Below are 57,671 nucleotides of genomic sequence, written 5' to 3'. Positions count from 1 at the left end.
CCAAAGGCTCTCGCAAAGAATCGAGCACCTTACGGTCAAACTCCGGCATCTCATCTAAAAACAACAACCCATTATGGGCTAGAGATATCTCGCCCGGTCTTGGTACTGAGCCACCTCCGACTAAAGCAGCCATTGAGCTGGAATGGTGCGGAGCGCGGAACGGTCGCGTCTTCCAATTGTGTTCATTGATTTCACTTTGAGTCAGCGACGCCACAGAAGCGGTTTCCATGGCTTCTTCATCGCTCATCTCTGGCAATAAATCACATAGCCGTGATGCCAACATGGTTTTACCTGTACCTGGAGGACCAAGAAAAAGTAGGTTGTGATTGCCAGCCGCAGCAATTTCTAAAGCGCGTTTACCTTGTTGTTGACCAATGATGTCTTGTAAATCACGACCGTGCGTTTTGGTCTCTTTTTTCTTCGGGGTTTGATATAAATTCAATTGATGCTGACCACAAAGCTCAGCACACACTTCCAGTAACGATTGGGCTGATTTATGCTGCTCTTTCCCCACTAATGCCGCTTGATCACCATTCGCATGAGGCACCACTAAACGACGCTGTTTTTTGTTCGCAGCCAACGCAGCAGGTAGCACGCCTTTTACAGGTCTCAGCCCTCCAGAAAGGGCTAATTCACCAACAAATTCGTAGTTTTTGAGCTTATCTGTCGCGATTTGTTCTGAAGCAGCCAAAATCCCTAATGCAATCGGCAGATCAAAGCGCCCACCTTCTTTGGGCAAGTCAGCAGGAGCCAAATTGACCGTAATTCGTTTTGCTGGGAACTGAAAGTTGGAATTAACGATCGCACTTCGGACACGATCTTTCGATTCTTTTACTGTGGTTTCCGGTAGACCCACCAGCGTAAACCCCGGCATCCCATTGCTGATGTGGACTTCCACGCTTACCGACGGCGCTTGCACACCCACACTTGCTCGACTATGAATGATTGCCAGCCCCATAATTTCCTCAAATTTTTGTTCGTTATATAACCAGATGTTTTCTATATGGATATGTTATATAGCCTGTCCAGAATGGTACTTAATGTGAAAAAAGAATGACTTTTTGCTTGTCATGCAGCAGATTTGTGTGTTACCACTAGTGACGCAAACATTTTCGTAGAACATTACACACTACTTTTTAACGAAAAAAAGAACGACAGACAGATGAACTTATTCGCTCACAACAACTCACTGCTAGCCCTGATTATCGTGGTCATTATTGGCACCGCGCGGGGTATTGTGGGCGAAAGATAACCACAAATTACGAAAAACCCCCGCACTGAAAAGTCCGGGGGTTTTTTTACAACTACAAGTTGTCATCTGTCTAACCCTCAGACAGCTTAACGGGAAGAATGGGAGTGCACATGAAGTGCAAAACACATGGCGATAGCTACGAGCCACAACGTAGCAAAGGAGGTTTACGATGACCGGTGCAGAACTAGTCGTAGCCGCTTTAAGGCAGCAAGGCATCGAAACGGTGTTTGGGTATCCGGGTGGAGCCATCATGCCGATCTACGATGCCTTGTATGACGGAGGTGTGGAACACATCTTATGTCGTCATGAACAAGGAGCTGCCATGGCCGCCATAGGGATGGCCCGCGCAACACAAGACGTTGCGGTTTGTATGGCAACTTCCGGACCAGGAGCCACTAACCTTGTTACTGGTCTTGCCGATGCCTTTCTCGATTCCGTTCCTCTAGTAGCCATCACAGGTCAGGTTGCTAGCTCTCATATCGGTACCGATGCATTCCAAGAAATGGATGTGATTGGTATGTCCCTAGCTTGTACCAAACACAGCTACCTAGTGACCGACATTGAAGACCTTGCTCCAACACTTGCCGAAGCGTTCGAAGTTGCAAAAACAGGTCGACCAGGTCCAGTGATTGTCGATATCGCCAAAGACGTTCAGCTTGCCCAAGCACCCATAGAACTTCTGCCTCCTTTTGTTCCACCAGCCCCTCCATTAGCAAGTGACGCCGATATCCAGCGCGCACAAGAAGTACTTGCCGCTTCAACTCGCCCAGTTTTATACGTCGGCGGCGGTGTACAGATTGCCAAAGCGACAGATGCAGTACGCGAGTTTCTACGGTTAAACCCAATGCCAGCGGTCAGCACGCTGAAAGGCTTGGGCACCATTGAACGTCATGACCCACACTATTTAGGTATGCTGGGTATGCACGGCACTAAAGCTGCGAACCTAGTAGTTCAAGAATCTGACCTTTTGATTGTGGTTGGGGCTCGTTTTGATGATCGTGTGACGGGCAAACTCGATACCTTTGCGCCGCATGCCAAAGTGATTCATATCGATATCGATGCAGCCGAAATTCACAAGCTTCGCCATGCTAATGCACCACTTCGCGGTGAAATCAGCAAGATTCTTCCTCAACTAGAACTGACTCAAGATATCTCCCCTTGGGTGCATCACAGCGAAAGTCTGCGTAGCGGATTCAAATGGCGTTACGACCACCCAGGCGAGTTGATCTACGCACCGCTACTACTCAAACAACTGTCTGACATGATGCCGGATAGCTCAATTGTGTCGACCGACGTCGGTCAGCACCAGATGTGGGCAGCACAACATATCCAACCACGCGATCCACAAAACTTCATCACTTCGGCCGGTCTTGGCACCATGGGTTTTGGTCTGCCAGCCGCAATGGGTGCCGCGGTCGCACGTCCTGATGATCAGTCTATCCTTATTACAGGTGACGGTTCATTTATGATGAACGTGCAGGAGTTGGGCACGCTAAAGCGTCGTCAGATTCCAGTGAAGATAGTCCTTCTTAACAACCAACGTCTTGGCATGGTTCGCCAATGGCAGTCGCTATTCTTCGACGGTCGTCATAGCGAAACCATTCTTGATGACAACCCAGATTTCGTGATGCTTGCAAAAGCCTTCGATATCCCGGGCAAGACCATCACCAAGAAAGAAGAAGTCGAACCGGCTCTCAAAGAGATGCTAGAAAGTAAGACTTCTTACATGCTTCACGTTTTAATCGATGAGGAAGAAAACGTGTGGCCACTTGTACCGCCAGGTGCATCAAATAGTGACATGTTGGAAAACACTTAAGAGGCAATCACATGGACAGATATTTACTCGACATCAAAGCCGACGACAAACCGGTACTGTTAGAGCGCGTTCTTCGTGTGATTCGTCACCGAGGCTTTGTGATCAAACAAGTCGCAGCTACCCAAAACCATGAAAGCAAAGTAGCCAGCGTAGAGATCATCGTCGACAGCGATCGACCTATCTCGTTCTTGGTCAATCAAATTGAGAAGTTGTGGGATATTCGTACCGTAGAAGTACTTAAGATCCGCAACGATGAACTCCCAAATCACAACTTACAACAACACGTAAGTGCATAAGGAAGGCAATAAATGGCAACGAAAACTGCAGATTACATTTGGTTTAATGGTGAGATGCTCCCGTGGGCTGAAGCGAACGTTCACGTTCTTACTCACGCAATGCATTACGGCACCTCTGTTTTTGAAGGCGTACGCTGTTACAACACGCCAAAAGGACCAATTGTCTTCCGTCACCGTGAACATGCGCAACGTCTAAAAGATTCAGCCAAGATTTACCGCTTCCCGATTCCATACTCTGTGGAAGAAATTATGGAAGCAACACGTGAAACCCTTCGCCAGAACAAGCTCGACAGTGCTTACATTCGTCCATTGGGCTTTGTGGGCAATGTTGGCTTGGGTGTTTGCCCGCCTGTTGGCACTGAAATGGATCTGATCATTGCGGCTTTCCCTTGGGGGTCTTACCTAGGTGAAGAAGCGTTAGAGAAAGGTGTTGATGCGATGATTTCAAGCTGGAACCGTGCAGCACCAAATACTATCCCTACCGCAGCGAAAGCAGGTGGTAACTACCTATCTTCACTGCTCGTTGGCGGTGAAGCTCGTCGTCACGGTTATGATGAAGGCATCGCTCTCAGCGTAGATGGTTACTTATCGGAAGGCGCAGGTGAAAACATCTTTGTTATCAAAGATGGCGTCATCACAACACCACCAGCAACCAGCGCTATTCTGCCAGGCATCACTCGCGATTCAATCATGACCATTGCGCGTGATAAAGGCTATGAAGTTCGTGAAGCAAACATTGCTCGTGAAGCCCTTTACCTTGCTGACGAAGTCTTCATGACAGGCACAGCCGCTGAAGTCGTGCCTGTTGCAACCATCGACAAAATTGAAGTAGGCAGCGGTAAGCGCGGTCCTATCACCAAAGAACTACAAGCGGCCTATTTCGGCCTATTTAACGGCACCACGGAAGATAAGTGGGGCTGGTTAGACTATGTGTACCCAGAACAGAAGTAAGAAGGATTAGGAAATGCCAAAATATAGATCAGCAACCACCACACATGGTCGTAACATGGCGGGAGCACGTGCATTGTGGCGTGCCACTGGCGTCAAAGAAGAAGACTTCGGTAAACCAATCATCGCAGTAGTAAACTCATTTACTCAGTTTGTTCCGGGTCACGTACACCTGAAAGATATGGGTCAGCTTGTAGCACGCGAAATCGAAAAAGCTGGCGGTATCGCAAAAGAATTCAACACCATCGCCGTTGATGATGGTATCGCAATGGGTCACGGTGGCATGCTGTACTCATTGCCTTCACGCGAACTTATCGCAGACTCCGTTGAGTACATGGTAAACGCACACTGTGCCGATGCTATGGTGTGTATCTCTAACTGTGACAAAATCACTCCGGGAATGTTGATGGCATCAATGCGTCTCAACATTCCTGTTATCTTTGTTTCTGGTGGTCCAATGGAAGCGGGTAAAACCAAGCTTTCCGATCAGATCATCAAGCTAGACCTTGTTGATGCAATGATCCAGGGCGCAGATCCAAAAGTTTCTGATGAACAAAGCGAACAGATCGAGCGCAGTGCATGCCCAACGTGTGGATCGTGTTCAGGCATGTTTACCGCAAACTCGATGAACTGTTTAACTGAAGCACTCGGTCTTTCTCAGCCAGGCAACGGTTCTATGTTGGCGACTCACGCAGACCGTGAACAGCTATTCCTTAACGCGGGTCGACGCATTGTTGAACTGACTCGTCGTTACTACGAGCAAGATGACGAATCCGCATTGCCACGCAACATCGCAACCTTTGATGCCTTTGAAAATGCTATGGCACTGGACATCGCAATGGGTGGCTCAACCAATACGATTTTGCACTTATTGGCAGCAGCGCAAGAAGGCGAAGTTGATTTTGATATGGAAGATATCGATCGCCTGTCTCGCCAAGTACCGCACCTGTGTAAAGTCGCACCGTCCACTCAGAAATATCACATGGAAGACGTGCACCGCGCTGGTGGTGTAATGGCTATCCTTGGTGAGCTTGACCGTGCAGGTCTACTGCACAATGATGCGCGCACCGTACTTGGTCTTTCCATGAAAGAGCAGCTCGCAAAATACGACATCATCCAAACTGAAGACGAAGAAGTACTCAAGTTCTACCGCGCAGGTCCTGCAGGTATTCGTACTACACAAGCATTCTCACAAGATTGTCGCTGGGATCGACTTGATGATGACCGCGCTGAAGGTTGTATTCGTGCCAAAGACAATGCTTTCAGCCAAGAAGGTGGTCTAGCTGTTCTATCTGGCAATATCGCACTTGATGGCTGTATCGTTAAGACCGCTGGCGTTGATGAAAGCATTCTTAAGTTCACTGGTCCTGCCGTGGTTTTCGAGAGCCAAGAAGACGCCGTTGAAGGCATCTTAGGCGGAAAAGTTAAAGCGGGCGACGTGGTAATTATCCGCTACGAAGGCCCTAAAGGTGGTCCGGGCATGCAAGAAATGCTGTACCCAACCACTTACTTGAAATCGATGGGACTCGGTAAAGAGTGTGCACTTCTGACTGACGGTCGATTCTCTGGTGGTACATCAGGTCTGTCTATTGGTCACGCCTCTCCTGAAGCGGCAAATGGCGGTGCGATTGGTCTGGTAAAAGAAGGCGATATGATCGCAATTGATATTCCAAACCGTTCAATTTCACTCCAAGTATCTGAACAAGAGCTTGCTGAGCGACGTGCAAAACAAGACGAACTAGGCTGGAAACCTGTTGACCGCCAACGTGAAGTTTCATTTGCACTCAAAGCTTACGCAAGTATGGCGACCAGTGCTGACAAAGGTGCAGTACGAGACAAATCTAAGCTCGAGGGCTAGCTTTATGAGTCAACCCTTTCCCTTAAAACAGGAAAACCAATCTGGTGCAGATTATCTGCGCCAGATCTTGCGAGCTCCTGTGTATGAAGTTGCAACAGTCACCCCATTACAAGAAATGCCTCGCCTTGCTGCACGCATTGGTAACAATGTGCAAATCAAACGCGAAGATCGCCAGCCCGTACACTCGTTCAAACTGCGCGGCGCTTACAACATGGTGGCAAGCCTGTCTGAAGCACAAAAAGCCGCTGGTGTCATTGCTGCATCCGCAGGTAATCACGCCCAAGGCATGGCGCTTTCGGGTACAAAGCTAGGCATAAAAACCACCATTGTGATGCCAAAAACCACACCAGATATCAAAGTCGATGCGGTACGCGGGTTTGGTGGCAACGTGGTACTGCATGGCAGTAATTTTGATGAAGCAAAAGCGGAAGCTGAGCGCCTATCCGAGTTAAACGGTTATACCTTTGTCCCACCATTCGATCATCCACTGGTGATTGCTGGTCAAGGTACTATCGGCATGGAAATGCTGCAGCAAAATGGCCACCTGGATTACATCTTCGTACCTGTTGGTGGTGGCGGTTTAGCCGCAGGCGTAGCGGTGCTTGTGAAGCAGTTGATGCCAGAAATCAAAGTAATTGCGGTCGAGCCAGAAGACTCTTCATGCTTAAAAGCAGCTTTGGATGCTGGTGAGCCAGTCGTGTTAGATCAAGTCAGCATGTTTGCCGATGGCGTCGCAGTAAAGCGCATTGGTGAAGAGACGTTTCGTCTGTGCCAAAAGTACATTGATGGGCATATCGCAGTCTCCAGTGATGAAATCTGCGCAGCTGTGAAAGACATCTTTGAAGATACTCGTGCTATCGCAGAACCTTCGGGCGCGCTTGCTCTAGCGGGCTTAAAGAAGTTTGCTGAGCAAAACAAACTCGAAGGCAAAAATCTAGGCACCGTACTGTCAGGCGCCAACACCAACTTCCATGGTTTGCGTTATGTTTCTGAACGCTGCGAGCTTGGTGAGAAACGTGAAGGCCTGCTTGCGGTCACCATTCCTGAGCGTCAAGGTGCCTTCTTTGAGTTCTGTAACCTCATTGGCGGTCGTGCCGTAACGGAGTTTAACTATCGTTACAACGATGACGCACTGGCGAATATCTTTGTCGGTGTGCGTTTGCAAGGCGGTCAGGAAGAACTAGAAAACATCATCCATGACTTGCGTGATGGTGGTTACCCTGTGGTAGACCTCTCTGATGATGAAATGGCGAAACTGCACGTACGCTACATGATTGGTGGTAAGCCATCTAAGCCACTCAAAGAACGCCTCTACAGCTTTGAGTTTCCAGAATATCCGGGAGCGCTACTGAAGTTCTTGAGTACACTCGGTACCCATTGGAATATCAGCTTGTTCAACTACCGTAACCACGGCGCTGACTACGGACGCGTTTTATGTGGTTTCGAGTTAGATGAAAGCGATTTAGCTCAGTTTTCTGCGCATTTGCGCGAACTTGGCTATCAATGCAAAGACGAAACAGATAACCCGTCTTACAAGTTTTTCTTGTCTTAGAGCCGCCAAAGCCACTTTCCTTGAAAGTGGCTTTTTGTTAGTACTGCAGCCAATCCTGATGCAGTTTATTTGGTGTGCCTAAGTAATCCACCATCCATTGAATCAACTTGTGATTGTCATCTTTACGCCACACCAAACAACATTGGCTCAACGGTTTATCATCCTCCAGGACTTTTTCCACTAGCACACCATCGTGGATCAGTGGCATGGCAATATGGCGCGGCATGTAACCGACTCCTACTCCATTCTTCAGACATTCGATCGCGCTATACCAATTAGGTAACAGCAGACGACGCTGTTTCGGATAATGACCAGTATGACGTTTTGGCAGCACGTTCGAGGTATCATCGAGACAGATCGCCGGAAATTGACTCACAAACTCTTCTGTCAGGACTTGCTGGCGAACACAAGGGTGCGCAGGTGACATAACAAATGCCCAATCCAATACCCCCATGTCTTTTACTTCAAAATCACCCCCAACTGGAATCGCTGACGTTGCACCGACGACAATATCAGCACGCCCTTGGGCAATCGCTTCCCATGAGCCGTTAAACACTTCCATGTTGATTTGCAGCTCAGCAAATTCAAACTCACGATAAAAATCTTCAACCAAAGGCTTAAGCTTATCGAGCTTAACCACGTTATCCAGTGTGAGCTTCAATGTTGACTGCCAACCATGTGCCGCGCGGCGAGTTTGCGCTTTCACTTCAGCCATTTGTCGTAGCATTAAACGCGCTTCTTCAATGAACAGCTCTCCAGCTGGTGTCAGTTCCACTTTTCTCGGTAATCGACGGAACAACACTACATCGAGATCTTGCTCTACTTGACGAACACCGTAGCTGATCGCAGAAGGGACTTTATGCAGCACTTCAGCAGCCGCAGTAAAACTGCCCAATCGAGCAACGGTATCGAGCATTTCCAGTGAAGACTTGGAGAACATGATTTCGACCTTTCAAAATTTTTGATTGATAACCAATAATTTTAGCGTTTTATTTTCTTAAAATCGAAAAATAGAATGGCGAGGTAAATAAATCAGGGTTGGCGCCAACTGATATTGACTAAAAAATGATTAAATAATTTGATTGGTTGAATCATGAAAATATCAAAACTACAACTCGTTTACCTTGCAGCCTTGTCTATGCTTGGCTTTATTGCGACCGATATGTACCTACCTGCGTTCAAAGCGATGGAAATCGACTTTGCAACAGGTCCAGAACAAATCGCACTTTCACTAACCGTATTTCTTGTTGGTATGGCTTTTGGTCAATTGATGTGGGGCTTGGCTTCAGACAAATTTGGGCACCGTAATACGCTGGCAGCTGGTTTAGTGCTGTTTACTGTTGCTTCCTTCGGTCTCGCATTCAGTGAGCAAGTGTGGCAACTATTAGCACTGCGCTTTGTTCAAGCAATTGGTGTCTGTGCCCCAGCTGTTATTTGGCAAGCGATGGTGATCAAACGTCACTCTAGCAGTAGCCAACAGATTTTTGCGACCATCATGCCACTGGTGGCTCTGTCTCCAGCATTAGCACCTCAGTTAGGTGTACTGCTCGCAGATAGTTTCGGTTGGCACAGCATTTTTGTAGCGTTGACACTGATGGGCGTACTGCTTGTCGTTGCGACAATGGCGCAAAAAAATGACAAGGCAGAAACAAAACAAACCAGCATGTCGTCTGACATCAAAGCACTTCTAGGATCTAAAACTTACCTAGGCAACGTGTTTATGTTTGCAACGGCATCTGCAGCTTTCTTCGCTTACCTAACGGGTATGCCAGAAATCATGTCTCAACTCGGCTACGAAGCAAAAGACATCGGTTTGAGCTTTATCCCACAAACCATTGCTTTCATGGTGGGTGGTTACCTAGGTAAAGTTGGTGTTCGCAAATTTGGTGATGAAAAAATTCTGCGTCAGTTGATCGGTTTATTCAGTGTTGCCGCGTTGCTTATCTTTGTAGCTTCGCAGTGGGAATTGACCTCCATCTGGCCAATCCTAGCGCCTTTCTGTTTGATTGCGGTAGCGAATGGTGCACTGTACCCAATCGTAGTAAACCGTGCATTGGCAAGTGCGAAGCAAAGCCCTGCAACCGCAGCTGGTTTGCAAAACAGCCTGCAAATTACCGTGAGCAGCCTATCAAGCGCACTAGTAGCAGCGATGGCAAGCCAAGCTCAGATGGTAACGGGTGTTGCAATCATCATCTGTATGGGTGGTCTATGGATGGGTTACATCTTGTCTAACCGTGAATTATCTAAACACTTCACAACTCCAGACAATGCTCGCGTAGTGAGTGAAGACGAGCTTTAGATTCAATTCAAAGTCATCTTAATTAAAACAAAGAGCCGCTGCTGAGCGGCTCTTTTATTCTGTGATAGTAACAATAAGCAACGAACTTACATGCTCTTCAGTCCCCACTTTTCAGCGGTTTGCTCAAAGAAGCCTTGAGTTTTCTTCAACTCAACCCAATGATTGATGTAATTAATCCATACTTGATCATCTTGAGGTAGCAGCATCGCAATAGGGGTAGGCTTACGAGGCTCCTTCACCGGCACTATCGCCAGTTGCTTAAACTTGGTCACCAACGTTGCCGCTTCTACATTGGATGTTACCGATACATCAGCGCGGCGAGCTAATAATTCTTGGAAATCACGCGCAGGCGCTTCAATCACAATATGTTGTGCAGATGGAAAGAAATCTTTGACCATCTTTTCTTGCACTGTCCCCAGCGTAGCCGCCACTTTTACATCAGGTTTGTCAAAGTCAGCCCAATCAGAGAACTTCGCTAAGTCTTTCTTTTGTACAACAGGAACAAACGCAAGGTAGAAATACGGTTGGCTATAACCCGCAACTTTCGCTCGTGACATATTCAATGATGCACTACCCGTAATATCGTATTTGTTGGCAGTAATGCCATTGACTAGCGTTTTCCAATCGGTCGCGACGTATTCCACCTTAACACCAAGATCTTTAGCAAGCTCAGAGGTGACGTCGATATCAAAACCACGATAGCTATTGGTCGCTGGATCTTTCATCGTCATCGGATTCCAATCCCCTGTCGTCCCGACACGCAACACACCTTTATCTAAGATCTCTTGTAGACGACTTTCTGCATGAGCGACTTGAGTTATCGCAAGCAAACACATTCCTAGCGCAAGCAAAGTTTTTTTCATTTTCTATTCCCTTAAAAGAATGACGGTAGGAGATATTCCCTTTAATTATTAACCATTAGTACGGCTTCATTGATAACATAGCAGCAACAAAGGAAGTTTTTTAGTCAGTTCAGGGAGTAAATGTGAACTATCGACATCTATGCTTAGTTTCGCTGCTGTTTCTCACCGGTTGTTCCGATTATCAGTGGGGCTGGTATGTGCTTGACCCATCAACCGAGCAAGGGCTGACAAACATCAAGTTTTTGGTCGCCGGTTTTAATGACACGATCCAAGTGTCACTACTCAGCATGCTGTTTGCAATGACCATCGGATTGCTCATTGCTCTTCCCGCCCTTTCTGACTCTCCAGTGCTCAAGTGGATCAACCGCGTTTATGTGGAAGTGATCCGTTCTATTCCCGTTTTGGTATTGTTGCTGTGGGTGTATTACGGAATGCCAACGTTACTCGATGTATCCTTAAACCACTTTTGGGCAGGTGTCATTGCGCTAACTATCGCAGAAAGTGCCTTTATGGCGGAAGTATTTAGAGGGGGAATCCAAGCCATCAGTCGCGGACAACACGAGGCAGCGGAGTCATTAGGGTTAAACTACTGGCAAAAAATGCGCTTAGTGATCCTTCCACAAGCATTTCGCCAAATCTTACCGCCGCTGGGGAATCAATTCGTTTATATCCTTAAGATGAGTTCGTTAGTCAGCGTAATCGGTCTAAGCGACTTAACAAGGCGTGCTAATGAATTGGTCGTGAATGAGTACTTACCATTAGAGATCTATACATTTCTCGTCTTAGAGTATTTGGTGCTGATTCTTTTGGTCTCTCAAGCGGTTCGCTGGCTAGAAAAACGCATAGCGATTCCGAGTCACTAAACTCTCCCTTTCACAACACTAGATACAACAAAGCCGCTCAGATGAGCGGCTTTGGTTTATTTCGGTTAAAGAAAGCAGCTGAGGCTTACTTTTGTTTTACCGGGCGTTGCCAACCGGTAATTTTGCGCTCTTTCGCACGAGTAATCACAAGCTCACCTTCTGCAACGTCTTTGGTTAATGTCGTACCAGCACCAATCGTTGCACCATCAGCAATCGTCACTGGCGCAACAAGCTGGCTATCTGAGCCAACGAAGACGTCGTTACCAATGATGGTCTTAAACTTGTTCGCACCATCGTAGTTACAAGTGATGGTACCTGCACCGATGTTAGTACGTTGACCGATCTCAGCATCACCTAGGTAAGTCAGATGGTTCGCTTTAGAGCCTTCGCCGATACGTGCGTTTTTCACTTCTACGAAGTTACCTACGTGAGAATCGTTACGCATTTCTGCGCCAGGGCGTAGGCGTGTGAATGGACCAACTGTACATTCTTCACCAACTGTTGCACCTTCAATCACACTGTAAGGACGAACCACCGTGTTATCATCGATTTCACAGTCTTTCAGTACGCAACCAGCACCGATTACGACGTTATCACCCAGTGATACTTTACCTTCGATGATCACGTTTGCATCGATTTCACAATCCATACCGCATTGCAGTTCACCGCGTAGGTCGAAACGTGCTGGATCACGCAGCATTACGCCTTGCTCTAATAGCTTCTGTGCTTGCATTGATTGGAATGCACGCTCAAGACGAGCCAGTTGAGCACGGTCGTTAACGCCTTCTACTTCAATCGCGTTTACTGGGTGCACAGCCTCAACCGCGCGACCTTCATCGTGTGCTGCCGCGATAACGTCTGTTAAGTAGTATTCGCCTTGTGCGTTTTCATTATTTAGACCAGCAAGCCAGCGTTTCAGGTCACCACCTGTCGCCACCAGCACACCGGTATTACATTCTTTGATGAGCTTCTGCTCTTCTGTTGCGTCTTTTTGCTCGACGATCGCCACTACTGGACCATTTTTGCGAATGATACGACCGTAACCCATTGGGTTGTCTAGCATCACTGTTAGTAGTGCAATACCGCCTGTTGGTTGTGCATCTAATAGGTTTTCAATCGTTTCAGCTGAAATCAGTGGAACATCACCGTAAAGCACCAGTACTTTTTCATCGTCTTCAAACTTCGGAGACGCTTGATCAACCGCGTGACCTGTACCTAGTTGCTCCGCTTGCAGTACCCAATTAACCGGCTCTTCTGCTAGCGTTTGCTGCATTTGATCACCACCGTGACCATATACTAGGTGGATGTTTTGTGCACCAAGACCTGTACATGTATCGATAACATGTTTTGCCATTGGCTTCCCTGCCAAAGTGTGTAGCACTTTAGGCATGTTTGAATACATACGGGTACCTTTACCCGCAGCAAGGATCACAGCACTGAATTTCATTAATAACCTATTGACGTTCTATTTTAATTGGGCGTTATTTTAAACACCTTGGAAGGATTAGTTAATGGTGAGATGTAAATTTCCAACTAAAATTAATCAAAAAGGCGACCAATTGGCCGCCTTTTTCATGCAACGTTGCTAATTGAGCTTAGCGACGCTTTTTGGTCAGCTCGATAACTCGTAGCTGAGCAATGGCTTTAGCCAGTTCACTGGCCGCTTGTGCGAAGTCCATGTCACCATGCTGATTCTGGATTTGCTCCTCAGCGCGGCGCTTGGCTTCTTCTGCCTTCGCTGCGTCTAGATCTTCACCACGAATCGCAGTATCAGCCAGTACTGTAGCAGTACCAGGCTGAACTTCGACCATACCACCAGAGACATAAATGAACTCTTCGTGGCCGTGCTGTTTCACAATACGCACCATACCAGGCTTAATAGCGGACAGCAGCGGAGTATGACCGTGGAAAATACCCAGTTCACCTTCGCTACCGGTCACCTGAAACGTTTCTACACGACCAGAGAAAATACGTTTCTCAGCGCTTACTACGTCTAGGTGAAAGGTTATTGGTGCCATATCGCCTCCTAGTTAGCCTTATAGCTTCTTCGCATTCTCGATAGCATCGTCAATCGTACCGCAGTACATGAACGCTTGCTCTGGAATGTCATCGTATTCACCAGCTAGTAGACCTTTGAAGCCACGTAGTGTCTCTTTAAGAGGTACGTAAACGCCTGGGTCACCTGTAAATACTTCCGCTACGTGGTAAGGCTGAGTTAGGAAACGCTCAATCTTACGTGCACGAGATACAACTTGCTTATCTTCTTCAGATAGCTCGTCCATACCTAGAATCGCGATGATATCTTTCAGCTCTTTGTAGCGCTGAAGTGTCTGCTGAACGCCACGAGCTGTGTCGTAGTGCTCTTGACCAACTACTAGTGGGTCTAGCTGACGAGAAGTCGAATCTAGTGGGTCGATCGCTGGGTATAGACCCATAGCTGCGATGTTACGGTTAAGTACAACCGTTGCATCCAAGTGCGCGAACGTTGTTGCTGGAGACGGGTCAGTCAAGTCATCCGCAGGTACGTATACCGCCTGTACAGACGTGATAGAACCTTGCTTAGTTGACGTGATACGCTCCTGAAGTACACCCATCTCTTCTGCAAGAGTTGGCTGGTAACCTACCGCAGAAGGCATACGACCTAGAAGTGCTGATACCTCAGTACCTGCAAGCGTGTAACGGTAGATGTTATCAACGAACAGAAGTACGTCACGACCTTCGTCACGGAAACGTTCTGCCATTGTTAGACCAGTCAGTGCAACACGTAGACGGTTGCCTGGTGGCTCGTTCATCTGACCGTAAACCATCGCTACTTTAGATTCTTCAGGATTCTCAACGTTTACAACGCCCGCTTCCTGCATCTCGAAGTAGAAATCGTTACCTTCACGAGTACGTTCACCAACACCAGCAAATACTGATAGACCTGAGTGTTGAAGTGCGATGTTGTTGATAAGCTCCATCATGTTAACGGTCTTACCTACACCTGCACCACCGAATAGACCGATTTTACCACCCTTAGCGAATGGACAAACCAAGTCGATTACTTTAACACCAGTTTCTAGAAGTGCTGTTTCGTTTGATTGCTCTTCGTAGCTTGGTGCTTCACGGTGAATAGAGTAAACCTCTTCTGCACCGATCTCACCACGCTCATCAATCGCGTCACCTAGGACGTTCATGATACGACCTAGAGTTTTAGTACCTACTGGTACTGAAATTGGAGCGCCAGTGTTAACCACTTCAACGCCACGACGTAAACCATCAGAGCTACCCATTACGATACAACGAACTACGCCACCGCCTAGCTGTTGTTGAACCTCAAGAACTAGACGCTCTTTAGATTCTGTAACGTTTAGAGCGTCATATACACTTGGTACTTCGCTCTGTGGGAACTCTACGTCGACTACCGCACCGATGATCTGTACGATCTTACCTGTAGCCATCGTTAATCCTCTAAACTATTTCGTTTTACCTAAGCTTAAACCGCAGATGCACCACCAACGATTTCCGATAGTTCTTGTGTGATCGCAGCCTGACGGGCTTTGTTGTACACAAGTTCTAAATCTTCAATCAAGTTGGTTGCGTTATCCGTTGCAGCCTTCATCGCAATCATTCGAGCCGCTTGCTCACAAGCAAGGTTCTCAACCACACCTTGGTATACCTGAGACTCTACGTAACGCACTAGAAGTGTGTCTAATAGAGGTTTTGGCTCAGGCTCATAGATGTAGTCCCATGAGTGCTCACGCTGCATCTCTTCGCTGTCCGATTTAGGCAAAGGTAGCAATTGATCGATCGTTGGTTGCTGAATCATAGTGTTCACAAACTTGTTGAACACCACATATAGACGATCCAGTTCACCTTCATCGTATTTCTTAAGCATTACGCCAACAGAACCGATTAGGTCTTCTAGACTTGGGCTATCACCCAAACCAGAAACCTGTGCCGCAACTTTTGCGCCACCATGTTTAAAGAAAGCTGTTGCTTTTGAACCAATTACAGCCAGTTCAACTTCAGCACCTTTCTCTTTCCATGATTGCATGTCTGTAACGGCTTTCTTGAACACGTTAATGTTCAAACCACCACACAGACCACGGTCTGTCGAAACGATGATGTAACCAACACGTTTAGCTTCACGCTCTTCTAGGTACGGATGACGGTACTCTAGGTTTGCGTTAGCCACATGACCGATCACTTTACGCATTGTTTCAGCGTATGGACGAGAAGCTTCCATTGCGTCTTGAGAACGACGCATTTTTGAAGCTGCTACCATTTCCATCGCTTTCGTAATTTTCTGAGTGCTTTTAACACTACCGATTTTATTACGTATCTCTTTTGCGCCGGCCATCGTTACTCTCCGTTAGTTGGTGGCAGAAACTGCCACCGACCTAATTACCAAGTTTGGGTTGCTACGAAGTCGTCAGTCAGTTTCTTCAACTGAGCTTCAACTTCATCGTTGTATGCACCCGTCTTGTCGATCTCAGCTGCGAATTCAGCGTATTGACCGCGAGCGTACGATAGTAGAGCCGCTTCGAAATCTAGCAGTTTGCTTAGTTCAACATCTGCTAAATAGCCGCGCTCTGCCGCGAAGATTACTAGTGCTTGGTCAAATACAGACATTGGAGCGTACTGCTTTTGCTTCATTAGTTCTGTAACTTTTTGACCGTGGTCTAGCTGTTTCTTCGTCGCTTCATCAAGGTCAGACGAGAACTGCGCGAATGCCGCTAGTTCACGGTACTGAGCTAGTGCAGTACGGATACCGCCTGATAGCTTCTTGATGATTTTCGTCTGAGCTGAACCACCTACACGAGATACTGAGATACCTGGGTCAACCGCTGGACGTACACCTGCGTTGAATAGCTCAGTTTGTAGGAAGATCTGACCATCGGTAATCGAGATTACGTTAGTCGGTACGAATGCTGAAACGTCACCTGCTTGAGTTTCAATGATAGGAAGAGCAGTTAGAGAACCAGTCTTACCTTTCACTTCACCGTTAGTGAAACGCTCTACGTACTCTTCGTTTACACGAGCTGCACGCTCTAGTAGACGCGAGTGTAGGTAGAATACATCACCTGGGAATGCCTCACGGCCTGGTGGACGTTTTAGTAGTAGAGAGATCTGACGGTAAGCTACCGCTTGCTTAGATAGATCATCGTAAACAATCAGTGCGTCTTCACCGCGATCGCGGAAGTATTCACCCATCGCACAACCTGCGTATGGCGCTAGATATTGTAGCGCTGCAGATTCAGAAGCAGATGCAACAACAACGATAGTGTTAGCTAGCGCGCCGTGCTCTTCTAGTTTGCGAACTACGTTAGCGATAGTCGATGCTTTCTGACCGATTGCTACGTAGATTGAGAAAATACCAGAGTCTTTCTGGTTGATAATCGCGTCGATCGCCATTGCTGTTTTACCAGTCTGACGGTCACCGATTACAAGCTCACGCTGACCACGACCGATTGGGATCATTGAGTCAACTGATTTGTAACCAGTTTGCACAGGTTGGTCTACCGATTTACGGTCGATTACACCTGGTGCGATTACTTCTACAGGCGAAGTCAATTTAGCTTCGATTGGACCTTTACCATCGATAGGCTCACCTAGTGTGTTCACTACGCGACCTAGAAGTTCTGGACCAACTGGCACTTCAAGAATGCGACCAGTACCTGTAACTTTCATGCCTTCCTTAAGGTCAGCATATGGGCCCATTACTACCGCACCAACCGAGTCACGCTCAAGGTTAAGTGCTAGTGCATAACGGCCACCCGGTAATTCAATCATTTCACCTTGCATCACGTCCGCTAGGCCGTGGATGCGGATGATACCATCGCTTACCGATACGATAGTACCCTCGTTGCGAGCTTCACTAACAACTTCGAAAGATTCGATACGTTGTTTGATCAGATCGCTAATTTCCGTGGAATTAAGTTGCATGCTCCAATCCCCATTAAGACTGCAATGCATCGCTCAGGCGGTTCAAACGACCACGCGCTGAGTCATCGATGACTAGGTCTCCGGCTCGAATAATAACCCCACCAAGTAGGGTCTCATCTACACTGCAATTCAGCTTCACTTTGCGTTCAAGACGCACTTCAAGTTTGCTGCCAATGTTTGCAAGTTGTTCATCAGAAAGTTCGCTTGCTGAAATTACTTCAACATCGATTTCTTTCTCATGCTCTTTCTTCAATAGGAAGAATTGCTCACAAACATCAGGAAGGGCCGTCAGACGACCATTCTCAGCCATTACCTTAATCAGGTTTTGACCGTGCGCATCAACTTGTTCGCCACAAACTGCAACAAAGATTTCTGCCATTTTGTCAGCAGAAACAGAACCCGTTAGAAGTTCATTCATTTGTTCGTTTTTGGCAACTTCAGCAGCAAAAGATAGCATTTGACCCCATTGGTCTAGCTGATCTTTGTCTACAGCAAAGTCGAAGGCTGCTTTAGCATAGGGGCGTGCGATTGTAGTCAAATCAGACATATGCGCCCCCAGACTTAAAGTTTTGCAGTAATGTTGTCGAGAATATCTTTCTGAGCGTCTTTATCGATAGTACGCTCAAGGATTTTCTCAGCACCAGCTACAGCCAGAGTAGCAACTTGTTTGCGCAGCTCATCGCGTGCACGATTACGTTCAGCTTCAAGTTCTGCTTCCGCTTGCGCTAGGATTTTCTGGCGTTCTGCCTGAGCTTCCTCGCGAGCTTCATCAATAATTTGAGACTTACGCTTGTTCGCTTGGTCGATGATCTCAGTTGCTGTGCGCTTCGCTTCTTTCATCTGATCAGAAGCGTTGGCTTGTGCTAGATCCAAGTCTTTTGCAGCACGTTCCGCTGCTTGAAGACCATCAGCAATTTTCTTCTGACGCTCTTCGATCGCTTGCATCAATGGTGGCCATACATACTTCATGCAGAACCACACAAATAGTGCGAACGAGATTGCTTGACCTAGCAGAGTTGCGTTTATGTTCACAACAGCTACCCCTCTATTTGGACTTAGTGTTAATCAGTGACAAGCCTGAGCTCGTCCCGAGTTAAAGGTGATTAACCTAGTTGACCAACGAATGGGTTTGCGAATGTGAATAGTAGCGCGATTACGATACCGATCATTGGAACCGCATCAAGTAGACCTGCGATGATGAACATCTTAACTTGTAGCATAGGAGCCATTTCTGGTTGACGTGCTGCACCTTCTAGGAATTTACCACCTAGTAGTGCGAAACCAATCGCTGTACCAAGAGAAGCAAGACCGACGATAATACCTACGGCGATTGCAGAAAAGCTCAGTAAAGTTTCCATTACTATCTCCAATTTATAGTTGTTGGCTTAGTGCCCAAATAAAAAGCTTAAAAAATTAATGATCAGAATCTTCGTGTGCCATTGACAGGTAAACAATTGTCAACATCATGAATACGAAGGCTTGAATCGTAATAACCAAGATATGGAAGATTGCCCACGGTAGTGAACCCATCCATTGCAAGTACCATGGTAGCATTGCCGCACAAAGAATGAATACAACCTCACCCGCGAACATGTTACCGAATAGACGCATACCAAGTGATAGAGGCTTCGCTAGTAGCGATACCACTTCAATCAGTAGGTTAAACGGAATCATCAGTGGGTGATTGAATGGATGTAGTGCAAGTTCTTTTGCGAATCCACCTAGACCTTTCACTTTGATGCTGTAGTAGATCATCAATGCGAAAACGCCTAGAGCCATAGCCATGGTGATATTCACATCAGCAGACGGTACAACCTTAAGATAAGGGATACCTAGCCAATGCTCTGCTGGGTACGGTAAGAAGTCGATAGGAACTAAGTCCATCACGTTCATCAAAAATACCCAACAAAAGATAGTCAGTGCTAAAGGCGCGATCAGTGGGTTGCGTCCATGGAACGTGTCTTTGACGTTTTCCGCGACAAATTCAACGATCATTTCTACAGCACACTGAAGCTTACCCGGTACACCCGCTGTTGTTCTCTTCGCTACTTTGTAAAAAATTCCGAGGAAGATTAAACCAGTAAACCAAGAAAAAAACAGGCTATCGATATGTACGTTCCAGAAACTTGTCTCCTCCGCTACTAGACCTAACTTGTAAAGAGATAGGTTAGTAAGGTGGTGGGCAATGTAACCGGACGATGTTAGCGCTTCACCTGGCGCAGCCATAACTCATCCTATTTTTTGTTGTTAATGAATAGCACTGGTGCACAGATATTAATACCTAGTACCAGCAAATAGGTTAGTTTGAGGGGAACAAGTTCCACCTGCATATACATGTAGGCTACGTAGAACAACACAACCGTGATGAGGATTTTCAGAACTTCGCCTGTATAGAAAGAAGCCGCGATACGCTTGGCAGCGCGAGCCCCACTAAACATAAAAGCACATAACGCAAAGACAGCATTGGCAACAACAAAAATGCCCCCACCAACCAGCGCTGAAATTCCCCATTCAGGATTCACGGCTATCGCCATTCCTGCAGCCACAAAAATAACCGCGCCAGACTGGATCATTAACAATTGCTTTGCGAGCTCTCGTCCTGGTCTAGCTAACGCAGCTACCATGTATTCGTACCTCTAGTAATATCCACTTTGCACTAAACTCTCTGTGCAGGGAAATTGGCGAAAATTATACGGTGAGAACAATTGAATGCAATTATATTGCATCAAAAACTTACAGTTTTGTTTACAATCCGACAACTTTCACACAAAATTCGATTATTTTGATTAATTGACCTAAATCAATTATCTCATCTAGGCCTCTAGCTTGGCAATCAGTTGATCCAATTTGTGAGGCTCATCAAGACTTATCGTCACTTTCGCTTTGCCGTTTGCAGAACGAACCAAAGAAACTTTAGCATCAAGCAGTTGACTCAATTTATGCGACATTTGCTCTGCTTCGATATCTTCTTGTTGAGCTTTTTGCTCATTCTGTGGGGCTAAGCACTTTTTTACTAACTGTTCGGTTTGGCGAACAGTCATTTGCTTCTTAGCTACTTGTTGCGCCACTTCGACCTGCTGTTCGCCTTCTAACGCTAACAGAGCTCGAGCATGACCCATTTCCAATTTTTTATCTGCAACCAGACCTTTTACATCAATTTCCAACTGATTTAGACGTAATAGGTTACTCACGGTCGTTCTTGATTTTCCGATCACATCGGCCACTTGCTGATGTGTCAGCGTGAATTCATCTTGTAGACGTTCAAGCGCTTGCGCTTCTTCAATCACGTTCAAATCTTCGCGCTGAATGTTTTCAATCAACGCCATCGCTATCGCAGCACGGTCTTCGACCTTTTTCACCAAACAAGGTACACGTTTTAGACCGGCTTGCTTTGCCGCACGCCAACGACGCTCACCAGCGATGATTTCAAACTGACCGCTTGCCACTTGGCGAACCACGATTGGCTGAATAATGCCTTGCGATTGAATCGAAGCGGCTAGTTCTTCTAGCGCTTCTGGAGCCATATCTTTACGCGGTTGGTAAACACCCGGCTGCAATTGACCAATAGCCAAATCAGTCAACTCGCCATCAGCCGACAACGCTTGGCTTTGCGATGCAATGTGCTGTTTTTCACGAGCTAACGAACTGGTCGACAACAACGCATCCAGTCCTTTTCCTAGACCACGCTTAGACATAGGAGGAATTCCTTAGGTTAGAGTTAAACTGGGATTTCTTCGCGGCGGAGCATTTCGCCCGCTAAAGCAAGATACGCTTTGGCGCCAGCTGAGTACTTGTCATAGTACATAGCCGGTTTACCGTGGCTCGGCGCTTCGGCCAAACGCACATTACGTGGGATCACAGTACGGTAAACTTTACTACCAAAGTGTTTTTTAAGTTGATCGGATACTTCATTAGATAGGCGGTTACGTGGGTCGTACATGGTACGCAGTAAACCTTCAATTTTGAGGTTCTCATTGACCACGGCCGCTAACTTGCTGATTGTATCCATAAGAGCAGTTAAACCTTCTAACGCAAAGTATTCACATTGCATCGGCACCAGCACAGAGTCGGCTGCGGCCATTGCGTTGATTGTAAGAAGGTTTAGAGAAGGAGGACAATCAATAAAGATGAAATCATAGTTATCGCGAACTGGCGCAAGGGCGTTTTTGAGACGAACCTCACGCGCGAACACTTCCATCAATTTGATTTCTGCAGCAGTCACGTCACCGTTCGCTGCAATCAGATCGTATTTCCCAGTGGTTTGTGTGCAAACCACTTGATCAAAAGGGGTATCTTCAACCAAAAGATCATACGCCGTCGCGTCAACCATGTACTTGTCGACACCACTAGCCATAGTAGCATTGCCTTGAGGGTCGAGATCGATCACCAAAACTTTGCGCTTTGTTGCCGCCATCGAAGCTGCTAAGTTAATGCACGTTGTTGTTTTGCCGACCCCACCTTTCTGGTTGGCGATTGCTACAATTTTACCCACGATTACCTCGCTAATTTTCCTTGCGCGATAAGATTACTAGATGACGATCACCTTCCAACTCAGGAACAGCTAAAGATATGATCTCCGTCACACTACACCATTCAGGAAGCTGATCTATTTCATCTTTAGGGTGTTGTCCTTTCAATGCAAGAAACACCCCTGAATCTTGTTTAGGCAAATGATGACACCATTCCACCATGTCCGTCATTGAAGCAAAAGCTCGACTCAAAACGCCATCAAATTTTTCTTCTGGCTGGAATTCTTCAACGCGACTTTGAATTGGTGTCACATTTTTCAACCCAAGTGCGTGCACAACTTGCTTGAGAAAACGAATGCGCTTACCAAGGCTATCGAGCAAGAAGAACGTCTTCTCAGGGTTCATGATTGCGAGTGGAATGCCAGGTAAACCAGGTCCTGTTCCAACATCGATAAAGCGCTCACCCGGTAAGTGAGTGCTAACGATGATGCTATCAAGGATATGTTTCACTAACATCTCAAGCGGATCACGGACCGACGTCAAGTTGTAAGCTTTGTTCCACTTGTCGAGCAATTCGACGTAACCGACTAACTGCTCGCGTTGCTTTTCAGACACTTCTAAGTCGGTTTGTGCGATCAGCTCGTCTAATCTGGTACGTAAAGCGCTCATTATTCTTCCTCACCTTTCTTCAGCAAACCGTGCTTCTTCAGGTGAACAAGCAAAATAGAAATCGCCGCAGGGGTAATGCCCGAGATGCGAGATGCAATACCAATGCTTTCTGGTTTCGCTTCTGTCAGCTTTGCAACGACTTCATTGGAAAGACCTTTCACGTCTTTGTAATCCAAATCAGCTGGCAACTTAGTGTGCTCATGGCGCAGTGATTTTTCGATCTCTTCTTGTTGACGCTTGATGTAACCATCGTACTTAACCTGAATTTCAACTTGCTCAGCAGCTTGTTGATCTTCCAGTGCCGGAGCAAAAGCTTCGAGCTCGGTCAATTGTGAGTATGAGATCTCTGGGCGACGAAGAAGATCCTCACCACTTGCTTCACGCGCCATTGGCGTTTTCAGCAGCTTGTTTAATTCATCGATACCAATTGAATTTGGATTCATCCAGGTCGACTTTAGGCGTTGGCGCTCAGTTTCCATGTTGTCGATTTTTTCGTTGAAACGTGCCCAACGAACATCATCAATCAAACCAAGTTCACGTGCTTTTTCCGTCAAACGCAAATCGGCGTTATCTTCACGTAGCAACAAACGGTATTCCGCTCGAGACGTGAACATTCGGTACGGTTCTTTGGTACCCATGGTCGACAGATCGTCAATTAGAACACCCATGTAAGCTTGGTCACGACGAGGGCTCCAGCCTTCTTTGCCTTGACTGTGCAAACTTGCATTAAGACCAGCCATTAAACCCTGTGCAGCGGCTTCTTCATAACCTGTTGTACCGTTGATTTGCCCCGCGAAGAACAAACCATTGATGAATTTGGTTTCGTACGTTTGCTTCAAATCACGAGGGTCGAAGAAATCGTATTCAATCGCATAACCAGGACGAACAATGTGTGCGTTTTCAAACCCTTTCATTGAGCGAACGATTTGAACTTGAACGTCAAACGGCAAACTGGTGGAAATACCATTAGGGTATAACTCGTGCGTCGTTAAACCTTCTGGCTCAATAAAGATTTGGTGACTGTTTTTATCCGCAAAGCGCATCACTTTGTCTTCGATAGACGGACAGTAGCGTGGACCGATACCTTCGATCACACCAGCGTACATTGGGCTACGATCAAGGTTATTACGGATCACTTCATGAGTTTGCTCATTGGTGTGAGTGATAAAACATGGGATCTGACGTGGATGGTGCTCACGTTTCCCCATAAACGAAAATACAGGTGTCGGGTTGTCACCATGCTGCGCTTCTAGCACTGAGAAATCAACGCTTCGAGCATCAATACGCGGTGGCGTACCTGTTTTTAATCGATCAACTCGGAATGGTAGTTCACGCAATCGATCCGCCAATGCTATCGATGGTGGATCACCAGCACGACCACCGGATGAACTTTCCATACCAATGTGGATCTTACCACCAAGGAAAGTACCAACCGTTAATACCACAGCTTTCGCGTGGAATTTCAGCCCCATTTGTGTCACAACGCCAACCACACGATCTTGCTCCACAATCAGATCGTCGACCGATTGCTGGAACAGAGTTAGATTTGGCGCATTTTCTAATGCGTTGCGTACGTATGCTTTGTATAGAGCACGGTCTGCTTGAGCTCGTGTAGCTCGAACCGCTGGACCTTTGGAAGCATTTAGCGTTCGGAATTGAATACCTGCATGGTCAATGGCTTCAGCCATCAGACCGCCCATAGCATCCACTTCTTTTACTAAGTGACCTTTACCGATACCACCAATCGCCGGATTACAAGACATCTGGCCTAATGTATCGATGTTATGGGTAAGGAGAAGGGTTTTTTGTCCTGTGCGTGCAGATGCGAGCGCGGCTTCCGTTCCTGCGTGTCCGCCACCAACAACAATGACGTCAAAGTTTTCGTGATAAAGCATGAACTGACCTCAGGTATTCAAAGGATTTAATGGACAGATAAAAAAGAGCGGTATTTTACCTTTTTTATCTATGAGAGAGAATCGTTTTCTCGCTTTTCACATTTTAGACCTTAAGACTATATATATAAGATCTATATATATGATCTTTTATTGGATCTATTATTAGGATCGCAAGTTTCTGTGGATAACTGGAAAATGATCAACAAGATCATGGATCTTCTTTGGATCAAATCTTGTGATCATGATTTGATCTGATCGAGGATTTCCTGAGATCAAAATCGATGGTTATGCACAGGGCTAAAAAAAGATCTAAGTTGTTATTTGGATAACTAAAGGAAAGTCACTGGATCTTACCTTACTTATCCACAGATGTTTTGGGTGTTTTTTGAGCGGTTGAACGGTGTTGGCTGATAGGAGTTATTCACAAAGAGGAAAAACAGAGCCGTAATTCGGCTCTGTGAAAGGGGGATTAAGCAGAAAAACGTGCGAGGTTCTCGTTTAACCAAGCTTCTGCTGCGTCTTCAGGTACATCATGGTTAAGCACGTCTATTTTCAAGCAATCTGCTAAAGGTGTTGCACCAATATCTTCTAGTAGGTCATATGCATGCTGACCTGCTGCACAGAATGTATCGTAGCTTGAATCACCAATTGCGATGACGGCGAACTTCACATCCGCCATTTTTGGTGGCGTATTTTGCAGTGCGTTGATGAAAGGTTGGATATTGTCTGGATATTCACCTGCACCGTGAGTTGAAGTGATAACTAACCAAGTGCCTCGATTCTCGATCGACGACAACTCTGGTTGATTGTGGATCGTTGTTTCCAATCCGTTCTCATTGAGTAGATCACTTAGGTGATCACCAACGTATTCCGCACCACCGAGAGTACTGCCTGTAATAATGTGGATCATGTGTCTTCCTTTATAAGTCATACCAACGACAAGTTGCAGTTGTTCGTCAGTACAAAAAGAAACGCGGTGTTAAGCTTATGCCTGACACCGCGCGTTTTACTATTTACCGATACAGAATGAGGAGAAGATTCGTCCAAGGAGGTCATCGGAACTGAACTCTCCGGTAATCTCGTTCAAGTGTTGCTGAGTGATACGCAGTTCTTCTGCCAAAATCTCGCCAGCCATGAAGCCTTCAAGCTGTTCTTGACCTATTTGTAGGTGCTGAGCTGCACGTTCTAATGCATCGAGATGGCGACGACGAGCCATAAAGCCGCCTTCCGTATTGCCTGAGAAGCCCATACATTCTTTTAAATGGGTGCGTAAAGCATCCACACCTGTGCCTGTTTTTGCCGAAAGACGAATTAACGTTGGATCATTCACATGGCAGATCCCCATTTCTTCACCGGTTTGATCCGCTTTGTTACGGATCACCGTCATTCCAATATTGTTTGGTAGGCGATCAACGAAATCCGGCCATATGTCTTTTGGATCCGTGGCGTCAGTCGTGGTGCCATCTACCATGAAGAGCACACGGTCCGCTTGGGCTATTTCGTCCCATGCTCGCTCGATACCGATTTTCTCAACCTCATCTGAAGCATCACGCAGACCGGCAGTATCAATAATGTGTAGAGGCATGCCATCAATGTGAATGTGTTCACGCAGTACATCACGTGTTGTACCGGCAATATCAGTCACAATTGCAGACTCTTTGCCTGACAGAGCATTCAGAAGGCTAGATTTACCCGCATTAGGACGACCTGCAATCACGACTTTCATACCTTCACGCATGATGGCGCCTTGGTTTGCTTCTTTACGCACAGCATCTAGGTTATCGATGATGGCTTGAAGATCGGCTGATACTTTTCCATCGGCAAGAAAGTCTATTTCTTCTTCAGGGAAATCGATCGCTGCTTCAACGTAAATTCGTAGGTGAATCAACGACTCCACCAGCGTTTGAATACGTTGTGAGAACTGACCCTGCAGCGATTGCAATGCTGATTTTGCCGCTTCTTCTGAGCTTGCATCGATCAAGTCTGCGATCGCTTCAGCTTGCGTTAAGTCCATCTTATCATTCAAGAATGCACGTTCTGAGAATTCGCCAGGACGGGCTGCACGAACACCATCAATGCCCAGAATACGTTTAATTAGCATGTCCATTACAACAGGACCGCCGTGACCTTGAAGTTCTAGAACGTCTTCGCCAGTGAACGAATGTGGGTTAGGGAAGTACAGTGCAATGCCTTGGTCTAGCACGGTGCCATCTTCCGCTTGGAATGGCAGATACTCTGCGTAGCGAGGCTTTAGCGTTTTACCTGTGACTTCTAGTGCCACTTTATTGGCCTTAGGGCCTGAAACACGAATAATGCCGACACCACCACGACCGGGTGCGGTAGCCTGAGCGACAATCGTATCTGTAGTCATAATCTTGCCTTTTGAGCTGGGCTATAGGGTTTTACAGACCTAGGGAGCCAGAACCAATTAGTTAGCTGAATTGTAATCAGCCAAAAACAAAAAGGCGACCTTTTGGCCGCCTTTCTTATGCTTTTCTATAAAGGTTTACTTAGTGTGTAAGCCTTTTTTCTCCAGCGCTTTGTAAATCAAAGTCTGCTGGATCAGCGTAACGATGTTCGACACCAACCAGTATAGAACTAGACCTGATGGGAAGAACAAGAAGAAGAAGGTAAACATAACCGGCATAAAGGTCATGATCTTCTGCTGCATTGGATCCGTTACTGTTGTTGGGCTCATCTTCTGGATTAGGAACATTGACGCACCCATCAGTAGCGGCAGGATGTAGTAAGGGTCCTGTGCTGAAAGGTCGTGAATCCAACCAAAGAATGGTGAGTGACGTAGCTCAACAGATTCCATTAGTGCCCAGTATAGAGCGATGAAGATAGGCATCTGTAGGATAAGAGGTAGACAGCCGCCCAGAGGGTTCACTTTCTCTTTCTTATACAGTTCCATCATCTCTTGGCTCATGCGCTGACGGTCATCACCGATGCGCTCACGCATAGCTTGTAGCTTAGGCTGTAGCATACGCATTTTCGCCATAGACGTGTATTGCGCTTTCGTTAGTGGGTACATTGCACCACGAACGATGAAGGTCAAACAGATGATTGCTACACCCCAGTTACCCACGAAGCTTTGGATGAAAGCAAGCAGTGAGTGAAGTGGTTTAGCGATGAACCATAGCCAGCCGTAGTCCACTACTAGGTCTAGGTTTGGTGCTACTGCAGCCATTTCTTTTTGCAGTTTAGGACCAACCCAAAGCGTTGCTTCAAACTTCGCTTGATCACCCGTCGCGATAGTTTTGTTTGGCATACGTACGCCGATATCACCTAGATTACCAATCACGCGAGTGTACAGGTTAGTACCTGGTTCGTTACGTGGGATCCAAGCTGCAGCGAAGTAGTGTTGGATCATTGCTGCCCAACCTTGACCATCTGCTAGGTTGAGAGACAAGTTGCGATCCTGCATGTCTTCAAAGCTGTATTTTTTGTAACGAACGTCTTCTGTTGAGTAAGCACCGCCACGGTAAGTTGGCATTGTGATGCTACCACCAGCGTCCATTAGGTTTTGACGCAAGTGAGCGTACATACCAAATGTTGCGTTGTTACCAGAGTTGTTCACTACATCGTATTCCACGTTCAGCGCGTAGCTGCCACGTTTCAGTACGTAAGTTTTAATGTATTCGATACCGTTTGCAGTGAACGTCATTGGAACGCGTAGTTCGTCTTGACCGTCAGCCAGTTTAAAGCTGTCTGCACTTACGTTGTAGTGAGGACGGTTAGTGCTGCTTAGGTCGATACCTTGAGGACCCACTAGACCGCTTTGCGCGATGAACTGGTGACCTTTAGTGTCTTTTAGCAGAACGAATGGATCTGATGAATCAAGTTCAGCAGAGTATTTGTTAAGGTCGGCATGTACCACATCGCCACCAACGGTGTCGATCGACAGAGTTAAAACATCAGTCGTTACTGTGATAGTTTTTGCAGAAGCTTGCTGTTGACCTGGAACTGGGTCTAGCTCATCAGCAAAAGATGGTGCAGGTAGAGTACTGCTTGATTGAGCCTGTTCAACTGCTTGAGGTGCTGGGTTCTTTGCTACTTGCCACTGTTGAAACAGCAAGAAAGAAACCAGTGCCAGAGCAATGAGCAGGATATTACGTTGAGAATCCATCGTTAGTTATCTCTGTCTTGTTTTTGGACTGGTGGAACGGGGTCATACCCCCCTTCATTCAAAGGGTGGCATTTTAATAGACGTTTGCCTGATAACCAACATCCTTTTACAAAACCGTGAGCTCTCAAAGCTTCTAGCGCGTAAGTGGAACAAGTTGGTGTGAACCGGCAGCGAGGACCAATCAGAGGGCTGATAAACCAGCGATAAAGATTAACGAGCCCAATGGCTATCCACGTGAAGGGCGAGACAGGCGATGCCATAGCTTATCAAACAACTTAAATAATTCCTCATTGCTTAAATCTTGCGCGCTTTTCTTCGCGATCACAACAAAATCTTTATTTGGAAGCTGATGTTGATTGTTACGAAAGCTTTCACGAGCCAAACGTTTAAAACGGTTACGACCGACAGCAGTTTTGATTTGCTTTTTCGGAACAGCTAAACCTAATCGTGGGTGAGAAAGTTTGTTATTGCGAGCAATGATGGTGAAATGAGGCGAGCCAGCTCGATGAGCTTGCTGGAAGACGTTTTGATAATGCTCGGGAGTTAACAAGCGTAACTCCCGATTAAACGCGTACGTGTTCAAAATAAACTAGCGATTATTTTGATAGGCGCGCACGGCCTTTTGCACGACGTGCGTTGATAACTTTACGACCGTTCTTAGTTGCCATGCGAGCACGGAAGCCGTGAGTACGCTTGCGCTTTAGAACTGTAGGTTGAAAAGTGCGTTTCATGATAATTACCTTTACTGATCAGTAGTTTTAGGTTCTTGTTAAACCCGGCGTGGGCATTTTGCTTTCTTTATATAAAGAAGCTCTTTATTAAAGAAGAACAACCGACGCCTCTCAACAAAGAGGCGGAATTGTAATCACACTCACATAATGTGTCAATGACTCATGAGTACGAAATTCCGACCGGGCGATTATACGTAGTGTGAGTCAAATCTCAAGGATCGATTGATCTTGATGCTTGATCTTTACTCTATTCCCACTTGGTTAAGGAATTTTTTCAAACGAGGATCTTGTGGATTATCGAAGATATCTTGTGGAGAACCTTGTTCAACAATGTTGCCTTCAGCCATAAAGATCACTCTGTCAGCGACTTCTTTGGCAAATTGCATCTCGTGCGTTACCACCAGCATGGTTTGGTGTTGATTCGCTAACTTCTTCATTAATGAGAGAACTTCTCCGACCCACTCAGGATCCAGAGCTGATGTTGGTTCATCAAAAAGCAGCAATTCGGGTTGCAGTGCCATCGCTCTACCGATACCCACACGTTGTTGTTGCCCACCTGAGAGCGCCGCTGGATAACTTTCACCTTTGTCCCCAAGACCAATGTCATCCAGAATCTGTTGAGCACGTTTTAACGCGTCATCTTTCTTCCATCCTCGAACAGTAATCAAGCCCTCTGCGATGTTCTGACGCGCATTCATATGAGCAAATAGGGCATAGTTTTGAAAGACAAACCCAGTACGGCGACGTAGAGCAAGCACTTCTGCTTTGGTGTGTTTTTGTGTGTCGACCGAAATGTCATCGATGGTAATGCGGCCTTCGTCTGCTTGCTCTAAGAAGTTTACGGTACGTAGAAGCGTCGACTTGCCAGTACCGCTTGAGCCGATAATAACGATGATCTCACCTTGTTTGATGTCGAGATCAATGCCTTTTAGAACTTCAGTATCGCCAAAACGTTTGTGAATGTTTTCTAGTTTGATCATCGTACGTACGCCTTATTCAATTTCGCTTCTGCCCAAATCTGTACTCGAGTCAGGATAACCACCACGCCCCAGTAAATCAGAGCGACAGCAAGGAACGCTTCAAAGAAACGGAAGCTAGACGAAGCTTCCATCTGCGCTTTGGCCATGATTTCTGCAACACCAAGTGTGAAGGCGAGGGATGTCGACTTAATCATATCGATGAAGTAGTTCATCAATGAAGGCAGTGCGACACGTGTTGCCTGCGGTAAAATCACACGGCGCATCGCTTGTGTGGTTGTCATACCGACCGACAAGCTTGCTTCCATTTGGCTGCGATCAATGCCAATGATGGCTGCACGAATGCTCTCTGCCATATAAGCGGCAAAGTGCAGCGTTAAACCAATTACCGCAGCAGAAAAGGCATCGATTCCCACCATAAATGGGAAGATTTGCGGTAAGCCGTAGTAGAGCAGAAACAGTTGTACTAAAAGCGGAGTACCACGGAAGAAGCTGATATAAAGTTGGCTCAATTGGTCGAGAACTGGCAGCTTAAATACGCGAATGTTCGCTAAAATGACGGATAGAATTAAAGAAAAGACCAATCCCCATGTGGCCATTTCCATGGTCGTGCCAAGATACTTGAGCAGTATCGGTAGCAGCTCCAGCATGTAATTAAAATCAAATCCCATACGACTTACCTTGAGAAAAGAAAAGGTGGAATACTAAGTTCCACCTTGTCATTGAGTTAAAAAAGGACGCGAGATAAAGCCCTGCGTCCTAAAAGAAGAGAAGTTTTACTTCGTGATGTCGGCACCAAACCATTTCACTGAAATCTTCTCTACTGTTCCGTCTGCGCGCATTTCTGCAAGTGCTTTATTCACTTCCGCTTGTAGCTTACGACCCTTTTCGTTATCCACGAATGGCCAAGCGTTTTGAATCGTTTCAAATGGTTCACCTGCCAGTTGAAGCGGTAGACCCGTTTTCTTAATCAGCTCTAGGGCAGACAAACGATCCATGATGAAAGCATCCGCACGACCTAGTGCCACATCGTGTTCAATACCAGTATCGTAAGTCTTAATGTTGATCTTGCCATCTTTGTCGTAATCACGTAGCAACTGTTCAAAGTTAGAGCCTAGGTTAACAGCAACGGTTTTGCCTGCGAGATCTTCGACACCTTGGATGCTATCGTTGCCTTTACGTACGGTAATTTGCGCACCGTCTACTACGTATGGGTCAGCAAATAGGTATTTTGCTTTACGCGCATCTGTCATCGTGATTTGGTTCGAGATGGTATCAATACGACCTGTTTCGAGTAGGCCAAACAAACCAGAAAAGTTCGCTGTTACGTATTCGATCTTGTAATCATTACGCTTACCGATCTCATCCCACATATCCACTTCAAAACCTTGTAGCTTATCTTGCTTCACAAAAGTGAATGGGAAGTAGCGACCAGACATACCAACTTTGACTTCAGTTGCTGCTTGAACGGTGGCGGCAGATAAAGCGATGGCTGCAATGGCAACCTTAATCCAGTTTTTCATAATACATCTCCATAATTTTATGGTTGGAAATACTACTGTCAGTTAGCTCAATTAAAGAAATAACCAAGTGCAATAACCTAGACCTCAGAGTAATAAGATCTTATTTGGTATAGATAGTAGCCAAGATATAGGGATAAATGATGAAAAAACGATCGAAAGAAGCATGAGTGACGATCGAAATAAGCCGATGAATGAAAATTCATACACAGAGTTATCACCAATGACTCGATCTGACTGATTTTGCCTAAATGTGGATCAATGTGTGGGCAAATTTGGGGCAAGATGTGTTGATCTCACTAAGTTGGGCGAAAATATTGTGAATAACTTAGATCTTATTCACTGGATCATCGATCAATTGCTGGCGATCTTGGTTATCAACAGGTAAAATTGCCAGTCTTTTCCGATAATTCAAATACTCAGTGGGGGCACCGTGTCATCTTCGCTTTGGTTGCAATGTTTGCAGCAGCTTCAAGAAGAGCTACCAGCTACAGAATTCAGTATGTGGGTTCGTCCGTTACAAGCGGAGCTCAATGACAATACTCTCACTTTGTTCGCACCTAACCGCTTTGTGTTGGATTGGGTTCGTGACAAGTACCTGAATAGCATTAATCGCTTACTGCAAGAATACTGCGGTAATGATGTACCTAGTTTGCGCTTTGAAGTTGGCAGTCGCCGAGTTGCAGCACCAAAACCGGCACCGACACGAACGCCGGCGGATGTTGCGGCAGAGTCTTCAGCGCCCGCTCAGCTGCAAGCCCGTAAGCCTGTGCATAAAACGTGGGATGATGACGCGCAAGTGATCGCAGACATCAACCACCGCTCTAATGTGAACCCAAAACATAAGTTCAATAACTTCGTTGAAGGTAAGTCGAACCAATTGGGTCTTGCTGCTGCTCGTCAGGTTTCGGATAACCCAGGTGCTGCATATAACCCGCTGTTCCTATACGGTGGTACTGGCTTGGGTAAAACGCACTTGTTGCATGCAGTGGGTAATGCCATTGTGGATAACAACCCAAATGCGAAAGTGGTGTACATGCACTCTGAGCGTTTTGTGCAAGATATGGTGAAAGCACTGCAAAACAATGCGATTGAAGAGTTCAAACGCTACTACCGAAGTGTTGATGCGTTGCTTATCGATGATATCCAATTCTTTGCCAATAAAGAGCGTTCACAAGAAGAATTCTTCCATACCTTCAACGCATTGCTAGAAGGTAACCAACAGATCATTTTGACTTCAGATCGCTACCCAAAAGAGATCAGCGGTGTAGAAGATCGTCTGAAATCACGTTTCGGTTGGGGATTAACCGTCGCGATCGAGCCACCAGAGCTTGAAACTCGTGTAGCGATCTTGATGAAGAAAGCGGAAGACCACCAAATCCACCTAGCAGATGAAGTGGCATTCTTTATTGCTAAGCGTCTGCGTTCCAACGTTCGTGAGTTGGAAGGGGCACTTAACCGCGTTATTGCTAACGCGAACTTCACCGGTCGCCCAATCACGATTGATTTCGTTCGTGAAGCGCTGCGCGACCTACTTGCTCTGCAAGAGAAGCTCGTTACTATCGACAATATTCAAAAGACAGTGGCGGAATACTACAAGATTAAAGTGGCTGATCTGCTGTCTAAGCGTCGCTCTCGCTCAGTTGCTCGTCCTCGTCAGTTGGCGATGGCGCTGGCAAAAGAGCTGACTAATCATAGCTTGCCGGAAATTGGTGATGCGTTTGGTGGTCGTGACCACACCACTGTACTGCATGCTTGTCGCAAGATTGAGCAGCTACGTGAAGAGAGCCACGATATTAAAGAAGATTACTCTAACTTGATTCGCACCCTGTCTTCTTAATCGGTTAGAATGACAGTATTCCAAGCAAATCATTAATTGAGCTGACAGCGTAAAGAGCCAAGCATGAAATTTACTATTGAACGTAGTCATTTAATCAAACCGCTACAACAGGTTTCGGGCGCATTAGGTGGTCGACCAACCCTACCAATTCTGGGTAACCTACTGCTTAAAGTAGAAGATAACGTGTTATCCATGACCGCGACCGATTTGGAAGTGGAATTGGTGAGCAAAGTGACTCTAGAAGGGGATTTTGAAGCGGGCAGCATTACCGTTCCTTCTCGTAAGTTTCTTGATATCTGTCGTGGTCTACCTGATGACTCCATCATTACCTTCGTATTAGAAGGCGATCGCGTACAGGTACGTTCTGGTCGTAGCCGTTTCTCACTGGCAACACTTCCTGCAAACGATTTCCCAAACATTGAAGATTGGCAGAGTGAAGTAGAAGTTTCACTAACTCAGTCTGATCTACGTACGCTGATTGAAAAAACACAATTCTCGATGGCGAACCAAGACGTTCGTTACTACCTAAACGGCATGTTGTTTGAAATCGACGGTACGACGCTACGCAGCGTGGCAACCGATGGTCACCGTATGGCAGTATCTCAAACTCAGCTCGGTGCAGATTTTGCGCAAAAGCAAATTATCGTGCCTCGCAAGGGGGTACAAGAGCTTGTTAAACTGATGGATGCGCCAGAACAGCCTGTCGTACTACAAATTGGCAGCTCAAATGTACGTGCAGAAGTGAACAACTTTATCTTCACTTCTAAGCTGGTTGATGGTCGTTTCCCTGATTATCGCCGCGTATTGCCGCAAAGCACCAACAAAACGCTAGAAGCAAGTTGTGATGAGTTACGTCAAGCCTTCTCACGTGCTGCGATTCTTTCTAACGAAAAATTCCGTGGCGTTCGTGTGAATCTTGCGGGTAGTGAAATGCGCATTACTGCTAACAACCCAGAGCAAGAAGAAGCAGAAGAAATGCTAGACGTGACCTTTGAAGGTGACGCTATTGAGATCGGCTTCAACGTTAGCTACGTGCTTGATGTGCTTAATACACTGCGTTGCGATAACGTACGTGTGTCGATGTCAGATGCGAACGCAAGTGCGTTGATTGAAAACGCAGACGACGACAGTGCCATGTACGTGGTGATGCCAATTCGTCTATAAGCCATCTGAATGCCACTTTCTCGCCTCATCATTCAGCAGTTTCGAAACATTAAAGCCTGTGATATTGACCTATCAGCAGGCTTTAACTTTCTTATTGGGCCGAACGGCAGCGGTAAAACCAGTGTTCTCGAAGCGATTTATTTGCTCGGACACGGACGCTCTTTCAAGAGTTCGCTGACGGGGCGAGTTATCCAAAATGAGTGTGACGAACTGTTTGTTCATGGTCGTTTTTTGAACTCGGATCAATTTGAGCTACCTATCGGCATTAATAAGCAGCGTGATGGCTCAACAGAGGTTAAAATAGGCGGTCAATCTGGGCAAAAACTGGCACAACTCGCACAAGTTTTACCTTTGCAGTTGATACATCCGGAAGGGTTTGATCTACTAACGGATGGTCCAAAGCATCGTCGTGCATTCATCGATTGGGGTGTGTTTCACACCGAGCCTGCTTTTTATGATGCATGGGGGCGTTTCAAGCGTCTTAACAAGCAACGCAATGCACTGCTTAAAACCGCTAGAAGTTATCGTGAACTCAGTTATTGGGATCAAGAGATGGCGCGTTTGGCTGAAAACATCAGTCAATGGCGAGCGCTGTACATCGAACAGATGAAAAGCGTAGCGGAAACCATCTGTCAGACATTTTTGCCAGAATTTGAGATCCAATTAAAGTATTATCGTGGATGGGACAAAGATACCCCTTATCATGAGATACTAGAAAAAAATTTCGAGCGTGATCAGTCGTTGGGCTACACCTTTAGCGGTCCGAATAAGGCTGATCTGCGCATTAAAGTGAACGGAACGCCCGTTGAGGATGTTTTGTCACGCGGTCAATTAAAACTCATGGTGTGTGCATTGCGTGTCGCGCAGGGACAACACCTTACCGAAATGACCGGAAAACAATGTATTTACCTAATTGACGACTTTGCGTCGGAATTAGACAGCCAACGTCGCAAGCGTCTTGCTGACTGCTTGAAAGAGACGGGCGCACAAGTATTTGTAAGCTCTATCACTGAAAGCCAAATCGCCGATATGTTGGACGATACGGGCAAATTGTTTCATGTGGAACATGGCAGGATAGAGTAAAACTAGAAGAGAGAAACTCATGTCTGAAAATTACGATTCATCGAGTATTAAGGTACTGAAGGGTCTGGATGCGGTACGTAAGCGTCCAGGTATGTACATCGGCGACACGGACGACGGCACTGGTCTTCACCACATGGTCTTCGAGGTGGTGGATAACTCAATTGATGAAGCGTTGGCAGGTCACTGTAAAGACATCGTTGTGACAATTCATGAGGACAACTCGGTTTCAGTTACGGATGATGGTCGTGGCATTCCAACAGAAATGCACCCAGAAGAAAAAGTATCTGCTGCAGAAGTTATCATGACGGTACTTCATGCTGGTGGTAAGTTCGATGATAACTCATACAAAGTATCAGGCGGTCTACACGGCGTAGGTGTTTCAGTAGTAAACGCACTGTCTGAGAAAGTGGTTCTGACTATCCACCGCGGCGGTCATATCCATACGCAAACTTACCATCATGGTGAGCCTCAAGCGCCACTAGCAGTAATTGGTGATACTGACCAAACTGGTACACAAATCCGTTTCTGGCCAAGTGCAGAAACATTCTCGAACACAGAATTTCACTACGACATCCTAGCGAAGCGTCTACGTGAACTTTCTTTCCTGAACTCTGGTGTTTCAATCAAACTGGTTGATGAGCGCGAAGCAGACAAGAGCGACCACTTCATGTTTGAAGGTGGTATCCAAGCGTTTGTTGAGCACCTAAACACCAACAAAACACCAATCATCGAGAAAATCTTCCACTTCGACTTTGAGCGCGAAGATGGTATCTCGGTAGAAGTGGCGATGCAGTGGAATGACGGTTTCCAAGAGAACATCTACTGTTTCACTAACAACATCCCACAACGCGACGGTGGTACTCACCTTGCCGGTTTCCGTGCAGCGCTAACGCGTACACTGAACTCTTTCATGGACAAAGAAGGCTTCTCTAAGAAAGCGAAAACAGCAACTTCTGGTGATGATGCGCGTGAAGGTCTAACTGCGGTTGTTTCGGTTAAAGTGCCTGATCCTAAGTTCTCAAGCCAAACTAAAGACAAACTGGTTTCTTCTGAAGTGAAGTCAGCGGTTGAATCAGCAATGGGTGAGAAACTGTCTGAGTTCCTAATTGAGAACCCGGCAGAAGCGAAGATGGTTTGTTCGAAAATCATCGATGCAGCTCGTGCTCGTGAAGCGGCGCGTAAAGCTCGTGAAATGACTCGTCGTAAAGGCGCACTAGACCTAGCTGGTCTGCCAGGCAAACTTGCAGACTGTCAGGAAAAAGATCCAGCACTCTCTGAACTATACATAGTGGAGGGTGATTCGGCAGGCGGCTCCGCAAAACAAGGCCGTAACCGTAAGAACCAAGCAATCCTACCGTTAAAAGGTAAGATTCTTAACGTAGAAAAAGCGCGTTTCGACAAGATGCTTTCTTCTCAAGAAGTAGCAACGCTGATCACGGCACTAGGCTGTGGTATCGGTCGTGACGAGTACAACCCGGACAAACTGCGTTACCACAACATCATCATCATGACCGATGCTGACGTCGATGGTTCGCACATCCGTACGCTACTGTTGACCTTCTTCTACCGTCAAATGCCAGAGCTTATCGAGCGTGGCTATGTGTACATTGCTCAGCCACCGCTTTACAAAGTGAAGAAAGGCAAACAAGAGCAGTACATCAAAGACGAAGATGCGATGAACCAATACCAAGTTGCTTTGGCACTTGATAACGCATCGCTACACGTAAACGCAGAAGCACCAGCATTGGCAGGCGAAGCGCTAGAGAAGCTAGTTCAGCAATACAACGCTGGTATCAAGCTAGCGGATCGCATGAGCCGCCGCTACCCAAGCGCGCTAGTTCATGAGCTAATCTACACGCCGCGTCTAACGGCAGAGCAATGTCATGATGCTGCAACAGTAGAAGCGTGGACAAAGCAGCTTGTTGAGCAGCTAAACGCGAAAGAAGTAGGCGCAAGCCAATACAGCTTCGAAGTTGAGCAACACGAAGAGCTAGGTCTAAACCTACCTAAGATCATCGTACGTACTCACGGTGTGACTCACGACTACGCACTAAGCATCGACCTATTGAACTCGAAAGAGTACGGCAAGCTAGCGGATCTATCTGAAGCGCTAGACGGTCTGCTAGAAGAAGGCGCTTACATCAAGCGTGGTGAGCGTACTCAGCCAGTATCAAGCTTTGCATCGGCACTTGAGTGGCTAATCAAAGAGTCGCGTCGTGGTCTAAGCCTACAGCGCTACAAAGGTCTAGGTGAGATGAACCCAGATCAGCTTTGGGAAACCACAATGGACCCAGAGACACGTCGCATGATGCAAGTAACCATTGAAGATGCGGTAGGCGCAGACCAATTGTTCACAACGCTAATGGGTGACCAAGTTGAGCCGCGTCGTAACTTCATCGAAGAGAACGCGCTGAAAGTAGCAAACCTAGACGTTTAGACTATTTTTCCTTTGCTGGATATGCTGATGTCGTTGTCGAAGGTGCTCACATACACTTGTATGCTGCGCGCCTTCTCCTAGAACTAAGCTATCCCCCTGCGGAAAAACGAATCTAAATTTCTTTTGATAGAATTTTAAAAGCACTGCCTTCGGGTGGTGCTTTTTTATTGAGTAAGAGAAACCAGATAAAAGAAACGAGACACAAGAATAGGCTGCACTCTATGGAGGCGGGGAAGCTTGGCTTTGAAACTCTACATTTAAGGAAAGAGTGGATATAAGTGGCGCTTTTCATTATTAGTATGTTAGGACGTCATCTTCGAGAGGGAGGAACGACCGAGTCGGGGATCTAAAATATTTTCACCGTAGCCCTTGAAAGCCCATTTTTCGACCTTATATCTAGTTATGAAGAGGGATGGCTGACTTGCTCAACAAGAGAAGAACAGCGCCTCTGGAATCGCTAAACGAGATCGCTCAAGAGAGGATACTCAGTATTAGCACACAACTTGACCCTAGATTCGACATCATGTCCCCGCACCTAAAAAGTAGGTCAGAGGAATGAATCATCGGATCCTTAGCTTGGCGTTTTCTTGCATAAATGCGCCATGTGGATGACCCTCATCTGGGCTAAGACTATTGCTTAAAAGAGGATAGATTATGCGTAATGTAGATTTCTCACCACTATACCGTAATGCAATTGGCTTCGACCGTCTGTTTAACCTGATGGAAGCAAGCTCTGCGAAAAACACTTCTGGCGGCTACCCTCCATACAACATCGAGCAAAAAGACGAGCACAACTATCGTATTACTATGGCAGTCGCAGGTTTTGCTGAAGATCAGCTCGATTTGACTCAAAACGAAAACATGTTGATTGTGAAGGGCGAGCGTAAAGCAGAAGAAGGTAAAAACTACGTTTACCAAGGTATTGCGGAGCGCGATTTTGAACGTAAATTCCAACTTGCGGATTACGTAAAAGTCGTTGGTGCATCAATGGAAAACGGTCTACTTCATATCGATTTGGTTCGTGAAATTCCAGAAGCGATGCAACCACGTAAGATTGCTATCGGTGGCAACAACCTGATTGAAAACAGCTAATCAGCTAAAGACACTTCAGTTAACCACACGGTTATAGAATGAGAAAGAGCGCCTTCCATATGGACAAGGGCGCTCTTTTTAGTTTGGGGCTTTCAAAGCCACTATTTCAAAGCAGTAATTTCAAAGAGAAGAACGGCTGAGTTTTATCGGTCTATTTACCTTCGCGGTAAGCCTTTTCCACTTCTTCTGCGATAATCGCAATGCCTTTTTGCATCATCTCATCGTCTTGAACGTAGTTCATACGCAAGCATTGGTGTGCATGATTCCACTCGTCCTTCTGACCAATAAAGAAGTATTCTCCCGGAACAATCAAAACCCCACGCGCTTTCAAGCGTTGGTACAGTTCCATTGTCGTAATTGGCAGTTCATCAAACCATAGCCACAAGAAGATAGCACCTTCCGGTTTGTGAATGCGGAATCGCTCATCGGTAATCGCTTCTTGGAGCAGTTCAACCGCACGTTGCGACTTCTGTTTGTAGAACGGCTTAATCACCTCTGAGCTCAGTTTAAGCAGATCGCCTTTACCTATGATGTGGTTTGCCAACGCAGGACCAACACTGCCCGGTGCTAGGCTGATGATGCCGTTCATATTGGTTAATGCTTGAGTGATTTCTTCACTCGCAATCACAATCCCACAACGCACGCCCGGTAAACCAAGCTTAGATAGGCTCATGCACAGGATGGTGTTTTCATTCCAGAACGGCTCGACATCTTCAAAGATGATATTTGGGAACGGCAGACCGTAGGCGTTATCGATGATTAGCGGAATGTTGTTCTCACGTGCTAGTTTGTCCAGTTTACGTACTTCTTCGTCTGTCAGTACGTTACCTGTTGGATTGGTTGGGCGAGACGCGCAGATTGCCGCAACAGAGTCATCGACGGTGAGCTGCTCAAAATCAACGTGGTATTTAAACAGACCGTTATCTAACAGCTCGATTTCTGGATGGTAAGAGACAAAGATATCTTCATCAATACCTGCGTCACCATAACCGATGTACTCAGGCGCGATAGGCAGTAGCACCTTCTTATGCGAACCGTCTGGCTGTTTACCTGCTAACAAGTTGAACAAGTAGAAAAAGCCACTTTGGCTGCCGTTAGTTAGGCTGATGTTTTTCTCGGAAATATCCCAGCCATAAGTTTCACGGAATAACTGAGCCAACGCTTTAACGAACGCGTCTTTGCCTTGCGGACCATCATAGTTGGCGAGGGCGGCGACGAGCTCCCCACTGGCGAGCATTTCCTCACTGGCTTGGCGAAAGTAATCGAGCATGGCAGGAATGGCGGCTGGGTTACCTCCACCGAGCATGATGGCACCTGGTGTGCGCAGACCATCATTCAAATCGTCCATTAACTGCGTGATACCTGAATACTGATTAAATTTTTCACCAAACTTAGAGAACTGCATTTGTCGTTATACCTAATTCATTGTGATTGCTTTGTGTATGTTTGTGCCGATGTTTTATCGGCTTATCGAGTAATCCTTGACCTTACCTCAATGCGTAATTAACGCAAAGTGTGAATTAAGCCGAAAAAGAAAAAAGTGTGTCATCAGACCAGAGGTACGAGATAAAAAGGCAAAAAGAGCAATAAAAAAGGGAAGCTTATGCTTCCCTTGCTGGTGGAGAGAGTATGACTTACTCACCGGTGTAAACAATCAGCACCTTATCGTCTTGGTATTGGCGTTCGAACGCGTAGTAACCTTCTTGATTGCGAGTGATGTGCTTACCTTGAGCAACCGCTGGGTGGCGTTTACGGAATTCACCCAACTTTTGCCAATGTTGCAGTAGATCTTCACGCTCGCCATGAATCTTATCCCATGGCATATCTGAGCGTGTGCCTTGGTGAGCATCTGAACCAGTAATGCCAAAATCACGAGCTATCTCATCACCGTAATAGATCTGTACTGCACCTGGAGCCAGCATCAGTGCATTTGCGGCACGAGCTTGGTCATCAAAGCTGCGGCTGCGTGCTGACCAAAACAGCTGTGTATCGTGTGAAGATAGGTAGCTCAATACGTTGAACTCAGGATCGGTATTGATGCGCTCTGCATAGCGGCGGTAATCATTATCAAGTTGAGCGAAACACTTCAGCGCTTTTGGCGCTACGTCAGATTGGAACTCGAAGTTGATGATGGAATCGAAGCCGTTATCGAAATACGGGCTCTTCACCACGCTGTGTGCCCACACTTCACCCGTCATCCAGAAAGGTAGATCATCCAAAGCTTTGTCCGGGTTGTTTTGCTTCCACTGGGCAAGCGCTTGGGTGGTACTGGCTTTCAACTCTGCCCACGCTTCCATTTCAACGTGTTTAGCGGTGTCGACACGGAAGCCATCAATGCCATAGTCGCGCACCCAATCGGATAACCACGTAATCAGATGTTCACGTGGGGTTTGTAGCTCATCTTGCGCATTGGTGTTTTTATTGCGGAAGAAGTTTGGGAGTCCGGTTTTCTGAGTCGATTCGGTTTTTAGATCCGGTAGGTAGTTCAAAGACATGGTGATGTCGTTGTAGCCCGGAGCATCGTAGTCACCAATGTCGGTACGGATCCAATCTTTGCCCCACCATTTATCCCACGCTTCGCTATCACCGTATTTGATGTAGTCGTTGAAGCTATGCCAGCTTTGTCCTGATTTTGGTTGCCAGTCGGTCCATTTTTCACCGAGGACTTCTTTGGCTTCTTGGTCATCAAGGTAAAGCTGACCAAATCCGAATTCCTGCATGTCTGCTAATGTCGCGTAACCTGTGTGGTTCAAGACTACATCCCAAATCACGCGAATGCCTTTCTTGTGGGCAGTATCGACGAAGGTTCTGAGTTCATCTTCGGTACCCATGTTGGCATCAAGCTTGGTCCAATCTTGGTGATAATAGCCGTGGTAGCCATAGTGCTTAAAGTCGCCTTTATCGCCGCCGCCAACCCAGCCGTGGATCTGTTCCAGTGGTGAAGTTATCCAGATAGCATTCACACCAAGTGATTCGATGTAATCGAGTTTTTTCGTTAGACCCGCTAAGTCACCACCGTGGAAGGTACCAATCTCATATTTTCCGTCTTTGCTACGACCGTAGCTGTTGTCGTTGTCTGGGTTGCCATTGTAGAAGCGGTCAGTCATGACGAAGTACACCGTTGCGTTATCCCAACTGAACGGTTTATCGACTTGCTGTTCAACTTCTTCTAGCAGCAATAGACCTTGGCTCATAGGACCCGGTTGCATGGTGACGCTGCCATTGGCGACTGTGGCTTCTTGTCCGGTTAAGGCATCACGAACGACAGTGCCATCATTAAAGGTTTGAGCAACATTGATGGTTTTTGGCGTGTCAGTTGCGACAGGGCAAGAGTAGGTGATGTCCTGACTCTGCTTTGGTTTGATTTTGACCGTCAGCTCATTGGTGGTTGGGTTGAGCGTAAATTGATAGGTATTGGCTTTGAAAATGCGCAGCGGCATTTGTGCATCAGTGGCGCAGTTATCCATTTTTAATGGACGATTGAACTTGATGCGATCTTCTTCTGCTAGGGCAAAGCTACTGCCGCAGCTTTGCTTGCTGTCAGCAATGGTAAAGGTATAACTGCCTTTTTCGAGTTTTTGCTCGGCGATAAGTAAGCCTTGTGAGTTTTCTTCAAAAACAGAGGTGTCATCACCAACGCTTAATACGATGGCATTTTCTGGAATCTGGCTGCAGGCGCTCAGTAGACCTATAGAGAGTGCGAGAATTGTTTTTTTCATTGTGTCCTTCCCCCGAATAAACAGTCCAGTTATAGCAAAACTGTGCCTCTACAATCCGAGCTCTACACCAACAAGTTAAACGCGTCTCACCCTACAAATTTTAGTCTTGTTCACAAAATGAATAATAAGCGTCACCTTCATCGGTTTGAAGGCAACAAAAAAGGGAAGCATCTGCTTCCCTTTTAGTTATTTCTTAATCACTTCGAAGAGTAATGAATTACTTTTGAAGCAAAGAAATGTCTGCGATCTGTAGGAACAGGTTACGCAGGTTGTTCAGTAGTGTCAGACGGTTCTTCTTAAGTGCTTCGTCGTCTGCCATTACCATTACGTTATCAAAGAACGCGTCAACTGGTTCACGTAGGTCAGCTAGTTTGCTTAGGGCTTCTTGGTAGTTACCTGTAGCAAATGCTGGCTCTAGCGCTTCTGTCATTACTTCAACGCTTTCTGCTAGTGCTTTCTCTGCGTCTTCTTGTAGAAGTGCTAGGTCGATGTCTGCTGCTAGTTCGCCGTCGAATTTCGCTAGGATGTTACCTACACGTTTGTTCGCTGCTGCTAGAGACTCTGCCGCTTCCAGTTCACGGAAGTGAGAAACCGCTTTAACTCGTTGGTCGAAGTCTGCTGGTTTCGTCGGACGACGAGCTAGAACCGCTTGAATGATGTCTACGCTGAAGCCTTCGTCTTGGTACCAAGCACGGAAACGACCAAGCATGAACTCGATAACGTCTTGTTCAACGTTGTCGTTAGTTAGGCGATCGCCAAATAGTGACTTCGCTTTCGCTACTAGGTCTACAAGATCTAGGTTGTAGCCGTATTCAACGATGATACGTAGTACACCTAGAGATGCGCGGCGCAGTGCGAATGGGTCGCTGCCTTTAGGCGCTTGACCAATACCGAAGATACCTACGATAGTGTCTAGCTTGTCTGCCATTGCAACTGCAGTTGAAACGCCGTTAGATGGCAGTTCATCACCTGCGAAACGAGGCATGTATTGCTCGTTCAGTGCTACTGCAACTTCTTCTGCTTCACCGTCGTGGCGAGCGTAGTGCATACCCATAACACCTTGAGTATCCGTGAATTCGAATACCATTGAGGTCATTAGGTCACATTTTGCTAGTAGACCAGCACGCTTTGATTTCTCAACGTCAGTACCGATTTGTTCAGCAATGTAGCCAGCAAGCTCTGTGATGCGGTCTGTTTTGTCTTTGATCGTACCCAGTTGCTTTTGGAAGATCGCTTGTTCTAGTTCTGGCAGACGGTCGATAAGCGGACGCTTACGGTCTGTGTTGAAGAAGAACTCTGCGTCAGCAAGACGAGGGCGAACTACTTTCTCGTTACCTTCGATTACGTAACGAGGCTCTTTTGATTCGATGTTCGATACGAAGATGAAGTTAGGTAGTAGCTTCTTGTTTTCGTCATAAACAGGGAAGTACTTCTGGTCACCTTTCATGGTGTAAACCAACGCTTCAGAAGGCACTTTTAGGAACTCTTCTTCGAACTTCGCTGTTAGTACTACTGGCCATTCAACCAGAGACGTTACTTCTTCTACTAGGTCATCTTCTAGGTCAGCGATACCGCCAACCGCTGCTGCTGCTTTTTGTGCGTCAGCTAGGATGATTGCTTTACGCGCTTCGTAATCTGCCATTACTTTACCGCGCTCTTCTAAGATCGCAGGGTATTGTTCAGCAGAATCGATAGTGAACTCTTGCTCACCCATGAAGCGGTGACCACGGATAGTGCGGTCTGAAGCGACACCAAGGATCTCGCCTTCGATTAGGTCGCTGCCCATTAGCATGGTTAGCGTCTTAACTGGACGGATAAATTGAGTCGTTTTGTTACCCCAGCGCATTGGTTTTGCGATAGGTAGGTTTGCTAGTGCTTTCGCTGCAAGTTCAACTACGATCTCAGACGTTGGCTGACCTTTCACTTCTTGTTTGAACAGTAGCCATTCACCTTTGTCGGTTACCATGCGCTCTGCTTGGTCAACCGTGATGCCACAACCGCGTGCCCAGCCTTGAGCCGCTTTTGTTGGGTTGCCTTCCGCGTCAAACGCTGCAGAAACCGCAGGACCACGTTTTTCAACAACTTTGTCAGACTGGCTGTCTGCTAGTGCTGCTACTTTAAGTGCAAGACGACGAGGTGCCGCGAACCATTTCACGCCTTCATGAGCAAGCTCAGCGCCTTTTAGTTCTGCTTCGAAGTTTGCTGCGAATGCTTCAGCTAGAGTGCGAAGTTGCGTTGGTGGTAGCTCTTCTGTACCTAGCTCGATTAGAAATTCTTTTGCCATGTTACTCTACCCCTTACGCTTGTTCTTTCTTACACATTGGGAAGCCAAGAGCTTCACGCGATGCGTAGTATGCTTCTGCAACTGCTTTCGTCAGGTTGCGGATGCGTAGGATGTAACGTTGGCGTTCAGTTACTGAGATCGCTTTACGTGCGTCTAGTAGGTTGAATGCATGACCAGCTTTTAGGATACGCTCATAAGCAGGTAGTGGCAGTGGCTTTTCAAGCTCAAGCAGTTCTTTACACTCTTTCTCACACTGTTCGAAGAAACCAAATAGGAAGTCAACGTCTGCGTGCTCGAAGTTGTAAGTCGATTGCTCTACTTCGTTTTGGTGGAAGATGTCACCGTAAGTCACTTTGCTGCCGTCTGGTGCGATGTTCCAAACTAGGTCGTAAACAGAGTCTACTTCTTGGATGTACATTGCTAGACGTTCGATACCGTAAGTGATCTCACCAGTTACTGGCTTACACTCAAGACCGCCAACTTGTTGGAAGTAAGTAAACTGAGTCACTTCCATGCCGTTTAGCCAAACTTCCCAGCCTAGACCCCATGCGCCTAGTGTTGGGTTTTCCCAGTTGTCTTCTACGAAACGGATATCGTGAACAAGTGGGTCAATACCAAGAACTTCTAGAGAACCTAGGTACAACTCTTGGATATTGTCTGGTGATGGTTTTAGCGCTACTTGGAATTGGTAGTAGTGCTGTAGACGGTTAGGGTTTTCACCGTAACGACCATCGGTAGGACGACGTGAAGGTTGTACGTAAGCTGTAGACATTGGCTCTGGGCCAAGTGCTCGTAGACATGTCATTGGATGAGAGGTACCCGCACCCACTTCCATATCTAGCGGTTGAACAATGGTACAACCATTTTGAGCCCAATAATCCTGCAGCGCGAGGATCATTCCCTGGAAGGTTTTGATATCGTATTTTTGCATAAGTCAGGTTCGCGCGATTCTCTTATTACTTGTGAATTCGTCTCTTTTGCTGGGTTTTATAGCCTCAACAATAGCGATTCAAAGTAATTACGGTTGAATAAAATAACAATCAAGTATACCCAGATATTGAGCATGGGAGTAGAGCTAATCTTGATTAATTCGTGGGCAATTTTCTCCTTTAATGGATTTTTACCGCTTTATCTGCTGAATTTTTCCTAAAAGGGAGTTTTCACTGGCTTTCACTCTTGAGGTGATGAGCAAAGGTGGCTAGAATTGCGCCTGTCTTTGGGGAGTAGCTTACTCGATGAAATGCCTATTTCATCTGGTTCGTTCGTCAACATAATTGGTGCAAAATCACCATGGCGTTCGAGACTCATCAACCCGATGAGTTTAGCAAGACCTTAGACAAATCATCATGAACCGGGGTGGGGCGTGAGATTTGTCTTAGGTTAAAAATAATTATCCCGCCCCAATGAGCATGTCGTGAGCGTTTTAGCTATTTCAATTACTACTGTAGCGTTAGCAGAAATTGGCGATAAGACCCAATTGCTATCTCTATTACTTGCCAGTCGTTACCGCAAGCCAATCCCTATTATTGCCGCAATCTTTTTGGCAACCATTGCCAACCACGCTTTGGCTGCATGGTTAGGTGTGGTTGTGGCAGATTACCTTTCGCCTGAGGTTTTAAAATGGGTGCTGGTGGTTAGTTTTGTCGCCATGGCGGCTTGGGTGCTGATCCCAGATAAACTGGATGATGACGAACAGATCTCCAACCGTGGTCCATTCATTGCGAGTTTTATTGCTTTCTTCGTTGCGGAGATTGGCGACAAGACTCAGATTGCAACTTCTATCTTGGGTGCGCAATACGCAGATGCATTGAGTTGGGTGATTCTTGGTACCACGATCGGCATGTTGCTTGCCAATGTTCCCGTGGTTTTAATCGGCAAGCTATCGGCGGATAAGATGCCTTTAGGATTGATTCGTAAGGTGACCGCTTTCCTATTTATTGCCCTTGCTATTGGTGCAGCATTTTTCTGATCATCTTAAAGATAAATCGTGTTAATTATCAATAACTAGTGAAATTATGCATGAGTTCAAACTCTGGTTCAAAATCATTCAGGACCGTGACGGATGACATATTAGTGTCATACTTGTCATGGTACTTTAATGGTGTGAATGATAGCGAGAGGGCAAGGTTATGCTTACACGTTACATGGGGATGACCCCAAAGAGTCAGAGTTATTTATTCACCTTTGGTTTAGCGCTGTGCTTATTGGCAATGGTGTTGACCGATATGTGGTTGCCGATTGTTGCAGGGACCTTCATCCTTACTGGTCTAACAGTAGAGGCTTGGATTCGGGTCGCGCATATTATTCCGATGCATGAAGAGATGCGTGCAATGAGAAAGCAACTGAACAAGCTACAATCTGAAGTTCGCACACTAGAATACGATGAATAAACAAACGGCAGCCAATTGGGCTGCCGTTTTTGATCTTGCTGAGATTATTCCAAACCTTTCTTGATCAGGTACTGGTATGGAAGCTGTTCCGTTTGTGCCGCAATCAGCTGGTGATCCATAAATCGACAGAAACTCGGGATATCTCGAGTTGTGGATGGGTCGTCTGCTTTAACTAGCAATACCTCACCATCTTGCATGTTTCGAATTGTCTTCCTGACCATCATCACTGGCTCTGGGCAGCGTAATCCTTCCGCCTCTAATGTCTTGGTCGCCAGTTCAGGATTAAAGCTCATAGTGTGATTCTCGTAACTAACTGAGCGTTGAATTTTACTTTCGTTGAAAAAATATTCAATAACCACTTGGCAAACCGAATTTTTTGATTTACCTTAAATTAACAATTTGGTAACAACTGGCAAGGAGAGACGATGTTAACAGCGTTAGACAGACTAACCATCTATTCGGTTTTATGTTTTATCTCGTTCTGTGCATTGGTACTTAGGACGCCAGGTGAAACCTCATTGATGCCTCTTGTAGGCATGAGTGCAACGATTATTGGGATTTGGATTGAGATGCACAAATGGTCAGGTGCATCAGAGCAAGAAAATTAGCGCTTCTTGCTGTAATCGGAACCTATTGATATACCGCTCACCAAGTTTAACGACACTTCATTCCGACACTATCCCCATTTTTCTTGGGCTTCCCCGCTGAAAGGCGGGATTTTTTTTGCCTGAAGAGTACAATTTACCTAAATCCTCTACATGTTAAGTGGCAAATCGTGGAATTAGAAGACATCTATCGTCGAGACCTGAATTTATTGGTCGCATTACGTGTGCTGATTGAAGAGAGCAGTGTCAGTAAAGCAGCAACTCGCCTCAATTTAAGCCAATCGGCAATGAGTCGTGTGCTAGGGCGTTTACGTGATCTGCTTGGTGACCCACTGTTTACTCGTCAAGGTCAGCACTTGATCCCAACTCAAAAAGCGTTAGAAATTGATCGCTCTTTGGGTGAGCCTTTGGAGTCACTACGCCAATTGCTTTCTCCACGTGAGTTTGATCCACGCAGTTGCGATCAGACGTTTAATATCGCGACAACTGATTACGCGATGCAAACCATTCTGCCCTTCGCGTTGCCGCGTATCTATCAAGAAGCACCGAATGTGTCGTTTAACTTCTTGCCGCTGCAACACGACCGCTTATCTGATCAATTAACATATGAAGGCGCGGACTTAGCGATTTGTCGTCCAACAGGTCCAGTGGAGCCATTACGCAGTGAAGTGTTAGGGCGAGTTGGTGTGTTGTGTATGCTATCTAAGCAGCACCCGCTAGCTGAGAAAGAGATGAGTCTGGATGATTATCTCAGTCATCCGCATGCCATGATTGCCATTAGTGATGGGGTTAAAGCGCTGATTGAACAAGCGCTGGTGGAGAAGCCGCAACGTCAGATGGTATTACGCGCTTATCACTTGGAAGCGGCGCTGGCGATCGTTGATACTCTGCCAATTATTATTACCGTGCCTGCCGATTTAGCGTACTTGGTTGCTGATCGCTATGACTTAGTAGTGAAGCCATTACCATTCCAATTCACGCCGTTTGAATATTCGATGATTTGGCACGCACGTTGCGAACACTCTCCCGCTCAAGAATGGTTGCGTGCAGTAGTTCGTGAAGAATGTAGTCGTCTTATTGCTAAACGAATTGAAGATATGGGGTTGGACTGATTTTTCCAAAAATCGAAATAGCAAAAAGCCGGGCAATGACCCGGCTTTGTTTATTCTATCGAAGAGTTAACGCTTATAACTTGATAACCACACGACCAGTTACTTGACCGTTTGTGATGTCTTCAGCGTATTTTGGTGCTTCTGCTAGCTCTACTTCAGTACAAGCTTGCTCGAAGTAGCTGTCTGGTAGTAGTTCTACCAATTTTTCCCATGCTGCAGTACGTTTTTCAAATGGGCATGAAACAGAATCCACACCTTGTAGACGAACGTTACGTAGAATGAATGGCATCACTGTCGTCGGTAGATCGAAGCCACCTGCAAGACCACAAGCTGCGACTGCACTGTTGTAATCCATTTGCGCCAATACTTTTGCTAGCACTTTGCTGCCTACGGTATCAACCGCACCTGCCCATACTTGCTTTTCAAGCGGACGTGCTGGTTCTTCAAACTCAACACGGTCGATGATGCGGCTAGCTCCTAGCTTTTCTAGTAGCGGACCATTTTTTTCAACACGACCTGTCACGGCTGCCACTTTGTAGCCAAGCTGTGCTAGAAGCGTCACAGCTACTGAGCCTACACCGCCACTTGCGCCGGTTACTAGGATTTCACCATTTTCAGGTTTGATGCCTGCATCAAGCAGTGCTTGAACACACAGCATGCCAGTGAAACCAGCAGTACCAACCATCATGGCTTTCTTGCTGTCCAGACCTTTTGGTAGTGGTACTAGCCAATCTGCTTTTAGACGAGCACGTTGAGACATACCGCCCCAATGGTTTTCACCCACACCCCAACCAGTAAGAACAACTTTGTCGCCTGCTTGGTAGCGGTCGTCTTCTGAGCTTACTACCGTACCTGCTAGGTCAATACCCGGCACCATCGGGAAGTTACGGATGATTTTACCTTTACCTGTAATTGCAAGACCGTCTTTGTAGTTCAACGATGAGTAATCAACGTCAATCAGAACGTCGCCTTCAGGCAGTTGTGTTTCATCGATTTTCTCGATGCTAGCGATAGTACGTTTGTCTTCTTGATTTAGAACTAGAGCATTAAACATAAGGTTCTCCGATTGTGCGGTAGCGTGACTCGGGTCACATGCAGCAAGATATCAACTGCTGCTAAGTGTATGTCTTCTTTGTCTATGAATAAAATGAAACTTGAGCATTTAATGTATGCTTTTTGTGCATGTAAGCAATGTTTAGCGTAAAACAAAGGGCGACATCAGATGTCGCCCTTAAGTGTAATACTAAAAAATTTCAGTATTGGTTCATTTGCTCGTGACTGTTGAATTGATCACTACAACCTAGCGTTTCTTAAACAGACTATGGTCGTTCAAATACAGTCGCAATACCCTGACCTAAACCAATACACATGGTTGCGAGACCGTATTTCGCATCTTTCGCTTCCATTAGGTTGATTAACGTCGTTGAGATACGTGAGCCAGAACAACCAAGCGGGTGACCCAATGCAATTGCACCACCGTTAAGGTTGACCTTCTCATCCATAACATCAAGCAGACCCAAGTCTTTAGCACATGGTAGAGACTGCGCGGCAAATGCTTCGTTTAGCTCAACCACGTCCATGTCTTCAATTGAAAGACCAGCACGCTTGAGCGCTTTTTGTGTCGCAGGTACTGGACCGTAACCCATGATTGAAGGATCGCAGCCCGCAATGGCCATACCTTTAATGCGTGCTCGAATCTTCAAGCCAAGTTCATTAGCTTTCTCTTCACTCATGATCAACATCGCTGATGCACCATCAGACAGCGCCGATGATGTACCGGCTGTTACTGTACCGTTGGCTGGGTCGAAAACAGGACGAAGTTGAGATAGACCTTCAACGGATGTTTCAGGGCGAATGACTTCATCGTAATCTAGAGTGAACAGCGTGCCGTCAGCCGCATGACCTTCAATTGGTAGGATTTCGTTTTTAAAACGACCCTCTACGGTTGCAGCATGTGCACGAGCATGGGAACGCGCAGCAAACTCGTCTTGTTGCTCACGGCTAATGCCATGCAGCTTACCAAGCATTTCAGCGGTTAAGCCCATCATGCCTGCTGCTTTTGCAACTGTCTTGGACATACCTGGGTGGAAGTCCACGCCGTGGTTCATTGGTACGTGTCCCATGTGCTCAACACCACCAATTAGGCAGATTTCAGCGTCACCTGTCATGATGGCACGTGTACCATCGTGAAGCGCTTGCATTGATGAACCACACAAGCGGTTAACCGTCACGGCGCCAATCTCAATTGGTAGACCAGCAAGTAGCGCCGCATTACGTGCCACGTTAAAGCCTTGTTCTAAGGTTTGTTGTACACAGCCCCAGTAGATATCTTCAATCTCGCTTGGGTTTACTTGTGGGTTACGTGCAAGAATACCTTTCATTAGGCGCGCAGATAGATCTTCTGCTCGCGTATGACGGAAAGCACCACCTTTAGAGCGACCCATTGGAGTACGTAGACAATCGACTACGACAACATTTCTTGTTTGATTAGTCATTTTAGAATCCCTCCTTAGATAGAACCTTGCTGTTGTGCACCGTAAAAGCTTTCACCTTTCGCCGCCATATCAATCAGCATCTGTGGTACTTGGTACATTGCACCGAGCTCTGAGTATTGTTTTGCCATTGCAACAAACTCAGCAATACCTACGCTATCTAGGTAGCGGAATACGCCACCACGGAATGGAGGGAAGCCAAGACCGTAAACCAATGCCATATCCGCTTCTTGTGGAGTGGCAATGATGCCTTCTTGTAGACACAGTACCACTTCGTTGATCATTGGAATCATCATACGTTGAATGATGGTCTGTTCGTCAAAGTCCAGTTTATCGGCACAAACGTCAGCGAGTACCGGTAAGATTTCTTCAGAGAAGGTTTTCTTAGGCTTACCTTTTCTATCAATGGTGTAGCTGTAGAAGCCATTGCCATTCTTCTGGCCGTATTTATCTGCTTCGAACAGCGCATCTATTGCGTCACGACCTTGTTTGCCCATACGTTCAGGGAATCCTTGTGCCATAACGGCTTGTGCGTGGTGAGCAGTATCAATACCAACAACATCGAGCAAGTATGCAGGTCCCATCGGCCAGCCAAACTTACGTTCCATGATTTTGTCGATTTTCGTAAAGTCAGCGCCATCGCGAAGTAGCATGCTGAAGCCACCAAAGTATGGGAACAATACGCGGTTTACAAAGAACCCAGGGCAGTCATTAACGACAATTGGTGATTTGCCCATTTTCGCTGCGTACGCAACAACGCGATTGATGGTTTCATCAGAGGTATGTTCACCACGGATGATCTCAACAAGAGGCATGCGGTGCACTGGGTTGAAAAAGTGCATGCCACAGAAGTTTTCTGGGCGTTTTAGCGATTTTGCCAACAGGTTGATAGGAATTGTCGAGGTGTTTGAGGTAATAACGGTATCGTCACCGACATGCGATTCGACTTCACTCAAAACTGCTGCTTTTACTTTCGGGTTTTCTACTACGGCTTCAACAATCACGTCTGATTCTTCGATGCCTGCGTAATGTAGGCTTGGTGTGATAGACGCTAAAATACCAGCCATCTTAAAGCCATCAATGCGACCACGAGATAAGCGTTTATTTAGCAGCTTAGATGCTTCAGTCATGCCTAAATCGAGTGAAGGTTGCGCGATGTCTTTCATTAACACCGGTACGCCTTTTAATGCAGATTGGTAGGCGATGCCGCCGCCCATAATGCCCGCACCAAGCACAGCCGCACGTTGCGTGTCTTTACTCGCTGACTTCGCTGATTTTTTAGCAAGCCCTTTGATGTATTGGTCGTTGAGGAACAAGCCAACCAGTGATTTTGCTTCTTCAGACTTAGCCAGTTTTACGAAGTGCTTACGTTCAATGTCGAGTGCTTCGTTACGAGCGAAACGAGCGCCTTCTTCAATAGTAATAACGGCTGTCATTGGAGCGGGGTAGTGAGGACCCGCTTTTTGTGCCACCAGACCCTTCGCCATGGTAAAGCTCATCATTGATTCAAGCTTACTTAGCGTTAGAGGTGATGTCTTTTGCTTGCGACGAGCTTGCCAGTCCAACTTCTCGTTGATTGCTGAGGTCAGTGTCTTGAATGCTGACTCGTAAAGTGCGTCGTTATCAACAACCGCATCCAGAAGACCAATCTTTAACGCTTCATCCGCACGACACGCTTTACCTTGAGTGATCACTTCCATTGCGCTGTCGGCGCCAATAACACGTGGCAGACGTACACAACCACCAAAGCCCGGCATGATGCCCAGTTTTGTTTCTGGTAGACCGATGCTGGTGGTCTTGTCACCAATTCGCATATCAGTTGCAAGCACACACTCACAGCCGCCGCCTAACGTGTGGCCTTTTAGTACCGAGATAGTTGGGACAGGTAAGTCTTCCAGCTTATTGAAGATGCTGTTAGCAAATTGTAGCCACTGATCGAGTTCAGCGTCTGTCTTAGCGAAAAGACCTAAGAATTCGGTGATATCAGCGCCAACAATGAACGCGTCTTTATCTGAGGTGAGCATCAAGCCCTTCAGTCCTTGGTGCGCTTTTAGTGCATCAAGGGCTTTGTCGAGTGACTCTAGTGTCGCTAGGTCGAGCTTGTTAACGGATTTTGGAGAGCAGAAGCTTAGTTCTGCAATACCATCTTGTACTTCCTTTACCTGTAGGGTTTTGGCTTGGTAAATCATTGTCTATCTCCATGACATACAATCTTGGATTGTCTGTATACCGATTTGTTGCGGGCTGAGCGCCTGTCGAGCAGCAAATAGATATAGAGGAAAGTCGTTTTATTTATTGTTCTGGTTAGACCAGTGAAGTTAGTTTGGACTTCGGACTGGTTAATTTCAATACATTTTTTAAACAAGTGTTTAACATTGTGCGCTAAGGCAGATCTTATGCGACTCACAATTACCTCTCGTGATAGACTTTAGACAAAGAGAAAAGTGACTTAATCCTATGAATGACCTGCCTTATCTGATTCCTGCTCAGCCTGCTCAATTTGAAGAAGAGATCAAAAAGAGTGTCTTTATTACTTACTTAGCACATACGCCAAGCGTGGAAGCGGCGAAAGCATTCGTTGAGCAGATCAAAACCAAGCATGCTGATGCAAGACACAACTGCTGGGGATTTGTTGCTGGTCGACCAGAAGATTCGATGAAGTGGGGCTTTAGTGATGATGGAGAACCTTCAGGGACAGCAGGTAAACCAATCCTTGCTCAGCTGTCTGGCTCTGGAGTTGGAGAGATTACCGCTGTAGTGACTCGATATTCTGGCGGCATTAAGCTTGGTACAGGTGGTTTGGTCAAAGCCTATGGTGGCGGCGTGCAACAAGCGCTCAAGCTGCTTCAAACAATTGAGAAAAAAATAACCACAAAACTCCGACTAGAGTTAGACTATGGGTTTATGCCTATCGCACAGTCGCTTATGCCCCAGTTTGGTGCGGTTGAAGTGGATGCTGAATACAGCGATCAGGTGGTATTAGTGGTGGAAATTGAGCTACGTGAAGTGAGCGCGTTTACCCAAGTTATCATCAACAAAAGTGGTGCAAAGGCAATTGTCACCCCACTAGACGGACAATAATGAAAAATAGGAAGCCACAGGGACAGCTTCGCTAGTCAATCAATCCATGCAATTTCGTTCAATTATTCGAATCGTCGGGCTATTGCTCGCACTTTTTAGTGTCACAATGCTCGCGCCTGCGCTAGTTGCGCTTATCTATCGAGATGGTGCGGGTGTACCTTTTGTCACGACTTTCTTCGTACTTCTTGTGTGCGGTGGGATCTGTTGGTTCCCAAACCGCAGGCATAAACACGAGCTTAAAGCGCGTGATGGCTTCCTTATTGTTGTTCTTTTCTGGACTGTACTTGGCAGTGCTGGCTCTATCCCTTTTCTGATCTCAGATAACCCCAATGTATCTGTGACTGACGCTTTTTTTGAGTCCTTCTCTGCTTTAACGACAACAGGTGCGACGGTGATCGTCGGGCTCGACGAGTTGCCAAAAGCGATTCTCTTTTATCGCCAACTTCTACAGTGGTTTGGCGGTATGGGTATCATCGTATTGGCGGTAGCCATTCTTCCTGTTCTTGGTATCGGTGGTATGCAGCTGTATAGAGCTGAAATACCAGGACCAGTAAAAGATACTAAGATGACCCCACGTATTGCTGAGACAGCAAAAGCACTGTGGTACATCTACTTGAGTTTGACTATCGCATGTGCCGTAGCATTTTGGCTAGCAGGCATGACGCCGTTTGATGCCATTAGTCATAGCTTCTCCACGATTGCCATCGGTGGTTTCTCTACGCACGATGCCAGCATGGGCTATTTCGATAGTTATGCCATTAACATGATTACCGTTGTCTTCTTGTTAATCTCGGCATGTAACTATTCTTTGCACTTTGCCGCGTTTGCGTCTGGTGGCGTGCATCCTAAATACTATTGGAAAGACCCAGAGTTTCGCGCGTTTATCTTTATTCAAGTGGTTCTGTTCTTGGTTTGCTTCTTATTATTATTGAATCATCACTCGTATGACTCTCCTTATGATGCCTTCGACCAAGCCTTGTTCCAAACTGTGTCAATCTCTACTACTGCAGGTTTTACTACAACCGGCTTTGCTGATTGGCCGTTGTTCTTGCCAGTGTTGTTATTGTTCTCTTCTTTCATCGGTGGTTGTGCTGGTTCGACTGGTGGTGGCATGAAAGTGATCCGTATTCTGCTACTGACTTTACAAGGTGCTCGTGAGCTGAAGCGTTTGGTGCACCCTCGTGCGGTGTACACCATCAAAGTGGGTGGCAGTGCGCTACCGCAGCGTGTTGTTGATGCGGTTTGGGGATTCTTCTCTGCTTACGCGCTCGTATTTGTGGTTTGTATGCTGGGGTTGATTGCGACTGGCATGGATGAGCTAAGTGCGTTCTCGGCGGTAGCTGCGACTCTGAACAACCTCGGTCCTGGCTTAGGGGAAGTAGCACTTCACTTTGGTGATGTTAATGACAAAGCAAAATGGGTATTGATTGTTTCTATGCTGTTTGGTCGTTTGGAAATCTTTACCTTACTTATTTTACTTACGCCGACGTTTTGGCGCAGTTAAGGGGAAATTGTGGCAAAAGCATTATTTCTATATTCTTCCCGAGAAGGGCAGACTAAAAAAATTCTCCACTATATAGATGAGCAGCTATTAGAGTTCGATTGCGAGCTGGTGGATTTACATAGTGTAGAGACGATTGATTTCAGCCAATACGACAGAGTATTGATTGGAGCCTCTATTCGTTATGGTCATCTTAATAAGAAGCTGTACCAGTTTATTGAGCGAAACCTCAATCAACTTGAACAAAGTAAAGTGGCATTTTTCTGCGTAAACCTAACTGCTCGCAAAGAAGACCAAGGAAAAGATACGCCAGAGGGTAGCGCTTACATTCGTAAGTTCCTGACCAAGTCGCCTTGGAAACCAATCTTAATTGGTGTTTTTGCTGGTGCTCTTTATTATCCTCGTTATGGTTGGTTCGACAAAACTATGATTAAGTTCATTATGTCGATGACAGGGGGCGAAACCGATACGACCAAAGAAGTGGAATACACCAATTGGGAAAAAGTGGCTCTTTTTGCAGATAAATTCAAAGAACTGTAGAAATAACGTGCTCTTTTGAACGCTTTTGATGCAAATTTATCCGAACGATAAAAAAATCAAAAAAAACGAGAAAAAGGGCTTGCCAATGTGATCGCAATCTCTATAATGCCACCTCGCTGACACGGCAACGCTTCGAAAGAAACGAAGTCAAATTAGCAAGGCAATTAGCCAAGCGGAAGCGCTTGATAAAAAGTTTGAAAAAAGTGATTGACACTAAACTTTAACTCGCTAAAATGGCCATCCGATTTGAGCAAAGCTCAATAGGA

General features: G+C 46.3%; 53 protein-coding genes (1 of these 53 running past the window's edge). 19 read left to right on the top strand and 34 right to left on the bottom strand.

Translation table 11 applies throughout. The annotated features are described in order from the left end of the window. Positions 1-958: the 5' portion of a YifB family Mg chelatase-like AAA ATPase gene (locus tag OH463_RS24435; RefSeq protein WP_005451005.1), read on the bottom strand. It extends 566 nt beyond the left edge of the window; 958 of the gene's 1,524 nt are visible here — the first part of the coding sequence; it begins with the start codon at positions 956-958; its stop codon lies off the left edge, out of view. A 463-nt stretch (positions 959-1,421) separates the two neighbouring features. On the opposite strand from OH463_RS24435, the gene ilvG reads away from it, so the two are divergent. The 5 genes from ilvG to ilvA are packed head-to-tail and all read left to right on the top strand — an operon-like array spanning position 1,422 to position 7,722. Then, the gene (gene ilvG, locus OH463_RS24430) at positions 1,422-3,068 is read left to right on the top strand and encodes an acetolactate synthase 2 catalytic subunit (RefSeq protein ID WP_009699088.1); all 1,647 of its coding nucleotides are present in this window, start codon (positions 1,422-1,424) and stop codon (positions 3,066-3,068) included. Positions 3,069-3,079: 11 nt separating this feature from the next. Beyond that, positions 3,080-3,364: an acetolactate synthase 2 small subunit gene (ilvM, locus tag OH463_RS24425; protein WP_005440786.1), complete on the top strand. Its 285-nt coding sequence runs from the start codon at positions 3,080-3,082 to the stop codon at positions 3,362-3,364. 12 nt (positions 3,365-3,376) lie between these two features. Beyond that, positions 3,377-4,315 (top strand): branched-chain-amino-acid transaminase, encoded by a 939-nt coding sequence (gene ilvE / locus OH463_RS24420; protein WP_005451015.1) that lies wholly within the window; start codon positions 3,377-3,379, stop codon positions 4,313-4,315. Positions 4,316-4,328: 13 nt separating this feature from the next. Continuing rightward, positions 4,329-6,170 carry a dihydroxy-acid dehydratase gene (gene ilvD, locus OH463_RS24415; protein WP_005451017.1) on the top strand — a complete coding sequence of 614 codons (1,842 nt, stop codon included), beginning with the start codon at positions 4,329-4,331 and terminating at the stop codon, positions 6,168-6,170. Positions 6,171-6,174: 4 nt separating this feature from the next. Then, complete coding sequence (gene ilvA, locus OH463_RS24410; RefSeq protein ID WP_005429804.1) at positions 6,175-7,722, top strand: threonine ammonia-lyase, biosynthetic; 1,548 nt, start codon at positions 6,175-6,177, stop codon at positions 7,720-7,722. Between the two features lie 37 nt (positions 7,723-7,759). On the opposite strand, the gene punR is transcribed toward ilvA, so the two are convergent. Beyond that, positions 7,760-8,662 carry a DNA-binding transcriptional activator PunR gene (gene punR, locus OH463_RS24405; RefSeq protein WP_005451018.1) on the bottom strand — a complete coding sequence of 301 codons (903 nt, stop codon included), beginning with the start codon at positions 8,660-8,662 and terminating at the stop codon, positions 7,760-7,762. A 153-nt stretch (positions 8,663-8,815) separates the two neighbouring features. On the opposite strand from punR, the gene punC reads away from it, so the two are divergent. Beyond that, positions 8,816-10,021 (top strand): purine nucleoside transporter PunC, encoded by a 1,206-nt coding sequence (punC, locus tag OH463_RS24400; protein ID WP_009699672.1) that lies wholly within the window; start codon positions 8,816-8,818, stop codon positions 10,019-10,021. 86 nt (positions 10,022-10,107) lie between these two features. Here punC and OH463_RS24395 read toward each other — a convergent pair whose 3' ends face one another. Further along, complete coding sequence (locus OH463_RS24395; protein WP_009699091.1) at positions 10,108-10,884, bottom strand: transporter substrate-binding domain-containing protein; 777 nt, start codon at positions 10,882-10,884, stop codon at positions 10,108-10,110. A gap of 122 nt (positions 10,885-11,006) precedes the next feature. Between OH463_RS24395 and OH463_RS24390 the strand changes: the two genes are divergently transcribed. Continuing rightward, on the top strand, positions 11,007-11,747 hold the full coding sequence (locus OH463_RS24390; RefSeq protein ID WP_005451021.1) for an amino acid ABC transporter permease: 741 nt from the start codon (positions 11,007-11,009) through the stop codon (positions 11,745-11,747). 85 nt (positions 11,748-11,832) lie between these two features. Here the strand turns inward: OH463_RS24390 and glmU are convergent, their stop codons facing one another. From glmU to OH463_RS24275, 23 genes are all read right to left on the bottom strand, one after another. Beyond that, entirely contained in the window at positions 11,833-13,194 is a 1,362-nt protein-coding gene (glmU, locus tag OH463_RS24385) for a bifunctional UDP-N-acetylglucosamine diphosphorylase/glucosamine-1-phosphate N-acetyltransferase GlmU (RefSeq protein ID WP_017191013.1), read from the bottom strand. A gap of 148 nt (positions 13,195-13,342) precedes the next feature. Further along, positions 13,343-13,765, bottom strand: a complete 423-nt coding sequence (locus OH463_RS24380) for a F0F1 ATP synthase subunit epsilon (RefSeq protein ID WP_005429758.1) — start codon at positions 13,763-13,765, stop codon at positions 13,343-13,345. A gap of 18 nt (positions 13,766-13,783) precedes the next feature. Beyond that, positions 13,784-15,187: a F0F1 ATP synthase subunit beta gene (gene atpD / locus OH463_RS24375; RefSeq protein WP_005451025.1), complete on the bottom strand. Its 1,404-nt coding sequence runs from the start codon at positions 15,185-15,187 to the stop codon at positions 13,784-13,786. Between the two features lie 35 nt (positions 15,188-15,222). Continuing rightward, positions 15,223-16,089: a F0F1 ATP synthase subunit gamma gene (atpG, locus tag OH463_RS24370; protein ID WP_005440806.1), complete on the bottom strand. Its 867-nt coding sequence runs from the start codon at positions 16,087-16,089 to the stop codon at positions 15,223-15,225. A gap of 44 nt (positions 16,090-16,133) precedes the next feature. After that, the gene (gene atpA, locus OH463_RS24365; protein WP_005451027.1) at positions 16,134-17,675 is read right to left on the bottom strand and encodes a F0F1 ATP synthase subunit alpha; all 1,542 of its coding nucleotides are present in this window, start codon (positions 17,673-17,675) and stop codon (positions 16,134-16,136) included. A 13-nt stretch (positions 17,676-17,688) separates the two neighbouring features. Next, entirely contained in the window at positions 17,689-18,222 is a 534-nt protein-coding gene (gene atpH, locus OH463_RS24360) for a F0F1 ATP synthase subunit delta (protein WP_017191014.1), read from the bottom strand. Positions 18,223-18,236: 14 nt separating this feature from the next. Next, positions 18,237-18,707 (bottom strand): F0F1 ATP synthase subunit B, encoded by a 471-nt coding sequence (atpF, locus tag OH463_RS24355; protein WP_005451032.1) that lies wholly within the window; start codon positions 18,705-18,707, stop codon positions 18,237-18,239. 71 nt (positions 18,708-18,778) lie between these two features. After that, positions 18,779-19,033, bottom strand: a complete 255-nt coding sequence (gene atpE, locus OH463_RS24350) for a F0F1 ATP synthase subunit C (RefSeq protein WP_002540812.1) — start codon at positions 19,031-19,033, stop codon at positions 18,779-18,781. A gap of 55 nt (positions 19,034-19,088) precedes the next feature. After that, positions 19,089-19,901 (bottom strand): F0F1 ATP synthase subunit A, encoded by an 813-nt coding sequence (gene atpB / locus OH463_RS24345; RefSeq protein WP_005451034.1) that lies wholly within the window; start codon positions 19,899-19,901, stop codon positions 19,089-19,091. 8 nt (positions 19,902-19,909) lie between these two features. Next, positions 19,910-20,299, bottom strand: coding sequence for a F0F1 ATP synthase subunit I (locus tag OH463_RS24340; protein ID WP_005440813.1), 390 nt, complete (start codon positions 20,297-20,299; stop codon positions 19,910-19,912). A 189-nt stretch (positions 20,300-20,488) separates the two neighbouring features. Continuing rightward, positions 20,489-21,370 carry a ParB/RepB/Spo0J family partition protein gene (locus tag OH463_RS24335; protein WP_009699096.1) on the bottom strand — a complete coding sequence of 294 codons (882 nt, stop codon included), beginning with the start codon at positions 21,368-21,370 and terminating at the stop codon, positions 20,489-20,491. A 23-nt stretch (positions 21,371-21,393) separates the two neighbouring features. Beyond that, the gene (locus OH463_RS24330; RefSeq protein WP_005451036.1) at positions 21,394-22,167 is read right to left on the bottom strand and encodes a ParA family protein; all 774 of its coding nucleotides are present in this window, start codon (positions 22,165-22,167) and stop codon (positions 21,394-21,396) included. Positions 22,168-22,177: 10 nt separating this feature from the next. After that, positions 22,178-22,813, bottom strand: a complete 636-nt coding sequence (rsmG, locus tag OH463_RS24325; protein ID WP_005451038.1) for a 16S rRNA (guanine(527)-N(7))-methyltransferase RsmG — start codon at positions 22,811-22,813, stop codon at positions 22,178-22,180. After that, a complete protein-coding gene (gene mnmG, locus OH463_RS24320) occupies positions 22,813-24,708 on the bottom strand; it encodes a tRNA uridine-5-carboxymethylaminomethyl(34) synthesis enzyme MnmG (RefSeq protein ID WP_005451040.1) in 1,896 nt (631 codons plus the stop codon). The genes rsmG and mnmG overlap by 1 nt, the downstream gene beginning before the upstream one ends. 469 nt (positions 24,709-25,177) lie before the next feature. Further along, positions 25,178-25,618 (bottom strand): FMN-binding protein MioC, encoded by a 441-nt coding sequence (mioC, locus tag OH463_RS24315; RefSeq protein WP_005451042.1) that lies wholly within the window; start codon positions 25,616-25,618, stop codon positions 25,178-25,180. Between the two features lie 99 nt (positions 25,619-25,717). Continuing rightward, positions 25,718-27,079: a tRNA uridine-5-carboxymethylaminomethyl(34) synthesis GTPase MnmE gene (gene mnmE, locus OH463_RS24310; protein WP_269992938.1), complete on the bottom strand. Its 1,362-nt coding sequence runs from the start codon at positions 27,077-27,079 to the stop codon at positions 25,718-25,720. 135 nt (positions 27,080-27,214) lie between these two features. Then, positions 27,215-28,837, bottom strand: a complete 1,623-nt coding sequence (yidC, locus tag OH463_RS24305) for a membrane protein insertase YidC (protein WP_005451045.1) — start codon at positions 28,835-28,837, stop codon at positions 27,215-27,217. Between the two features lie 2 nt (positions 28,838-28,839). Further along, on the bottom strand, positions 28,840-29,097 hold the full coding sequence (gene yidD, locus OH463_RS24300; RefSeq protein ID WP_005451046.1) for a membrane protein insertion efficiency factor YidD: 258 nt from the start codon (positions 29,095-29,097) through the stop codon (positions 28,840-28,842). Then, complete coding sequence (gene rnpA / locus OH463_RS24295; RefSeq protein ID WP_009699098.1) at positions 29,064-29,387, bottom strand: ribonuclease P protein component; 324 nt, start codon at positions 29,385-29,387, stop codon at positions 29,064-29,066. Before rnpA ends, yidD begins: the two co-directional genes overlap by 34 nt. A gap of 46 nt (positions 29,388-29,433) precedes the next feature. Beyond that, on the bottom strand, positions 29,434-29,568 hold the full coding sequence (rpmH, locus tag OH463_RS24290; RefSeq protein ID WP_005378825.1) for a 50S ribosomal protein L34: 135 nt from the start codon (positions 29,566-29,568) through the stop codon (positions 29,434-29,436). Between the two features lie 242 nt (positions 29,569-29,810). Further along, entirely contained in the window at positions 29,811-30,548 is a 738-nt protein-coding gene (locus OH463_RS24285; RefSeq protein WP_005451048.1) for an amino acid ABC transporter ATP-binding protein, read from the bottom strand. Continuing rightward, positions 30,545-31,216, bottom strand: coding sequence for an amino acid ABC transporter permease (locus OH463_RS24280; protein WP_005451049.1), 672 nt, complete (start codon positions 31,214-31,216; stop codon positions 30,545-30,547). Before OH463_RS24280 ends, OH463_RS24285 begins: the two co-directional genes overlap by 4 nt. Positions 31,217-31,321: 105 nt before the next feature. Beyond that, a complete protein-coding gene (locus tag OH463_RS24275; RefSeq protein WP_269992936.1) occupies positions 31,322-32,068 on the bottom strand; it encodes an amino acid ABC transporter substrate-binding protein in 747 nt (248 codons plus the stop codon). A 430-nt stretch (positions 32,069-32,498) separates the two neighbouring features. Between OH463_RS24275 and dnaA the strand changes: the two genes are divergently transcribed. From dnaA to OH463_RS24250, 5 genes are all read left to right on the top strand, one after another. Next, positions 32,499-33,905 (top strand): chromosomal replication initiator protein DnaA, encoded by a 1,407-nt coding sequence (gene dnaA, locus OH463_RS24270; RefSeq protein WP_005451061.1) that lies wholly within the window; start codon positions 32,499-32,501, stop codon positions 33,903-33,905. Between the two features lie 63 nt (positions 33,906-33,968). Next, a complete protein-coding gene (gene dnaN, locus OH463_RS24265; protein WP_005451063.1) occupies positions 33,969-35,069 on the top strand; it encodes a DNA polymerase III subunit beta in 1,101 nt (366 codons plus the stop codon). A 9-nt stretch (positions 35,070-35,078) separates the two neighbouring features. Further along, positions 35,079-36,152, top strand: coding sequence for a DNA replication/repair protein RecF (gene recF, locus OH463_RS24260; RefSeq protein WP_045451498.1), 1,074 nt, complete (start codon positions 35,079-35,081; stop codon positions 36,150-36,152). A 19-nt stretch (positions 36,153-36,171) separates the two neighbouring features. Beyond that, entirely contained in the window at positions 36,172-38,589 is a 2,418-nt protein-coding gene (gene gyrB, locus OH463_RS24255; RefSeq protein ID WP_050933197.1) for a DNA topoisomerase (ATP-hydrolyzing) subunit B, read from the top strand. Positions 38,590-39,243: 654 nt separating this feature from the next. Then, positions 39,244-39,681: an Hsp20 family protein gene (locus OH463_RS24250; RefSeq protein ID WP_005426066.1), complete on the top strand. Its 438-nt coding sequence runs from the start codon at positions 39,244-39,246 to the stop codon at positions 39,679-39,681. A gap of 151 nt (positions 39,682-39,832) precedes the next feature. Here the strand turns inward: OH463_RS24250 and OH463_RS24245 are convergent, their stop codons facing one another. The 4 genes from OH463_RS24245 to glyQ all read right to left on the bottom strand — a co-directional run bounded on the left by OH463_RS24245 (position 39,833) and on the right by glyQ (position 46,615). Continuing rightward, the gene (locus OH463_RS24245; protein ID WP_269992930.1) at positions 39,833-41,086 is read right to left on the bottom strand and encodes a valine--pyruvate transaminase; all 1,254 of its coding nucleotides are present in this window, start codon (positions 41,084-41,086) and stop codon (positions 39,833-39,835) included. A 229-nt stretch (positions 41,087-41,315) separates the two neighbouring features. Then, entirely contained in the window at positions 41,316-43,400 is a 2,085-nt protein-coding gene (locus OH463_RS24240; RefSeq protein WP_269992928.1) for an alpha-amylase, read from the bottom strand. 217 nt (positions 43,401-43,617) lie between these two features. Further along, positions 43,618-45,684 carry a glycine--tRNA ligase subunit beta gene (gene glyS, locus OH463_RS24235; RefSeq protein ID WP_009699104.1) on the bottom strand — a complete coding sequence of 689 codons (2,067 nt, stop codon included), beginning with the start codon at positions 45,682-45,684 and terminating at the stop codon, positions 43,618-43,620. A gap of 13 nt (positions 45,685-45,697) precedes the next feature. Next, a complete protein-coding gene (gene glyQ, locus OH463_RS24230) occupies positions 45,698-46,615 on the bottom strand; it encodes a glycine--tRNA ligase subunit alpha (RefSeq protein ID WP_005451074.1) in 918 nt (305 codons plus the stop codon). A 483-nt stretch (positions 46,616-47,098) separates the two neighbouring features. Here glyQ and OH463_RS24225 point away from each other — a divergent pair, with 483 nt between their 5' ends. Together OH463_RS24225 and OH463_RS24220 are read left to right on the top strand one after the other, a co-directional pair. Beyond that, complete coding sequence (locus OH463_RS24225) at positions 47,099-47,653, top strand: TMEM165/GDT1 family protein (protein ID WP_005451076.1); 555 nt, start codon at positions 47,099-47,101, stop codon at positions 47,651-47,653. A 160-nt stretch (positions 47,654-47,813) separates the two neighbouring features. Continuing rightward, positions 47,814-48,074: a hypothetical protein gene (locus tag OH463_RS24220; RefSeq protein ID WP_005451077.1), complete on the top strand. Its 261-nt coding sequence runs from the start codon at positions 47,814-47,816 to the stop codon at positions 48,072-48,074. A 44-nt stretch (positions 48,075-48,118) separates the two neighbouring features. Here the strand turns inward: OH463_RS24220 and tusA are convergent, their stop codons facing one another. Next, positions 48,119-48,367 carry a sulfurtransferase TusA gene (tusA, locus tag OH463_RS24215; protein WP_005426051.1) on the bottom strand — a complete coding sequence of 83 codons (249 nt, stop codon included), beginning with the start codon at positions 48,365-48,367 and terminating at the stop codon, positions 48,119-48,121. A gap of 132 nt (positions 48,368-48,499) precedes the next feature. Between tusA and OH463_RS24210 the strand changes: the two genes are divergently transcribed. Further along, the gene (locus tag OH463_RS24210) at positions 48,500-48,682 is read left to right on the top strand and encodes a hypothetical protein (protein WP_005426049.1); all 183 of its coding nucleotides are present in this window, start codon (positions 48,500-48,502) and stop codon (positions 48,680-48,682) included. Between the two features lie 167 nt (positions 48,683-48,849). After that, positions 48,850-49,791, top strand: coding sequence for a LysR family transcriptional regulator (locus tag OH463_RS24205; protein WP_009699107.1), 942 nt, complete (start codon positions 48,850-48,852; stop codon positions 49,789-49,791). Between the two features lie 73 nt (positions 49,792-49,864). Here the strand turns inward: OH463_RS24205 and acuI are convergent, their stop codons facing one another. The 3 genes from acuI to fadB form a co-directional block, all read right to left on the bottom strand. Next, positions 49,865-50,845, bottom strand: coding sequence for an acrylyl-CoA reductase (NADPH) (acuI, locus tag OH463_RS24200; RefSeq protein WP_269992924.1), 981 nt, complete (start codon positions 50,843-50,845; stop codon positions 49,865-49,867). Positions 50,846-51,110: 265 nt separating this feature from the next. After that, positions 51,111-52,286, bottom strand: coding sequence for an acetyl-CoA C-acyltransferase FadA (gene fadA, locus OH463_RS24195; RefSeq protein ID WP_005426042.1), 1,176 nt, complete (start codon positions 52,284-52,286; stop codon positions 51,111-51,113). Between the two features lie 14 nt (positions 52,287-52,300). Continuing rightward, entirely contained in the window at positions 52,301-54,472 is a 2,172-nt protein-coding gene (fadB, locus tag OH463_RS24190) for a fatty acid oxidation complex subunit alpha FadB (protein WP_269992922.1), read from the bottom strand. 268 nt (positions 54,473-54,740) lie between these two features. Between fadB and OH463_RS24185 the strand changes: the two genes are divergently transcribed. Genes OH463_RS24185 through hemG form a run of 3 tightly spaced genes read left to right on the top strand, consistent with a single transcriptional unit; the run spans position 54,741 to position 57,405 of the window. Continuing rightward, positions 54,741-55,364: a YigZ family protein gene (locus tag OH463_RS24185; RefSeq protein WP_017191025.1), complete on the top strand. Its 624-nt coding sequence runs from the start codon at positions 54,741-54,743 to the stop codon at positions 55,362-55,364. Between the two features lie 46 nt (positions 55,365-55,410). After that, on the top strand, positions 55,411-56,868 hold the full coding sequence (locus tag OH463_RS24180) for a TrkH family potassium uptake protein (RefSeq protein ID WP_005451087.1): 1,458 nt from the start codon (positions 55,411-55,413) through the stop codon (positions 56,866-56,868). Between the two features lie 9 nt (positions 56,869-56,877). Then, complete coding sequence (gene hemG, locus OH463_RS24175; protein WP_005451088.1) at positions 56,878-57,405, top strand: menaquinone-dependent protoporphyrinogen IX dehydrogenase; 528 nt, start codon at positions 56,878-56,880, stop codon at positions 57,403-57,405. Positions 57,406-57,671: the final 266 nt, after the last annotated feature.

Origin of the sequence: Vibrio sp. NFR, from assembly GCF_027587095.1 — a bacterium.
GTDB lineage: Bacteria > Pseudomonadota > Gammaproteobacteria > Enterobacterales > Vibrionaceae > Vibrio > Vibrio harveyi.
The sequence above is the reverse complement of the archived record's forward strand: the minus strand, read 5'-3'. Positions and strand labels throughout refer to the sequence as shown.

Excerpts from the sequence above, each read along its gene's own strand:
- rsmG (WP_005451038.1), bottom strand. The coding sequence starts at position 22,813 with ATGAGCGCTTTACGTACCAGATTAGACGAGCTGATCGCACAAACCGAC.
- OH463_RS24280 (WP_005451049.1), bottom strand. The coding sequence starts at position 31,216 with ATGGGATTTGATTTTAATTACATGCTGGAGCTGCTACCGATACTGCTC.
- yidD (WP_005451046.1), bottom strand. The coding sequence starts at position 29,097 with ATGGCATCGCCTGTCTCGCCCTTCACGTGGATAGCCATTGGGCTCGTT.
- OH463_RS24250 (WP_005426066.1), top strand. The coding sequence starts at position 39,244 with ATGCGTAATGTAGATTTCTCACCACTATACCGTAATGCAATTGGCTTC.
- fadA (WP_005426042.1), bottom strand. The coding sequence starts at position 52,286 with ATGACTAATCAAACAAGAAATGTTGTCGTAGTCGATTGTCTACGTACT.
- punR (WP_005451018.1), bottom strand. The coding sequence starts at position 8,662 with ATGTTCTCCAAGTCTTCACTGGAAATGCTCGATACCGTTGCTCGATTG.
- OH463_RS24220 (WP_005451077.1), top strand. The coding sequence starts at position 47,814 with ATGCTTACACGTTACATGGGGATGACCCCAAAGAGTCAGAGTTATTTA.
- atpE (WP_002540812.1), bottom strand. The coding sequence starts at position 19,033 with ATGGAAACTTTACTGAGCTTTTCTGCAATCGCCGTAGGTATTATCGTC.
- rpmH (WP_005378825.1), bottom strand. The coding sequence starts at position 29,568 with ATGAAACGCACTTTTCAACCTACAGTTCTAAAGCGCAAGCGTACTCAC.
- dnaN (WP_005451063.1), top strand. The coding sequence starts at position 33,969 with ATGAAATTTACTATTGAACGTAGTCATTTAATCAAACCGCTACAACAG.
- mioC (WP_005451042.1), bottom strand. The coding sequence starts at position 25,618 with ATGATCCACATTATTACAGGCAGTACTCTCGGTGGTGCGGAATACGTT.
- tusA (WP_005426051.1), bottom strand. The coding sequence starts at position 48,367 with ATGAGCTTTAATCCTGAACTGGCGACCAAGACATTAGAGGCGGAAGGA.
- acuI (WP_269992924.1), bottom strand. The coding sequence starts at position 50,845 with ATGTTTAATGCTCTAGTTCTAAATCAAGAAGACAAACGTACTATCGCT.
- ilvE (WP_005451015.1), top strand. The coding sequence starts at position 3,377 with ATGGCAACGAAAACTGCAGATTACATTTGGTTTAATGGTGAGATGCTC.
- OH463_RS24380 (WP_005429758.1), bottom strand. The coding sequence starts at position 13,765 with ATGGCACCAATAACCTTTCACCTAGACGTAGTAAGCGCTGAGAAACGT.
- ilvM (WP_005440786.1), top strand. The coding sequence starts at position 3,080 with ATGGACAGATATTTACTCGACATCAAAGCCGACGACAAACCGGTACTG.
- mnmG (WP_005451040.1), bottom strand. The coding sequence starts at position 24,708 with ATGCTTTATCACGAAAACTTTGACGTCATTGTTGTTGGTGGCGGACAC.
- ilvG (WP_009699088.1), top strand. The coding sequence starts at position 1,422 with ATGACCGGTGCAGAACTAGTCGTAGCCGCTTTAAGGCAGCAAGGCATC.
- recF (WP_045451498.1), top strand. The coding sequence starts at position 35,079 with ATGCCACTTTCTCGCCTCATCATTCAGCAGTTTCGAAACATTAAAGCC.
- OH463_RS24245 (WP_269992930.1), bottom strand. The coding sequence starts at position 41,086 with ATGCAGTTCTCTAAGTTTGGTGAAAAATTTAATCAGTATTCAGGTATC.
- ilvD (WP_005451017.1), top strand. The coding sequence starts at position 4,329 with ATGCCAAAATATAGATCAGCAACCACCACACATGGTCGTAACATGGCG.
- atpB (WP_005451034.1), bottom strand. The coding sequence starts at position 19,901 with ATGGCTGCGCCAGGTGAAGCGCTAACATCGTCCGGTTACATTGCCCAC.
- OH463_RS24240 (WP_269992928.1), bottom strand. The coding sequence starts at position 43,400 with ATGAAAAAAACAATTCTCGCACTCTCTATAGGTCTACTGAGCGCCTGC.
- mnmE (WP_269992938.1), bottom strand. The coding sequence starts at position 27,079 with ATGACTACAGATACGATTGTCGCTCAGGCTACCGCACCCGGTCGTGGT.
- OH463_RS24335 (WP_009699096.1), bottom strand. The coding sequence starts at position 21,370 with ATGTCTAAGCGTGGTCTAGGAAAAGGACTGGATGCGTTGTTGTCGACC.
- glyQ (WP_005451074.1), bottom strand. The coding sequence starts at position 46,615 with ATGCAAAAATACGATATCAAAACCTTCCAGGGAATGATCCTCGCGCTG.
- OH463_RS24285 (WP_005451048.1), bottom strand. The coding sequence starts at position 30,548 with ATGATCAAACTAGAAAACATTCACAAACGTTTTGGCGATACTGAAGTT.
- OH463_RS24340 (WP_005440813.1), bottom strand. The coding sequence starts at position 20,299 with ATGGTAGCTGCGTTAGCTAGACCAGGACGAGAGCTCGCAAAGCAATTG.
- atpD (WP_005451025.1), bottom strand. The coding sequence starts at position 15,187 with ATGGCTACAGGTAAGATCGTACAGATCATCGGTGCGGTAGTCGACGTA.
- yidC (WP_005451045.1), bottom strand. The coding sequence starts at position 28,837 with ATGGATTCTCAACGTAATATCCTGCTCATTGCTCTGGCACTGGTTTCT.
- OH463_RS24395 (WP_009699091.1), bottom strand. The coding sequence starts at position 10,884 with ATGAAAAAAACTTTGCTTGCGCTAGGAATGTGTTTGCTTGCGATAACT.
- OH463_RS24180 (WP_005451087.1), top strand. The coding sequence starts at position 55,411 with ATGCAATTTCGTTCAATTATTCGAATCGTCGGGCTATTGCTCGCACTT.
- atpH (WP_017191014.1), bottom strand. The coding sequence starts at position 18,222 with ATGTCTGATTTGACTACAATCGCACGCCCCTATGCTAAAGCAGCCTTC.
- atpA (WP_005451027.1), bottom strand. The coding sequence starts at position 17,675 with ATGCAACTTAATTCCACGGAAATTAGCGATCTGATCAAACAACGTATC.
- fadB (WP_269992922.1), bottom strand. The coding sequence starts at position 54,472 with ATGATTTACCAAGCCAAAACCCTACAGGTAAAGGAAGTACAAGATGGT.
- ilvA (WP_005429804.1), top strand. The coding sequence starts at position 6,175 with ATGAGTCAACCCTTTCCCTTAAAACAGGAAAACCAATCTGGTGCAGAT.
- gyrB (WP_050933197.1), top strand. The coding sequence starts at position 36,172 with ATGTCTGAAAATTACGATTCATCGAGTATTAAGGTACTGAAGGGTCTG.
- OH463_RS24275 (WP_269992936.1), bottom strand. The coding sequence starts at position 32,068 with ATGAAAAACTGGATTAAGGTTGCCATTGCAGCCATCGCTTTATCTGCC.
- OH463_RS24185 (WP_017191025.1), top strand. The coding sequence starts at position 54,741 with ATGAATGACCTGCCTTATCTGATTCCTGCTCAGCCTGCTCAATTTGAA.
- atpG (WP_005440806.1), bottom strand. The coding sequence starts at position 16,089 with ATGGCCGGCGCAAAAGAGATACGTAATAAAATCGGTAGTGTTAAAAGC.
- OH463_RS24210 (WP_005426049.1), top strand. The coding sequence starts at position 48,500 with ATGTTAACAGCGTTAGACAGACTAACCATCTATTCGGTTTTATGTTTT.
- glmU (WP_017191013.1), bottom strand. The coding sequence starts at position 13,194 with ATGAAATTCAGTGCTGTGATCCTTGCTGCGGGTAAAGGTACCCGTATG.
- punC (WP_009699672.1), top strand. The coding sequence starts at position 8,816 with ATGAAAATATCAAAACTACAACTCGTTTACCTTGCAGCCTTGTCTATG.
- glyS (WP_009699104.1), bottom strand. The coding sequence starts at position 45,684 with ATGGCAAAAGAATTTCTAATCGAGCTAGGTACAGAAGAGCTACCACCA.